The organism is Vibrio sp. B4-6 (genome assembly GCF_963888245.1).
Classification (GTDB): domain Bacteria; phylum Pseudomonadota; class Gammaproteobacteria; order Enterobacterales; family Vibrionaceae; genus Vibrio; species Vibrio anguillarum.
This window is the reverse complement of the sequence record NZ_CAWPIM010000009.1, coordinates 1-47,189: the sequence shown is the minus strand read 5'-3', so window position 1 is coordinate 47,189 and position 47,189 is coordinate 1. Positions and strand designations below refer to the sequence as shown.

Below are 47,189 nucleotides of genomic sequence, written 5' to 3'. Positions count from 1 at the left end.
CATCGCCAGGCTTTGAATATTGTCTAACCAGACACGCTGCGGAGCGGTAGTTCAGTTGGTTAGAATACCGGCCTGTCACGCCGGGGGTCGCGGGTTCGAGTCCCGTCCGCTCCGCCACTTATTAAGAAGCCCTGCTAGTAATAGCTGGGCTTTTTCGTTTTAGCAAAATAGCATTTTATTTTTTATCACTCTCAGTGCCGTCTTCTAAAAATCAATTCTACGCATACTTACATATTCACTCCTTGTAATCCGTAACACTCTGATTAGCTAGGGCTCGCTTAGTAGTCCGTAGTTTTACTTGGCGTCCTTCTTCAATAATCATTGAACCTGTTTGTTCAAACTTGTTCAGCTGACTCTAAGCTATTGTGTGATTATTTGTGTACGTGAATGACTTTCTTTGGGGTGTGGAGAGGCGCCATCAAACCTTCATTTGAATAGGGTCGCCAGCTTAAAGCTATCCATAGTGATATTTCACCATAGTTCAACAGCCTTAATTAGATCATATTTTTTTAAATTGGTATTCCAGTAGATATAGAGAGAGGAGTAACAAAGTAAAGATAGCAAAAGCCGATGTTTTAGAACATCGGCTAGGGATAAAATTGATTTGATCAGTCATTACTGATAGTTTTCTTTCTAAACTGACGACTTTTCAGCTTGTTTTGCTTTGTCTATTAATGGGGTAATTGTTGAACCTTGAATAAGTATTGAGAACACCACGACAGCGTATGTCATAACAAGGATTATCTCTTTTACATCAATAAGCTTGTCTGGGATAACTAATATGCCAGATGGGATAGAAAGTGCCATTGCTAGTGCTAGCCCACCTCGTAGTCCTCCCCAAGTTAGTATCTTTATTGACCATGGGTTGTAGGAGCGGTAACGCTTGAAGCCGATGTAAGAGAAAAAAACGCTTAGATAGCGAGCAGATAAGACAAGAGGAATGGCGAAAGCCATCAATATCCAGTCCTCTTCATGGAATTTGAAGAGTAGCATCGACATACCGATAAGTAGGAAGAGCACACCATTCAAAAATTCGTCAACCAATTCCCAAAAGTGGTCAAGGTGTTCTTCACTTTCTTTTGAAAAGCCAATGAAGCGTGTCCAGTTGCCGATCATTATCCCTGATACAACCATAGCTAAAGGCCCGGAAACATGGATAACATCTGCAAAAACATAGCCAGCAGTCGGTATACCAATGGTTAAAAGCAGTTCCATTGAGTGATCATCGGTGGCGCTGATGAGGTAGTGGAATAATAGCCCAAGAGCTAGGCCATACAGGATGCCCCCCATTGCCTCTTGAATAAACAACATAGTTACACTACCTATGGTTGGTGCTTCCGTACCAAATGCAATAGTGAAAATGGTGACAAAGATAACCAAACCAAAACCATCATTAAAGAGCGATTCTCCCTCGATTTGGGTTGAAATACGTTTTGGTGCATTTAACTTTTTAACAATAGCTAATACGGCTATTGGGTCTGTTGGTGATATGAGTGCACCAAATAGCAGACAGTAAACGAGATCGAAGTGAATACCGATAAATTGACAGAAGGCGTATAGCCCAAAACCGATGAAGAAGGTTGAAAATAGCGTTGCGCCTAGCGCAAGAACCGCGATTTCCCATTTCTGATCTTTTAGGTTGGGTAATTTGATGCCTAGGCCACCAGCGAAAAGTAGAAAACCGAGTATTCCTTTGAGCAGAAAATTTTCAAAGTTAATACTGTTGACGGTTTCTGTCGCTATTTGAGTTAGATGAAACCAATCATTTTGACCGGCAACTAAGATCAATAATGACAACATCATCGATCCTGCTGTAATGGCGATAGTGGTTTGCATATTGCCTATCTTACTGTTTAGAAAGGCAATCAACATTGCTGCTCCTGATAGGAAGCATAAAGTGTAATAGACAGACATTGTTTTCTCGTCGTGTAACAAAATATGAATGAAATTCTCCTTGGATGATGTACAAATAGCAAACACTTTTTAGCCATGATTGCAGATGTATCAAACGATAATTAAAGTGAAGTTTAGACGTCTAGATTTCTAATGGTTATATGATAGGATGAGCGAATAACCAAAAGGAATGAGGCTGTACTGTGGGAAGAGAAGTTAGAAGTCAAATTGAAGCTCAATTGCAACAGAGAATATTATTGATTGATGGTGGCATGGGCACCATGATTCAGAGCTATAAATTGGAAGAGCAAGATTATCGTGGAGATCGTTTTGCCCATTGGCCAAGCGATCTGAAAGGAAATAATGACCTTCTCGTCTTGACGCAGCCTCAGTTAATCAAAGAAATTCATAGTGCTTACTTGGAAGCAGGTGCTGATATCCTAGAGACGAATACCTTCAACGCGACGAGCATCGCAATGGCCGACTACGATATGCAAGCCATTAGCGATGAGATCAATTTCGCTGCTGCAAAACTTGCACGCCAAGCTGCTGACGAATGGACGGCGAAAACGCCTGATAAACCTCGTTACGTGGCGGGAGTGCTAGGGCCAACAAACCGCACTTGCTCGCTCTCCCCTGACGTGAATGACCCTGGGTTTCGAAATATCAGCTTTGAACAATTAGTTGAAGCTTACTCAGAATCAACACGTGCTTTAATTCGTGGCGGCAGCGACTTAATTTTGATTGAAACCATTTTCGATACTTTAAATGCTAAAGCCTGTGCCTTTGCGGTGGATTGTGTGTTTGAAGAGTTGGGTTACAAACTGCCCGTGATGATCTCAGGGACAATCACCGATGCCTCTGGTCGAACGCTTTCTGGGCAAACAACCGAAGCCTTTTATAATGCACTGCGACACGTTGAGCCTATCTCATTTGGTTTGAACTGTGCACTCGGTCCGGATGAATTGCGCCAATACGTTGAAGAGCTATCACGTATTTCCGAATGTTATGTCTCGGCTCACCCCAATGCGGGGTTGCCTAACGCATTCGGTGAGTATGATCTTGAAGCCGATGAGATGGCGCAGCACATCGGGGAATGGGCGCGAGCAGGATTTTTGAACCTTGTTGGTGGCTGTTGTGGAACCACTCCTGAGCACATTAGACAAATGGCAAAAGTGGTCGAAGGTGTGAAACCAAGAGCGTTACCCGATATTCCAGTGGCTTGTCGTCTATCCGGTCTAGAGCCGCTGACGATTACCAAAGAGAGCTTATTCATCAACGTAGGTGAGCGAACTAACGTCACTGGTTCTGCGCGTTTTAAGCGTTTAATCAAAGATGAACAGTATGACGAGGCGCTGCATGTTGCTCGAGAGCAGGTCGAAAACGGTGCACAAATCATCGATATCAATATGGATGAAGGGATGTTGGATGCGCAAGCTTGCATGGTCCGCTTTCTCAATTTATGCGCTTCTGAGCCGGATATTTCCAAAGTACCAATCATGGTTGATTCTTCTAAGTGGGAGGTAATTGAAGCAGGTCTCAAATGCATTCAAGGCAAAGGGATTGTGAACTCGATTTCCCTCAAGGAGGGGAAAGAGAAGTTTGTTGAACAAGCTAAACTCATTCGCCGCTATGGTGCTGCTGTGATCGTGATGGCGTTTGATGAAGTAGGCCAAGCGGATACCCGTGAGCGAAAACTTGAAATTTGTACCCAAGCTTATCGAATTTTGGTTGATGAGGTTGGTTTCCCTGCTGAAGATATCATTTTTGATCCGAATATTTTCGCGGTTGCGACTGGTATTGATGAGCATAATAATTATGCTGTGGACTTTATCGAAGCCGTGGCTGATATCAAACGTAATTTACCCCATGCGATGATTTCCGGCGGGGTTTCCAACGTCTCTTTCTCTTTTCGCGGTAACAACTATGTGCGTGAAGCGATCCATGCTGTATTCCTTTATCACTGTTTTAAAAACGGCATGGACATGGGTATCGTCAATGCCGGTCAGCTTGAGATTTACGATAACGTGCCTGAGAAACTGCGTGAAGCAGTCGAAGATATCATTCTCAATCGCCGCAGCGATGGCACTGAACGCTTACTGGATATTGCGGCTGAATATGCGAACAAAGGTGTCGGTAAGGAAGAGGATGCCAGTGCGCTGGAATGGCGTTCATGGCCAGTCGCAAAACGTTTAGAGCATGCGTTAGTCAAAGGTATCACCGAGTATATTGTTGAAGATACGGAAGAAGCTCGTCAAAATGCCACTCGCCCATTGGATGTGATCGAAGGGCCTCTCATGGATGGAATGAACGTGGTCGGCGACCTCTTTGGCGAAGGGAAAATGTTCCTGCCGCAAGTAGTGAAATCGGCGCGCGTTATGAAGCAAGCCGTTGCGCATTTAGAGCCCTACATCAACGCGCTTAAGCAAGCAGGTTCTAATAATGGCAAAATCCTTCTTGCCACAGTTAAAGGGGATGTACACGACATCGGCAAAAATATCGTTGGCGTCGTTTTGCAGTGTAATAACTACGAAATCATTGACCTCGGCGTTATGGTGCCATGCGAGCAGATCCTCAAAGTCGCGAAAGAACAGAATGTCGACATCATTGGGTTATCCGGCCTCATCACTCCCTCTTTAGATGAAATGGTGCACGTCGCCAAAGAAATGGAGCGACAAGGGTTTAAATTACCGCTTTTGATTGGCGGAGCAACCACCTCTAAAGCACATACCGCAGTTAAAATTGAGCAAAATTATCACCAGCCTGTTGTGTATGTGAACAATGCTTCGCGCGCAGTAGGCGTTTGTTCTTCGCTTCTTTCTGATGAGTTACGTCCTGCTTTTGTTGAAAAATTAAACCTCGACTATGAACGCACGCGTGATCAACATCACCGTAAAACCCCACGTACTAAACCCATCTCATTAGAAGTGGCAAGGGCAAATAAAGCGGTTATCGATTGGGATAACTATACGCCGCCAGTTCCGGCTAAATTGGGCGTACATGTGTTTGATGATTTTGATGTGGCTACCCTTCGTCGTTACATCGACTGGACACCATTTTTCATGACATGGTCATTGATGGGTAAATATCCGACGATTTTTGAACACGAAGAGGTGGGAGAGGAAGCGCAAAGTTTATTCCATGATGCTAATGCATTGCTTGATAGAGTTGAGCGAGAAGGGCTACTCAAGGCTCGCGGTATTTGCTCTTTATTCCCGGCCGCGAGTGTGGGGGATGATATCGAAGTGTATCGCGATGAATCGCGCACCGAGGTTGCTCATGTTCTGCATCACTTACGCCAACAAACCGAAAAGCCCAAAGGTTATAACTACTGCCTGTCCGATTACATTGCACCAAAAGAGAGTGGTAAACGAGATTGGATCGGCGCATTTGCCGTGACAGGCGGAATTGGTGAGCGAGAATTAGCAGACCAATATAAAGCGCAAGGCGATGACTACAACGCCATCATGATCCAAGCGGTAGCTGATCGTCTTGCTGAGGCTTTTGCGGAATATTTGCATCAGCAAGTTCGTAAAGAAATTTGGGGCTATGCTGCTGACGAAGAGTTGTCGAACGATGATTTGATCCGTGAGAAATACCAAGGTATACGCCCAGCGCCGGGCTATCCAGCGTGTCCTGAGCATACGGAAAAAGGCACCTTGTGGGAGATGTTGCAGGTTGAGCAAGCCATCGATATGTCTTTAACCACCAGTTACGCTATGTGGCCGGGTGCTTCGGTGTCAGGTTGGTACTTCTCGCATCCGGACTCTCGTTATTTTGCCATTGCACAAATTCAGCAAGATCAGATGCAAGATTACGCGCAACGTAAAGGTTGGAATGCACAAGAAGCGGAAAAATGGCTTGGGCCGAATTTAGATTAAGTAATAAAAAACAGGTTGGCTAAGCCAACCTGTTTTTTATTCAGCGTGTAACTACTCAATGTGGTTTTATCGTTCAAACAAATCTTGATGAAGTTTCTGAATTGCCGCTTTAGAAACCGACTCGTGTAATAAAAAGCAGAGGTTGTGCGGGCTGGCACCATAGCAAATCATACGCAAATTGAAATCTTCTAAGGTGCTAAAAACTTGTTTTGCATAGCCTTTGCTTTCACTCATGTTATTGCCGATCAGCGCAACTAAACACAGATTATGTTCGACTTCAACTTTACACAGCTCTTCTAATTCTAAGCGCACCGCTTGAGGCAGTTCAGGCGCTCCACCTGAGGTATCGGTTTTATCTAATGTTAATGAGACGCTGATTTCAGAGGTGGTGATCAAATCCACCGAAATTTTGTGTTTGGCTAAAATTTCAAACACCTTCGAAAGAAAGCCGTATGCGTGAAACATGCTAGCGCTGCGTAGCGTAACCATGGTTTGATTGCAGCGTAGGGTCAAGGCTCTAAATAGAGGTGAGCTTTCCACACGTTTACGGATCCAAGTGCCGCCTTTTTCAGGCTCTTTTGAGGAGCCGACAAACACAGGGATATCGTGGCGAAGCGCGGGCAGCAACGTCGATGGATGCAAAATCTTAGCGCCAAAGTTTGCCATCTCCGATGCTTCGCTAAAGCTTATTTCCGCAATCGGAGCGGCTTTAGGCGCAATGCGAGGGTCGGTCGTATAAATCCCCGGCACATCAGTCCAAATTTCTAAGCCAGAAGCTTGTACCGCTTCGGCGATCAAGGCCGCAGAATAATCACTGCCGCCTCGGCCCAATGTGGTTGTATTTCCTTGCTCATCAGCGCCGATGAAACCTTGAGTTACCACTACGTGTTGCAGACAAAGTGGTGTTAACTTCTCTTGGGCTAATTGCTGGATCTGTTCTAATTGCGGTTCTGCCCGACCGTAGTGATCATCAGTACGCAGCACTTCTCGAATATCAAAACGGATCGCATCCATGCCACGTTCACGCAGTAATTGCGTCAGAATGAAGGTCGACATTAACTCGCCACAAGCCACTAAGTGATCGGTCAGTTTTTTACTCGCTTGAAAAGAGGCCGCTTCTGCGACACTGGCCACCATATCTAAAATTGAGTGTACCTCTTTTTCAACTTGTAGCGGGTCGGCAAGTTTATCAATAATCGCATGATGAATATCAGCTAACTGCTTGATAATACTTAAGCGTTGATTGGCATCTTGTACGCCATTGGCTAATTCAACCAATAAATTCGTCACGCCAGAGCAGGCACTGCTCACGACTAATTTGGTCTCTGGATTATTTTCGATCACAGCGGCACAAAGGCTCATTGCTTCAAAGTTAGCAACGCTTGTTCCGCCAAATTTGGCGACATTGAATGCGCTCACGGCATTTCTCCCACGACTTCCTGAAATAAAAATAGTGTTGGTGTACCAACGTCCAATGTTTGAAGAGAGTTTTTCTAGAGCAAATAAAGAGGTGTTTTTATGATTGGTTTACCTCAGAAGCTCTTCATCAGGGTTGCTGATGACAGTTGAAGGGATTCAGCCCATTCAACCGATAAACCAAATCCACAACCTCGGTTTATCTCGGCACTGCTCCCCATTAATGTTTTGTATTGGAGTTGAGGCTCCACAAAACATCTGCCTGGGCAGTGCTCCTCTTCTGCTAGATAGCTCATTCATTGAACGTTTTTGAACTGTTAATGTCAATCGCTAATTAAGTCCAAATGTAAAATAAAATTAACCAGAGTGTGACACTGGTTTGACCTCTAGACTTCGGTCGAATTGTTGCATCAGCGGATTTGTTTTACTCTGGGTATTCGCATTTGGCCGCAAGCAAGGAGCAACTATGTCCATTACCAGTTTTAACCCACCCCAGCGAATTTTGATGGGGCCAGGCCCGTCAGATATTTACCCTCAAGTATTACAAGCGCTGAGCAGGCCGACCGTTGGCCACTTAGACCCGCTTTTTATCCAGATGATGGATGAGCTAAAGCAGCTGCTTAAATACGCTTTTCAAACGGAAAATGAGTTTACCATCGCGGTTTCCGCGCCGGGCAGCGCAGGTATGGAGGCGTGCTTTGTCAACCTGATTGAGCCGGGAGATAAGGTCATCGTGTGTCGCAATGGCGTTTTTGGCGAGCGTATGCGCGAGAATGTAGTGCGCTGTGGCGGAGAGGCGGTGCTGGTGGATGATGAATGGGGAGCCCCCGTTTCGCTCGATAAAGTCGAGCAAGCCATACAGGCTAACCCTGATGCTAAAATTCTCGCGTTTGTCCATGCAGAAACGTCAACTGGTGCATTGAGTGATGCGCAAGCATTAGGTCTGTTGGCTAAGCAAAACAACATGCTGAGTATTGTCGATGCAGTGACATCCTTAGGCGGCGTGCCACTTTATGTGGATCAATGGCAGCTCGATGCCGTCTATTCTGGGAGTCAAAAGTGTTTATCGTGCCCTCCGGGTTTATCGCCACTGACTTTTTCAGCGCAAGCGATTGAAAAAATTCAGTCTCGAACAACCCCTGTTCAAAGCTGGTTTTTAGATCAAAGCTTAGTGCTTGGTTATTGGAGTGGTGCAGGCAAGCGCAGTTATCACCATACTGCACCAGTCAACAGTTTGTACGCATTGCATGAAGCCTTGTTGGTGTTGAAAAACGAAGGTCTAGAGCAGGCGTGGGCACGTCATCGTGTGATGCATGACAAATTAAAGCAGGGCTTAGAAAAATTAGGATTTGAATTTGTCGTTGCTGAAGATAGTCGTTTACCACAATTGAATGCGATCTATATTCCAGCAGGGGTTGATGAGGCTAAAGTGCGAGGGCATTTACTCAATCAATACAACTTGGAGATCGGCGCAGGCCTTGGCACTTTAGCGGGTAAAGCGTGGCGTATTGGTCTAATGGGGTATGGGGCGCGCAGTGAAAACGTGGCCTTATGCTTGCGGGCGTTAGAAGAGTCATTAACAAATTAACAAAGAAACTACATAAGGGAGCATTTGCTCCTTTTTTAGTGGTGCTGATGCCGAACGTTGTTCGTCTCAGCATCAATCATAAAATTCATTTTTATTGTTAGCTCTTCCCCAGCGTGAGTGGAATACTCGTGATTGATGTCTTAAGATAAATTCTTCCGTTAATGGTTTAATTACTCCTATGAATATAAGTGGTGTTTTGTGTGTTTATAATAAATATACGATGCCAAAGTTTGTGGCCTAAATACTAGAACGGGTGTGGATGCTACTTTGTATTGTCATGGTATTGTAAAAAATGAACATTGTTCGATTGTTTTGGTTGACCATTATTTTATCTGCGTTAGGATAAGCGCGCTGAGAAAGCATACTTATTATTAACTTTTTAGAGGTGCAATAGAAACCTATGGACTCGTCGAGTAGTCGATTATCCAAGTGTGGTATTTTCTGGTTAGTAGAAAAGCCTACGTTTTGTTGCCAACTTTTCATTTAAAGCCTCGCTTTTGCTAAGTTGGTATTCATACTAACGAAGCTCCTTTTCTTGTTCTCTCCTGTCAATATCACACTCTTTTTATAGAGTATCGTGTTTGTTTAAGTCGATCATATGATTGTTTCACTATGATTTATTCAATACAGCGTTTCTACTGGCTAGAGCGTGAATGCTTTTGAATTTCTTGCGTGTCATCTGTACACCGCTAGAACTTTCGCAAGTGCACGGCTTCTCTATTTGACTGACTTTATCTTCTCCTAACTTGCTTGTTCAAAGCGGGGAATGCTTGAGCTTGATGGTATAAGCTTATTGCAGTTCAGTTACGTGGATTTTCTGCATAATTTGGTTTCTTTGCCTTGATAGTTTCAAGGAGATACAAAGATGGTTATGTACAATACATCATTAGCTATGGGCAACCGGCTACCTGCTGCTCACTCTATTCAAACCGAAATGGATAACAACTTTATTTGTGTAGGCGCATCGCTATCTGTAGAAGCGGTGATTGCGATTCTACGCTCATCGTCCTTAACCGATAAGCGCTTAAACCTTATCTTTATCTCTGGTGATGCAGGTGAATACTTAGGGTTTGTTTATTTAAGCAAGGTGGTGGTATCACAGATGAATATCATCATGAAAGATATTATGCACAAAAGCGATATTGCCGTATCGGCCTTAATGGATAAGGTTCAAGCTAGAAAGTTATTATTAGACAGTCATTTGCCTATGATTCCTATCATCGATAGTCGGAATCGAGTGATTGGCGCCTATTCTATATAATAAATATTAACAAACTTTAAAATAAGTCGCTCAACTTCACTAAATGAAATTTTAGTGAGATTGGAACAGTGTGCTTAAAATTTAAGTTATTCATTGAATACATTGATTCTAAAAATAAGCTTTAAAATTATTATGTTTATTTTTAAAGTTAAATATCGGCTGAGATATGATAATGAAATTACAAAAAATAGCGTTAGAACTCGCTGCGATTAATTTTAATCGTGACCCATTAAACTTAAATCAATTAATGGAACAGTATCCTATCGCTGATATTGCTCAAGTCTTCGCTGAGCAGTTGGCTAATCAGACCTTGAGCGAAGAGGATGTCTTTGAGCTGGTGCAATTGATGCCAATCGCTCGTCAAGCGGCGCTATTGGGGTATTTTTCTGAGCCTATCAGAGAAAAAGTGGTGGAGAGAATGCCGCTCGAAGCGCTTGCGAAAGTGCTTCAAGTTATGCCCCATGATGAAAGGGCTGACTTATATGCTCACTTGGATGAGACGCGCCAACCGCCGCTACTTGCTCTACTGGATCAACAAGAGCGGCAAGATGTACAACAACTTGCATCCTACCCTCAAGGCTCGGTCGGCTCCATCATGACGACAGATTATGCGACGTTAAACGCCGATGATGATGTGCAGCAGGCGATTGCGCGTTTACGTGAAATGGCCAACGAGAGGGAAACCATCTATCAAGCGTATGTGATTGATAAACAGAATCGCTTACTTGGTACACTTTCGCTTAAGGATTTAGTGCTGGCACAACCGACCTCGCTTGTCTCTGACATCATGACCAAAGAGACAGTGTTTGTTCGAGCCGATGAAGATCAAGAGTGTGCAGCGCAAGCCATCAGTAAATACGATTTACTTGCGGTGCCTGTTTTTGATGATCAATTCCGTTTGGTCGGTATTGTGACTTATGACGATGCGATGGACGTGGCCGAGCAGCAAGCGGATATGGATTTTCATAAAGTCGCTGCGGTTGGTTTTACCGGTAACCTTAAAGAAGCCAGCGTATGGCTAATGTACAAGAAACGTGTGTTTTGGCTGGTGTTGTTAGTCTTTGGTAACCTTTTTTCTGGTGCCGGTATTGCGTACTTTGAGGAGACGATTCAAACCTATGTCGCCTTGGTCTTCTTCTTACCACTGTTGATTGATAGCGGCGGTAATGCAGGATCCCAGTCAGCAACGTTGATGGTTCGAGCCTTAGCCACTGGTGAAGTGGTGATGAAAGATTGGCTATCCATGTTGGTGCGAGAGTTAGGGATTGCGGCGTTATTAGGGGCAACAATGGCCATTGCTGTCTCTTTATTGGGTTTTTGGCGAGGCGGCAGTGATATCGCTTTCGTCGTTGCGGTAACGATGCAAATTGTGGTGATTATTGGCTGTATTGTTGGAATGCTCCTTCCGTTCATTCTGAATAAGTTTAAGCTCGATCCTGCGTCAGCCAGTGCTCCGTTGATCACGACCATTGCGGATTCTATCGGGGTGATCATCTATTTCAGCGTTGCTACCATGGTGTTGGATTTTCCACCAGTGACGTAAGCCACTCATCTGGCAGTGAGATCTACTGGTTGGAGTGTGAAATAAGCCCAACGGTCAAAAGCTTTCTCTATTTTTGGGAAAGCTTTTTTTATGAATAAGGCTCATATGCTCGATTTAATTGGCAGACGAACGATCAGCCGAACTGGTTGGCGGGCTATACTGCACCTCACTGAAATCCATATTGGGGAACAAAAATGCGGCTTCGGAGCGAATTTGCTCGGCGCGGCTTTCGTCACCAATACCTTGGTAAGCCAAGATCAGATTATTGTAAAAAGCAGGACGCGGTTTATGTTTTATGATGGCCAATGACCAGTCGATGTATGGCGTAATCAATTTAGGATCTTGATTATACAGGCCAATGTTGAGGTAAGTGCTGTAGACATCCCAATCAAAACGGTCTTTCCAAACCACAGGGTTCGTCACCCTTTGTAGGATATCCGGGTTCTTGGGTTGAGATTTCTCAAATTGGGTAAGCACGTAATTACTGTGCAGTGCGCTGAGCATATAAAAGCCAGTCAAAATCGGCACTACTAAACTCAATACTCGAAACAGGGATTTACTGATAAGGCCAAAAGGGGCCGAACGGTATTTAGCCACGCGTTGATCAACCCAAAAAAGCAGAATAATGAAGGTTATCCAATGAATGGCAGAATGGTAAAATGGGTATTCGAGTTGGCTGTGCAACACGATAGGAATGAAAAGGGCGAACATCGCAAGCCTAGTCCCTTTCTTTGCCGAATACATCCGCATGAGCACGAAAAGCATGGCCAGTGTGATCCCTAGCACAGGTAACAAACCGCCTTCCACCGCCCAGAATAGTAATTCATTATGAGGATGATCCATCGACGCCAACCCCGGTTGGTAGCTAGGGTTTAATTGGTGTTGCCTTGCGGTATAAAGCAAATATTCAGATTCAAACCTGCCATAACCATAACCCGTGAAGGGTTTTTCTATGACCATATCGATAGTTTGAGGAAAGGTATAACGGCGAGGGCTCTCTAAATCAGCCTTATTCTCTAGAAAATCGCCCGTGCCTTGGGAATAGACAGCGACAAACCCTAAAGCAATACCCAATAGCGTCGCAGCGCTCCATCCCCAAAATCGTTTAGGCGTCGAAAATTTAAATAGGTAAGGCAGAACAAAAAGTGTTCCGAGTATCGCGCCAATCCAACCAGTGCGCGAGGCTAATATCACCAACAACGGCGCAGTGAGCAGTGGAGTGACATAAAGTAGGCTCACTTCGCTGAGATGCTGATTGTATTTCTTCGGTTGACGAGCCAGTAAATAGCCAGATATAACCAGCCCTGTCGCGAGAAAGCTCGCCATCACATTCGGTTGCTGAAAAATGCCGTAAGGGCGGTTGATAAGAGAGTTGTAGCCAAAAATATTCTCGGGTGAAAGCAAAAAGTATTGATACAGACCAAATAGGGCTTCAATCAATGCCGCGAGTACGATAAACCAGAGCAATCGCTGCTTATGTTTGTTGCTAAAACGAAATTGTTGCAGCAATACAAAAAAAAGCAGCCCAGTCCATAACCCGAGCATTCGACTCAGCGATGCGTCAATTTGAGCATTCGTGTAAAGCAGCGGAACCGTCATGATGGTACAACTGATAAAAAGACCGATGGTCAGTTTGGAATAGCGTAACCTACGGTTAGATGCGAGTTGATACAGACCTAATGAGAGCGTAAAACTAAGGGCAAGCCAAGTGGTTGGATTAAAAGATAAAGCCAGACCTGAGCCACCAGGGTTGGGCATAAAAAAATGCATTGCCAGTAAATAGAGAATGCCAATCGAAAGCAAAAAGGGTTTGTTTAAGGGGATGGCGGGTGTTTGTGCTTCAAGTTGTGTACCGCTTAGATGCAATGTTGCCATAGGTCTCGCGTTCCAATTAAAAGAAACCAGCAACCACTTGCTGGTTTCTTTACTTTACCGTTTTTTTCTATTTCAACATAGGCTTAAGAAAGCGTGCTGTGTGTGAACCTTCGATCTGCGCCACATCTTCGGGCGTTCCTTGAGCAATAATTTCGCCGCCGCCTTGTCCGCCTTCTGGCCCTAAATCGATCACCCAGTCTGCGGTTTTAATCACATCTAAGTTGTGTTCAATCACCACCACGGTATTGCCGTGGTCGCGTAAGCGATGCAGTACGATCAATAGCTGTTGGATATCATGGAAGTGCAAGCCAGTCGTTGGCTCATCCAAAATGTACAAGGTTTTCCCTGTATCGCGTTTTGATAGTTCACGAGCCAGTTTGACGCGTTGAGCTTCGCCCCCTGACAAAGTCGTCGCCGCTTGTCCGAGGCGTATGTAGGATAAACCCACGTCAATCAAGGTCTTGAGTTTGCGAGCGATCATCGGTACGGGCTCAAAAAAAGCGTAAGCATCTTCGACGGTCATCTCCAACACTTCATCAATCGCTTTGCCTTTGTAGCGGACTTCCAATGTTTCACGATTATAGCGTTTACCCTTACACACATCGCATGGCACGTAAACATCGGGTAAAAAGTGCATCTCAACCTTAATCACACCATCACCTTGGCATGCTTCGCAGCGTCCACCACGTACGTTAAAGCTAAAACGACCCGGTTTATAGCCCCGAGATCGAGACTCTTGAGTGCCCGAGAATAGCTCGCGGATCGGCGTAAAAATGCCTGTATAGGTGGCTGGGTTTGAACGGGGAGTTCGGCCTATCGGGCTCTGGTCAATGTCGATGACCTTATCAAAATGCTCTAACCCTTTGATTTTTTGATATGGAGCAGGCGTTGCTGTGGTGGCTCCATTTAAGGCCGTATGAGCAATTTTAAAAAAGGTATCATTAATTAAGGTTGATTTACCGGAGCCTGAAACCCCTGTTACGCAGCTAAATAAGCCAACAGGAATCGATAAATCAACCGTCTTGAGGTTGTTACCCGATGCGCCGATAAGCTCCACCGTTTTCTTGGGATCTCTTGGGGTACGCACGGTAGGAATCGCAATTTTTTTCGCGCCGCTCAGGTACTGTCCCGTGAGCGAATTAGGGTTGGAAATTATGTCATTCACATTCCCTTCTGCGACGACTTGCCCACCATGCACACCAGCGCCGGGGCCAATATCAATTACATGATCCGCCATACGAATCGCGTCTTCGTCATGCTCTACAACTAATACCGTGTTGCCTAGATCGCGCAAATGCGTGAGCGTTTTTAATAGCCGTTCGTTATCACGCTGGTGGAGCCCAATCGATGGCTCATCTAAGACGTACATTACCCCAACGAGTCCAGCGCCAATTTGGCTCGCTAAGCGAATCCGTTGTGCTTCGCCTCCTGATAGGGTTTCAGCACTCCGAGAAAGGTTGAGATAATTCAACCCAACGTTGACGAGGAAATGCAAACGGTCATTGATCTCTTTCATTACTTTTTCAGCAATTTGTGCTCGTTGGCCTTCTAAATCAAGAGATTGGAAAAATTGCAAGGCATCGGCAATGCTCAGTTCCACCACTTCCGGGAGCGCGGTGTCATTGATAAATACGTTGCGAGCTTCGATGCGTAAACGGGTGCCATTACAACTGGTACAAGGCTTAGTCGAGATGTATTTCACCAAATCTTCACGGACAGAGTTAGATTCTGTATCGCGATAACGACGTTCAAGTGTATTGAGAATGCCTTCAAACGGATGGCGTTTAACCCGAATATCACCACGATCATTAATGTAGTTAAACTCAATCTCAGTTTTCCCCGAGCCTTTCAAGATGATTTCCTGAACCTTTTTAGGCAGTTTGTTAAATGGGGTATGTAAATCAAAATCATAATGCGCAGCGAGTGACGTGAGCATCTGGAAGTAGTAGTAATTTTTCTGATCCCAGCCACGAATCGCTCCTTGCGCGAGGCTGAGTTGGCTATCTTGGATAACGCGTTCAGGGTCAAAATATTGTTGTACGCCTAAACCATCACAGGTGTGGCATGCGCCCGCTGGGTTATTAAATGAAAACAGCCGAGGCTCTAACTCCTGCATACTGTAGCCACAGTGTGGACAAGCAAAATTGGCTGAGAATACAATTTGTTCGCCTTTACCATCCATGTCAGTAACCACAGCAATACCGCCTGACAACTCGAGCGCTGTCTCAAAGGATTCGGCTAGGCGTTGCTGTAGGTCAGGACGAACTTTGAAGCGATCAACCACCACTTCAATGGTGTGCTTTTTGTGTAGTTCAAGGGTTGGTGGATCAGTCAGATCGCACGTTTCACCATCAATACGGGCGCGGATAAAACCTTGCGCGGCCAGGTTTTCCAGCGTTTTAACGTGTTCACCTTTGCGCTCTTTCACAATCGGTGCAAGCAGCATCAGTTTTGAACCTTCAGCTAATTCCAACACCTTATCAACCATTTGGCTGATGGTTTGAGCGCGAAGTGGAACTTTGTGCTCAGGACAGCGCGGCTCACCGACTCGCGCATAAAGCAGGCGCAAATAGTCATAAACTTCGGTAATGGTGCCAACCGTAGAACGAGGGTTATGCGAGGTTGATTTTTGTTCAATAGAGATAGCTGGTGAAAGACCTTCAATATGGTCAACATCCGGTTTTTCCATCAAAGATAAAAATTGGCGTGCATAGGCAGACAGCGATTCAACATAGCGGCGTTGGCCCTCTGCGTAGAGTGTATCAAAGGCGAGAGATGACTTCCCCGAGCCTGATAGCCCTGTAATCACTGTTAATTTATCGCGTGGAATGGTCAGGTTGATATTTTTCAGGTTGTGGGTTCGAGCGCCCCTAACTTCAATTTTGTCCATCATCTAGGCTCTATGTAACACAAGTTAGGCAAGTATTGCATAGTGTGAGTTTTGTGCAAATAGACACTGGATAAAAAAACAGTAAATAAAAACCACGGAACTTGCCGTGGTTTTTATTGGGGAGGCGCTAGGTTACTAACGCACTAGGTGACTAACGCATTAGCTTACTTAAGCTTTATGAGTCGAATGTTTATCCAACGCGACTTTTTGTTCGTTCTTTTTGTACATGTTTTCAAAGCAGTAGTTAGTGGCTTCGATATAGCCTTCTACGCTACCGCAGTCAAAGCGTTGGCCTTTGAATTTATACGCCAATACACAGCCTGATTGCGCTTGTTTGAGTAGCGCGTCGGTAATTTGAATTTCGCCACCTTTACCCGGCTCTGTTTGCTCAATCAGATCAAAAATATCTGGGGTTAAAATGTAGCGACCAATGATGGCTAAATTGCTTGGTGCGGTGCCTGGTTCTGGTTTTTCAACCATGTCATCCACTCGGAACAGATCGTCTTTGATCATTTCACCGGAAATAACACCGTATTTATGTGTTTCATTTTCAGGCACTTCTTGAACGGCAACAATTGAGCAGCGGAACTGTTTATACAGAGCGACCATTTGTGCCAAAACCCCTTTTTCTTGATTGACACATAAGTCATCGGCCAGCACCACCGCAAAAGGTTCATCGCCGACTAACTCTCGACCCGTTAAAATCGCATGGCCTAAACCTTTCATTTCACGTTGGCGAATGTAGGTGAAGTTGGCGGTATCAATGATTTCACGAATATCAACCAGTAGCTCTTCTTTGTTGGTGCCACTAATTTGATGCTCTAACTCATAGTTTTTATCGAAGTGATCCATGATCGAGTGTTTTCCACGCCCAGTCACAATACACATCCCGGTCATTCCGGCTTGAATCGCCTCTTCAACACCATATTCGATCAAGGGTTTATTGACGACTGGCATCATCTCTTTGGGCATTGATTTTGTCGCTGGAAGAAAACGTGTACCGTAGCCAGCGGCTGGGAATAGGCATTTTTTGATCATGCTATAACCTTATTTTTATTTGAATTGTTAATTGATGGCGCAACCTTATCATGCTTTATGAAACGCTATCACCACTAAAGCGGTGAACTCAGTTAAATTCTGCGTGAAAGCACATAATTAAGACAGAATATTTTGATTGGCCCACGCAATCGCTTGGACCCTATTTTTGACCGATAGCTTTTTGAATATTTGGTAGAGATGTGATTTGACCGTGAATTCACTGATGAATAAATCTTCCGACATTTGGTTATTCGATGCGCCAGTTTGTAAGCAGCGGAGGATCTGTATTTCGCGGGCGGTTAAGTCTGTAATCACTTGAGCAGTATGGGACTCAAACGCGTAGCGATAGTAGTGCAGTAACTGACTTACAGCGTGTCTGGGTAGCCAATTTTGTCCATTAATGATTTCGCCAAGCCCGAATGCAATTTTATCTAAGGTGTCATTTTTATAAAATAGCCCTTTTAAATGGCCAAAGGTTAATAAGTCATTAGTGGTTAATCTTTGCAACACATTGATGAGGATCGTTTCATGATGCTGACTGTTTAATGGGCAGTTTCCCAAGCGTCGTTGCAACTGCGCATAATCGGCATGGTCAATCATCAATATTTTGTGTTTATCTGAACAATATGTTTGGCGCAAGGTTTCGGGCTCAATTTTAGGAATGGGCAGCCCAAGCCGATCGGTTAAATGGTCAATATAAGGGTGTTCTTGCTCTTTATCTAAACAGAGAAAGTAAATGGTGCGGGTATAGTTTGCTTTTCTCATGGTCACTTCCTTTTGACGAGAATGTTAGACAACTGTCTAGAAAATGACGGAAATTAGGTTATAAAGCCAACGAGATAAATAAAATTGCGCTTAGTTTCATATAGTAAGGTAACTGAGTGTTTTGTCATTCTTAAATTAGAGGTAGTGGTTCTAAAAAATAGGAAATTGAGCAAGATTGTGAGATGAATTTTGACAACTATTTCTGTGAAGATTTGTGCCTCGCATAAAGCGTGGTATCCTAGTCAGCTATTTAAAGAACACTCATGATGGAAGACGGAGCAAAACATGGCAAGCCGTGGAGTAAATAAAGTTATTTTAGTGGGTAACCTAGGTAACGACCCAGAAATTCGTTATATGCCTGGTGGCGCTGCTGTGGCAAATATCACCATTGCAACGTCAGATTCATGGCGTGATAAAGCAACTGGCGAGCAACGCGAAAAAACCGAATGGCACCGTGTTGCGCTGTTTGGCAAATTAGCCGAAGTTGCTGGTGAATACTTACGTAAAGGTTCACAAGTGTACATTGAAGGTCAGCTACAAACTCGTAAGTGGCAAGATCAAAGCGGACAAGATCGTTATACCACCGAAGTTGTCGTACAAGGTTTTAATGGTGTGATGCAAATGTTGGGTGGCCGTGCTCAAGGTGGTGCTCCAGCGCAAGGTGGAATGCCACAACAACAGCAACAAGGTGGCGGATGGGGGCAACCTCAGCAGCCTGCGATGCAAAAGCAACCACAGCAACAGCAGTCAGCTCCTCAACAGGCTCAACCTCAGTATAATGAACCACCAATGGATTTTGATGACGACATCCCATTCTAAACGTTCGAATGTCGAAAAAAGCCGCGAAAACCGCGGCTTTTTTATATAGTTATCACTATTAGCATTTTCTTATTTGTCAGCACAGCTTAGTGATCGACAAAGTTTACGTTGAAAAGGAATTCAGCATTCATGCGGTATACACCAACACTGAAACTGAGTACTCGGTTAGTGGCTTTTGTTACGCTTATCGTAACCAGTGCAATGTTCATTTTGTTTATTGGTGGAACTTTGTCTTTTCAACGGCTTGGACAAGAATATCTCAATCACTACCTAGCAGGAATTGTGGAGGTGGTCGATAAAGAAATAGAAGATCCTGATGCCGCTTATTCATTGCAACGTTGGATGCCCAAAATGTTGCAAGCCAGTAGCATTGTTGAAATGCAGCTCTCTTCACCAGCTGGCGTTATTTACCGTTTTAAAGATACCTCGTCCAAAGTCGACCCTGCCCGTTTGTACCATATTGATATTATCCTTGAACGTAATCCAGGCTACAGCATCAGCTTTAAAGCAGTTCCGCCCTATCTCAGTTATAGCTACTCATTGGGTGCTATGTGGTCTATTACGTTGGCAGTTGGTCTTATCGTGTTTTGTTTGATTCGTGGGGTAAAGTGGCTTAAAGAGCAATTGTTGGGATCTGAGTTGTTGGAGGAGCGAGGGCGAATGATTCTCGCTGGTCGAGTGGAGCAGTACGCCAAAGGTGATCACCGCGAGTGGCCTTATACGGCGAGTGAGGCGCTTGATGTCCTGATTGATGAGCTGCAAGATGCTCGTCAAGAGCGCAGCCGCTTTGATACTTTCATCCGGACCCAAACCTTCTTAGATAAATTGACGGGTACGGCCAACCGTGTCCTTTTTGATAGCAAATTGGAATCAGCCTTGTTAGAAAATGGCGCGCGTGGTGGCGTTTTGTTAGTGCGTATCGATGATTGGGATTCTCTGTGCGAAGAAAATGATAAAAAAGCAGCGGATGATCTCGTTGTGGAAGTCGGGGAGAACATCTCCAACGTCATACAGCGTTACCCAGATGTGATTTTATCTCGCTATTACGATACCGATTTTGCCATTTTTGTGCCGCACCAAGGGGTAAAAGAGGTCGCTTCTATTGCTACACAATGTTTGAAGCTTTTAGCGCGCATATCGCCTCCTGAGCCGCTCGATAAAGAAAACTGGTGCCATATAGGTATCAGTATGTACAGCGAAGGCGAGCGGCGTGGTCGAGTGTTGGATGAGGCAGAAACGGCCTTAAAAAGTGCTCAGTTACAGCGAGTGAATACGTGGAGCCGCTTTAAAAAGAGTACTTTTTTCCAAGAGGAACGCGGCAGTGTGCGTTGGCGAACTTTGTTTGATCAGGTGCTGACGCCTGAGAAAATAATTTTATTCCGTCAACCTTGCTATTTGCTTGAAAAGACGAATGATTTAGTATGGCTGCACGATGAGTTGTTTGCGCGTATTGATGATCCAGAACAAGGTGTTATAAAAGCCTCTCGCTTTCATTCAGCCTTAGAAACGGTGGGTTATGAAATGGTAATGGATCGAGCCGTATTGCTTAAAGTCGTTCGTTTGCTTAAAAGCTCTGAAGTTAAGGTCAATGTGTCAGTGAACTTGCATGTGATTCCATTCGCCGATAAGCAGTATTTTAAGTGGTTCCGGCATGAATTGTTGCAACTTACCTCGAGTAGCCGATCGCAGCTCTCCTTTGAGTTTCCTGAAGGCCGATTAGTGCAACATCTCGATTATATGCGCCCCGTTATTAAGATGATCTCCGGCCTCGGTGCTAAGGTAATCGTAGGGCAGGCGGGCAGAACCATTGTCAGCACTCACTACATAAAAGATCTTAAGATTGATTTCCTGAAATTGCACCGCAGCTTGATGAAGAAAATCGATCAGCGGCATGAGAATCAACTGTTTGTTCGTAGCATGCTTGGTGCTTGTGGTGGTACTCAGACTCAAGTTATTGCGGTCGGTGTCGAAACAGAGCAAGAGTGGCAAACGCTAAAAAACCTAGGCATTCATGGTGGGCAAGGCCGACTGTTTGAAGAAGAACAGCCTTTGTTACCTGAGAAAATAATTAGCCCTAGCGTGACCTTAGGGCGAAGAAATCGTTGGCGTAAAAAATAAAAGCGAACCTATATGAATCTTCAGTCACTGATTGATAAATTAAAACCATCTAAAGCGACGTTGCGGCAATTGTTCGTTGTCGTAAGGCCTGATGCTCTCTATTTCTCGGCTTTGGATGATGCGGTTTTGCCGACAGAGATCCCGCTGAATGGAGAGACCTGGCAACAGGTACTCTTTCACGCACTCAAACCGCTCAACATTAAGGGTACGGTAATTAACCTTGTCCTCCACGCTCATTTTTATCAAACTTATCAAATAGAAAAACCGCAGTTACCCAAACAAGAGTGGTCAGTCGCCCTGCCATTTTTATTGAAAGATCTGGTGACAGAGAAAGTCACTGACATCATCGCTGATGCTTTTCCGTTACCCGCAGATAATAAAATTCAAGCCTACGTGGTCTCAAAACGCACGGTATTGGAAGTGGCGTCGCAACTGAGTGCGATGGGTTTAGAGTTAGGCAAAGTCATTCCCGAAGATGAAGTGTGGGCGAGAAGTGCCGGTGATCTTGAGCATTTTTTGCTGCTACAGCGCAGTAAAAACAGCAGTTTTAAGTTTGACGCATTTGTGGACCAAAAATGCTGTTTTCAACGCACAATGAGAGGTGTTGTCTCTCCCATTACTGGTGTCGCCAGCTCGGTTTTACAGCTCGATGGCTTAGCGTTAGAACTGCAACGTTCGATCGATTACCTTTCCTCGCAGCTTAAAGGGGCCTCATTACATCAGCTAAAAGTGCTGTGTGATGAAGAAGCGCAGCAAGAGTTGGTCGATGCATTAAATGAACGTCTAAATGTCAAAGTTTCCCTGCTTGATGAGCGGTTACCGAGTTCGGCTCATCTGCTGGTGGAGCAAGTGACTCGCATTGACGATTCAATGCTCAACTTATACCCGGCGCATCTTAAGCCGAAGAAAGAGTATTTTTCACTCTCCATGGTCTGCGCGATTTGGGGCATTGTCGCTTTAGTGATGCTATTGGCCTATGCCAGTTATCAATGGCAAAATAGTCAATTGCAACAGCAGCTACAAGCTAAACAAGCGCAAAATAAAGCCCTTGCTGCTGAATTAGAAACGACCAAACAGAAAGTTGATAAGCATAAGCCATCGGTTGAAAAAATGGCGGCGATTGAGCGTTTGAAGCAGCAAATTAAGGGCAAACAAGCCACATTGGATTCGATTAATGAGTTTGACCAATCACAACAGGTCGGTTACTCAGGAGTCATGCGTTCGCTAGCCACACTCAGCCGTGATGATATTTCATTAACGACCATTACCATTCAACATGAGCAGCTCGATTTGCAAGGCTTAGCCAGAGAGGCGAAAGATATTCCAAACTGGTTAAGTCAGTTTAAAAGCGAACTGAACCTAATGGGGCGTAGTTTTGGAAAGTTAAAAATTGCGCGCAATGAGCAAGGCATTCTCATCTTTGAGCTTAAAACTAAAGCGGAGGATAGCCAATGAATTGGCAGAGCATCAGCAACAAATTCTTAGCCATCAGTTCGCGTGAAAAAATGTTGATCGCCCTGTGTGGCTTAGTGGTGATTACACTGCTCTTGTTTAGCTTGTTACTCGAGCCTGCGATGAAATCGGTGGCGGCTAATCGGCTACAGCTTCAGTCTGTTGAGCAGATGAACCAGCGAATGCAAGGTGAAATTCTGTTATTGACTGCTAAGCTTAATAAAGATCCGAATCAAGAGATCAATCTAGAATTCAAACAGTTAATGGCGCAGAGCCAAACTCTCTCGCTTGAGCTGGCAGCATTGGTTGATTCACTGATTACACCCGCAAAGATGGCGCAATTGCTTGAAAGTGTGTTGGCAACCAGCCCAGAGTTGACGTTGGTCTCCATGGAGTCATTAGCAGCAGAGCCAATTGCAAATAACAACCAATCATCTGAATATTCAGGCTATTATGTTCATCCTGTGAGATTGGAGTTCACCGGTAATTACTTCGCGATATTGAATTATTTGACCAATTTAGAAAGTTTACCGATGAAGTATTATTGGCGTCATTTCCAATACAAGGTAGAAAATTACCCCCAAGCCAGAGTCATTATGGAAGTGTACACATTAGGCATTAGACAGGAGTTTATTGGTGGTTAGATCCGTTTTTTCACTGCTGTTGATGTGTGTTGTATGCAGTAGTTGGGCAGCGCAAGATCCTACCGCGCCATTAGGTTGGGCGAGTGAGAGCGCATCACCTGTCAATAAGATAGAGAGTTACCCGCTACCTAGGTTGCAAAGTATTGTATGCCAACAAACCATACCTTGTGTGGCAGTGCTTAACGATCAAGTGGTTGGCATCGGAGAGTCGCTATTTGGCTACACAGTAGAAGCCATTGAGCCACAGCAAGTGACCCTTTCTCGCAGAGGAAAGATGTGGGATTTAAGCCTCTTTTCTCTGGACATCAAGCAGTAAGGTATAGAAATCGTATGCGTAAAATCGTATTAGGCGTAGTCATCGTATCCTTAATGGGCTGTTCTATGGGACATCGCGATCCAGTTGAGATGAAACAGTCTTTGAATCAGGCGATTAATGAAGCCAACAGCCGAAATCTAGCCGTTCTACCGGCCTCCGTAGAAGCTGACTTGATGCCTGACATTGAGGGAATCACAGCGCGCAGTCAAGAAACGGTTAAACGCTTTCGTATCCAAGCTGATAATGTGGATGCAAGGGTATTTTTTGCCAGTTTAGTGAAAGGAACTGAGTTTAGTGCCGCCATCCACCCTGAAGTTACTGGAAGTGTAACGGTAAATCTAACCGACGTGACTTTGGATGATGTATTGGCCGTTGTTCGTGACATGTATGGCTATGAAATTATCAAAAAGGGCAAAGTGATTCAGGTTTACCCGTCAGGCCTGCGTACGGTGACTATCCCGGTCGATTATTTACAACTTAAACGTACGGGCCGTTCTTTAACTTCCATCACCACCGGTACGATCACTAATACGGATACCGGTTCTAGTTCTTCGAGTAGTTCTAGCTCAAATTCCAGTTCGAATTCCAATTCGAGTAACTCATCCAGTAATTCGAAAGGTGGGACTGAAATTGAAACCACCAGTGAAAGCGATTTCTGGCCGCAGCTTGAAAAAGCCGTTGCACAACTGATTGGTTCGGGCAAAGGTCAAAGTGTGGTCGTCACGCCACAAGCCAGTGTCATTACGATTCGCGCTTACCCCGATGAAATTCGCGAAGTGCGTAACTTCCTTGGCATTTCTCAGCAACGTCTGCAGCGACAAGTGATCCTTGAAGCGAAAATTTTAGAAGTCACCTTGAGCGATGGTTACCAGCAAGGGATCAATTGGTCAAATATGTCCTTTGGCAATGGTGATGTTGTGATTGATAAAGTCGGTAGTGCGGCTTCGTTACTGCCGGGGATGGATGCGATTGGCACTCTGTTGCAAGGCCAAACCAATGTCACCATTTCAGATGGTAGCTTTAAAGCAGTGCTTAACTTCATGGGAACTCAAGGGGATTTGAATGTCCTATCCAGTCCAAGAGTCACCGCGGCTAATAACCAAAAAGCGGTGATCAAAGTCGGCACCGATGAATACTATGTCACTGATGTAACGGGTGTGGTTGGCAATGGCGATAACTCCAATGTTGCACCGGATATCCAACTCACGCCTTTTTTCTCGGGTATCTCGCTCGACGTGACGCCACAAATTGATGACCAAGGCAATGTGCTATTGCACGTGCACCCTGCTGTGATTGAAGTCGACGAGCAGAAGAAACAAATTGAATATGCAGGCAACCAAATTGTGTTGCCATTAGCGCGCAGTACGATCCGCGAATCAGACTCGGTGATCCGCGCGCAAGATGGTGATGTGGTGGTGATTGGTGGATTAATGAAATCCAACACCTCTAATCAAGTATCTAAAGTCCCTTTTTTGGGAGATTTACCCGGTTTAGGATATCTGTTTCGTAACACCTCTGAGCTGACTGAGAAAACCGAATTGGTGATTTTGCTTAAACCAACCGTTGTGGGTGTTAATACGTGGCAAAAAGAGCTCGAACGCTCGCGTGAACTACTGCAGGAGTGGTTCCCAGACGAAGAATAAACAGCATGTATCTTGAGCACTTTGGTTTTGACCAACTGCCTTTTCATCTCACGCCTAACACGTCACTGTTTTTAGGCTTAGCGCCACATTACGAGGCGATTCAAACCGTGAGTGCCGCCATTGATTTAGGCGAAGGGGTGATCAAAATAACCGGAGAAGTAGGGACCGGAAAAACCATGGTGTGTCGCATGTTGATCAATCATTTACACGATCATATTGCACTGATTTACTTACCCAACCCAGCGCTTAATGGTCGAGAACTTCGCCAAGCTGTCGCCAGCGAACTAGGCCTTAATAAGCAAGATGATGCGGATATTGTTGATCGTATTCAGCGGCAATTGATTGCGCTAAAGCAGCAGGGGAAACGAGTTGTCGCGATTGTTGATGAAGCACAAGCGTTACCAGACGATGCATTAGAAGTGCTGCGTTTATTCGGCAATTTAGAAACAGAATACACAAAGTTGTTGCAACTGGTGTTGATTGGCCAACCAGAGCTCGATGAGCGTTTAGCGCAGCACCATCTGCGCCAATTTCGTCAACGAATTACTTTTAGCGCTTATCTGCGGCCGCTCTCTTTAGATGAAACAGTCGCTTATATCGAGAGCCGCTTGAGCAAAGCCGGAGGTGATGCGCAACTGTTTAATCTTGAACAGAAAAAAGCGTTGTGGCGAGCCAGTTATGGTACCCCTCGTTTGATTAACCAAGTGTGTCACAAAGCCCTGTTGCTGGCTTTTACGCAAAACGACAGCACGATTCGCAATCAGCACCTATTTACAGCGATTCACGATACGTTTGATACCTGTAAGCCTAAGTTTAAACGCCCTTTTATGTGGGGATGGAGTCAATCATGAGTGCGATGAACGATGCACTATCAAAACTGGCACAAGCGCAACGCCAATCGGTGGTGAACTTGCAACCAGCGCAAGTTGCGAAAGTAAAACGCAGCCGCGCTTGGTTGTGGATGGTAGCCGGGTTTGCTGCCAGCTTAGCAGTCGGTGGATGGGCGGTGTCACAGCAGCAAGCTATGGTTGACCAAGCTATGGTCAGTCAAACAGTGGTCAGTCAAACACTGGCCAATCAAGCAATAGTGAATGAACCTGAGAGCCTGTTGTTAGAGGTTGATGAGCGAAGCTCTTCGCCTGCGCTTGTTTCCCCAACCACCAAAATTGTCACGGAGCATCGCCCCGTTTATCAAACTGCCGTTGTTGCAGTGGACAAAAAAACGGCAAATTCAGTGACGCCCACAGTGACGGTTAAACAGGATTCGGCCTTAGCCAATCAACAGCCGTTGCATTCTAACCGTGCGGTCGCGCTCGGTGCTGAAAGTGACCAAGAAATCTCAAGTGTTTTGATTGAACAAGTGGATTTGACGCCAGAGCAACTGGCGGTAAAAGCAATGAGCCGCGCTGATAAAGCCGTGGACAGTAATGAGCTCAAAGAGGCACTGGATGCGTACAGTGAAGTGCTACGCTTTACCCCAGAAAATGAACTCGCCCGTCAAAAATTATCCGCGCTCTATTACGGCAAAGGTGATGCACGCAAAGCTTTTGAGATCTTGCAAAGTGGTATTAAGCTCAATCATAACGGAGAAGGCTTACGGATTGCGTTAGCCAAACTACTGATCAAAGAGAAGCAGAGTGAAGCGGCGTTAACCCCTCTAGTTCATTTACCTGACAATGCTTCGATAGATTATCTCTCGCTAAGAGCAGCTTTGGCACAAAAAGCCAAGCAAGATTCACTCGCATTAGAAAGCTATCAACGCTTAGTCAAGCTTGATGCTGAGAACGCACGCTGGTGGTTAGGGCTTGCGATAGCACAAGAGCGTACGATGGATTTTCAGGCGGCCAAATATACCTACCAACAAGCGCTTGCGAAAGTTGGCCTCTCGAGTCAGTCACAACTGTTTATTCGTGATCGCCTAGTCGTACTAAGCAGTTTAGAGGAGAGTGCGAGTGCAAATTAAGCTACGAAAACGCTTAGGTGATCTGCTGGTTGAAGAAGGGATTATCACTGAAAATCAAGTGGAACAAGCGCTCGCTGCGCAAAAGCGCAGTGGACGTAAACTGGGTGACACGCTGATCGAACTCGGCTTTTTGTCAGAGCAGCAGATGCTGAGCTTCTTATCGCAGCAACTTTCGCTGCCGCTGATCGATCTCAGCCGAGCCAATGTCGATATTGATGCAGTGCAGATCCTCCCGGAAGTGCATGCACGCCGTTTACGCGCCTTAATCATTGGCAAAAATGGCGACACGCTGCGCATCGCAATGAGTGATCCGGCGGATCTGTTTGCTCAAGAATCTCTGCTCACTCAATTACCCCAATACAGTTTTGAATTTGTTATTGCTCCAGAAAAACAATTGGTTGAAGGGTTTGATCGTTACTATCGCCGCACCAAAGAGATTGCGTCTTTTGCCGAGCAGCTACAACTGGAACACCAAGGCAATACCGCTTTTGATTTCGATATCGGTGATGATGACAGCGATGAAGTGACCGTTGTTAAGCTCATCAACTCTCTATTTGAAGATGCGATTCAGGTTGGGGCGTCTGATATTCATATCGAACCTGATGCCAACGTATTGCGTTTGCGCCAGCGGATTGATGGGGTATTACACGAAACCCTACTCAATGAAACCAACATCGCTTCGGCTTTAGTACTGCGTTTAAAATTGATGGCCAATCTTGATATCTCAGAAAAACGCCTCCCACAAGATGGCCGTTTTAATATCCGAGCCAAAGGCCAATCGGTCGATATTCGTATGTCGACCATGCCAGTACAATACGGTGAGTCGGTGGTGATGCGTTTGCTCAACCAATCATCCGGAGTTCGTAAACTGGAAGAGTCAGGTATTCCTGATGATATTTTACAGCGTTTACGTCATCAACTTAAACGTCCACACGGCATGATCTTAGTGACCGGCCCAACCGGATCAGGGAAAACGACGACGCTGTACGGCGCGTTATCAGAGCTCAATGTTCCCGGTAAAAAAATCATTACCGCAGAAGATCCGGTTGAGTACCGATTGCCACGCATCAGCCAAGTGCAGATCAACCCTAAAATTGACCTTGATTTCTCAACGGTGCTGAGAACCTTTTTGCGTCAAGACCCGGACATTATTCTAGTCGGGGAGATGCGCGATCAAGAAACCGTTGAAATTGGTTTGCGCGCGGCCTTAACCGGCCACTTAGTGTTGAGCACCTTACACACCAATGATGCGGTTGATAGCGCCTTGCGCATGATGGACATGGGCGCGCCGGGTTATTTAGTGGCCAGCGCCGTGCGGGCGGTGGTTGCCCAACGTTTAGTGCGTAAAGTGTGCCCCGATTGTAAAGCGGTGGATGAGGTTGATGAAGCGCGCAAACAGTGGCTGACGGTGCGTTTCCCAAATCAAGTTGAAGCGGCTTTTACACGTGGGCGTGGGTGCCAGAACTGCAATTTGACGGGGTACCGTGGGCGAATTGGGGTTTTTGAAATGCTAGAACTTGAACACGAGATGATGGATGCACTGCGCGCCAACGATGCGGTTAGTTTTGCGCAAGCCGCTCGTCAGTCGAAGCAGTACAAACCGCTGCTAGCTTCGGCGATGGAGTTGGCGCTACAAGGGGTTGTCAGTTTAGATGAAGTGATGAGCTTAGGTGAAGGTGATTCATCCGGCATCATTCAAGCCATCTATCTATAGTTAAGGTTACTCATGCCAACGTATCGTTATCAGGGTCGAAATTTAGATGGTAGCAAAACCTCGGGGCATGTTGATGCCCCGACAGAAGAGCTCGCGGCGGAAGCGCTATTTAACAAAGGCGTGATTCCGACCTTAATTTCGTCAGACCAAGGGGCTGATTTTTCGATTGATTGGAAATCGCTGTTTACCCCAAGTGTGCCACTTGAGGTGTTGGTAATCTTCTGTCGTCAGCTTTACAGCTTGACCAAGGCGGGAGTGCCGCTGCTGCGCTCGATGAAAGGACTTATCCAAAATTGTGCCAATAAACAGCTTAAAGAAGCATTGGAAGCGGTTAGTAATGAGCTAACCAACGGGCGCAGTTTATCGAGCTCAATGCAGATGTACCCGAAAGTCTTTAGCCCGTTGTTTGTGTCGATGATCCACGTCGGTGAGAACACAGGGCGGCTTGATGAAGCCTTGTTGCAATTGTCTCATTACTACGAGCAAGAAGTCGAAACTCGTAAACGGATTAAAACGGCGATGCGTTATCCGAGTTTTGTTATCAGCTTTATTTTGGTCGCGATGTTCATTCTCAACGTTAAAGTGATCCCACAATTTACTAGCATGTTTAGCCGTTTCGGGGTTGATTTACCGCTGCCAACTCGCATTTTAATTGGTATGTCAGATTTCTTTGTCAACTACTGGCCGATGATGATAGGCGTATTGCTTGGGTGTTTATTTGCTTTCAGAGCTTGGTTGAGCACAGCCGCAGGGCGTCAAAAGTGGGATAAGTTTCGCTTAAGAATGCCTATTGTCGGCGGCATAGTGAACCGAGCGCAATTGGCGCGTTTTTCTCGAACTTTTGCCTTGATGTTGAAAGCGGGGGTGCCGTTAAACCAATCGATAGCATTATCTGCCGAAGCGTTGGATAACAAATTTCTAGAATCTCGCCTGTTAGAAATGAAAGCTGCCATTGAAGCGGGAACAAGCGTATCCACCACCGCGGTAAACGCCAATATTTTTACGCCATTAGTTATTCAGATGATTTCGGTGGGTGAAGAGACAGGGCGCATTGATGAGTTGCTACTTGAAGTCGCGGACTTCTATGATAGAGAGGTGGATTACGATCTCAAAACCCTCACCGCGCGCATAGAGCCGATTTTATTGGTGATTGTTGCCGCTATGGTGTTGGTGCTGGCACTTGGCATCTTTTTGCCAATGTGGGGAATGCTCGACGCGATCAAAGGATAAAGGTTGTCAGATGAAAACGGCGATAGAGCGTTCTCAGTTCGTAATTTGGGGGTTGATTGTATTTGTTCTTTTGATGGCTTTGCTATCAGCATGGCAGTCGATAGAAAAAGAAGCCAATCAAACCGCATTAGCGGTGGCGAGCAGTAAAATCGTAGAAAGAGCCAATTTTTATAAGCAAGATTGGTTATTAAAGGGGCGGCCCTCAACTTTAATCGCGAATGGTCGATTACTCAATATGAGTGCAACGGGCTGGGTATTACCATTGGCTGAGAATGAATCAAGTATAGATTGTCGTTATTGGTTAAGCCTGCTATACCCAGATGAACAACTGCTTGAAAGCAAAGTGATTTCAATTGAGTCGGCACATCAAGTAAATCAGTATCAATGTCGCTATGTTTACAGCCAAAAACAGGTGATAACCATTGAACTTTTAAGGGATAAGTTTACAGTAAGCGTCGATTTTTCAGCATGAGTTTTCGACATAAGCAGTGAAATGGGCACTCGCCCCGTAGCGATGCGAGAACAAGTGCGTATAATACACGGTAATAACAAAGAGATAGGTAGAGCATGGATAACAAACAAACGGGCTTTTCCTTAGTTGAATTAGTCGTAGTGATTGTGGTTGTCGGCTTATTAGCCGTTGCAGCACTACCCCGCTTTTTAGATGTCACCGATGAAGCGAAAAAAGCCAGCATCGAAGGGGTTGCCGGTGGTTTTGCTACTGGTGTTCTATCGGCGCGTGCTCAGTGGGAAGCTCAGGCAAGAACCTCTGTGACTTTGGGCTCGGAAAAACAAAACACCGTTAACTATGATGGTGTCAATTTCTGGCTGACTCGCTCTACAGATAGCAGCGGGGCCGCAACAGGTTTTAGGGACGGTTATCCGTTGGCGCTCAATACCGATAATACCAGTTATCCAGCGGCGATTACGGATCAGTCATGTATTGATTTAATGGATAATTTGCTGCAAAACCCACCAAAAGTTGACACAGTCGCTAATGCAGCCAATAACGCTAATGTAAAATATTCAGCACAAGCCGATGACGGTCAAGCCACTTGTACTTATGTACAAAAAGAGGGCGGAACCGCGCACCAGTTTGTGTATGAGATAAAAACTGGTCGTGTGACCGTCACTTTGCAGTAAGTCTGCGCATTGATTAAAACATAGAGAGAAAGTAACTATGAAAAGACAAAACGGTTTCACCCTAATCGAACTTGTGGTTGTGATTGTTATTCTCGGCATTCTCGCCGTCACCGCTGCCCCACGTTTTTTGAATTTGCAAGGCGATGCGCGCCAAGCTTCTTTACAAGGTTTAAAGGGAGCTATGGATGGAGCTGCTGGTATTATATATGGTAAAGCGGCGATTGATGGTCTGGAAACAGCGGCTTCGGGAGCTGTGGATAATGTTCAGATTGTTTATGGTTATCCCAAAGCTAGCAGTGATGGAATTGGCAATGCAGTAGTCGGCCTTAATTCAGACTGGAGCGTAGCTACCAGTGGTGCTACTTCAATTACATATGGTTTTAAATCAAACACAAGTGCAACGTGTGCTGTTACTTATAATCAAGCTACTAGCAGTGCGGTGTATTCTACAGCAGTGATTGATACTGGCTGCTAATAATAAAGGCCAGCATTGCTGGCCTTTATTTTATCTATAACGAGAGTTATTTCTCACCCACAAAAGTCAGTAAAACTTAAGCCCACTACGGAAATTTCTTATATACTTTAAGCACTTGTTTTTTCGCTAGAGGTATAAAATGCAGCAACATTTAGCAGCGCGGCGTGGTTTTACGTTGATCGAACTGGTCGTGGTTATTGTGTTGCTGGGCATTGTTGCTGTGTACGCCGCAAGCCGTTATACCGGCATCTCCTCCTTTTCAAGCGTGACCACACAAAGCGAAGTGTTAGCCTCACTGCGTTTAACCCAAAACCGCGCCATGCAGCGCACCGACCTCTGTAATCGCTGGTTGGTCAGCAATAATCAAGCGCAGCAAGTATCTCCTTCCGTTTCTGCTGGTGCTTGCACCACTTCACTACCAAGTACGCTGGCAGACAGCAGTTTTGTCGATGCGGCAGAAAACGATATCACCCTGACGTTAACCAATAACGATGGCAGCTATTTTTTAGATTTTGATAGTTTAGGCCGCGCCACGCAGTGCTTAACGGCAAACTGCACTGTTACCTTAAATAATCTGCAATCGGGTGAATCTCGCCAAGTGTGCATCAATAGCGAGGGGTACATTTATGCGTGTTAACACGCCGCGCGGGTTTACTCTCATTGAGATGATCATCGTTATCACGGTAACGGCAATAGCCATGACAGGCATCACGGCCGCGCTTTATCCTCGCTCGCAACAAAGTGCTGAACAGGTGCTGGCGGTAAAAGCCGCCGAGTTAGGCCGCGCGGTAATGGATGAAGTGATGGGCCGAGCCTTTGACCAAAACTCCGGCCCCAATGGCGGATTGCCTGAGTGTGTATTAGTGACAACATCAGGACGAACAATGTGTACGTCTATTGCGCAACTTGGTCCCGAACCTAGTGAAACCAATAATACGTTGTACAACGATGTGGATGATTTCCATGGCCTAACGGGATCGGTTAAAGATGTATTAGGCACTGATATCAGTGCTGATTACCAACGTTATAACGTTGAGATTCAAGTATTTTATGAACAGGACAGTGGCGGGCAGCTAAGCGGAGTGAACGCTAACCAACTGACTCACTATAAGCGGGTTTCTGTGGTGATCATTGACCCGAAGGGTAATCGCTACCCGTTTGCGGCGATTAAGGGCAATTTCTGATGCGTGGTTTTACCCTGATTGAAATGGTGATTGCGATTATTCTGTTGTCGGTGGTCGGGTTATTTTTAGGCTCTGTGATCCGCCAAAGTATGGGTATTTATGTTGATACCACCGCCCGTGAAGCTTTGATCCAACAAGGGCGCTTTGTTACTGAGCGGTTGAGCCGAGAACTGCGTGAAGCGGTACCAAACAGCGTGATGGTAGAAAATGGTTGCATTGAGTTTTTGCCGATCACTGACAGCGCGATCTACAGCGACCTGCCAACCGTGCAATCGCCTTCGGCTGCTGTACGGTTGTTACCGATCGACAAAAAGGTATTCAATGGCGATCGTCTGGTCGTGTTTCCAACCAACGCCGCTTCGCTACGCCAAACGCCAAGTGCAAGCGGACAAACAGCGCAAGTAAACGCAGATGTGGATTTTACATCACCCAACAACACAAGCATGGTCGATGTAACCTTGACACAACCGACTGGTTTTGTAATTCAATCGCCAGCTAAGCGAGTCTATTTTTATCGCACGCCAGTGGCTTTTTGTTATCAGAACAGTCGTATTTATCGTTACGCGGATTACACGCTTAATCGCAGTGCGCTCAGCCCTGAGCAGCTTGGCACTCCAGTATTGATGACTGAAAACATTAGCCAAGCTAATTTTCACGTCACACAGCCAGAGCTACAACGCAACGGCTTAGTGAAAATTGAACTGACATTTTCCGACCGCGGCGAGGAGGTAAAGTTTGACCATGATGCGCTTATCTACAACACGCCGTAAACAGCAAGGCAGCGGCTTAGTATTGGTCATCTTTATCATTCTGGTGGTCGGCTTTGTTGCATCGGTCGCGAACCGTAATCAACAGCGCAATAGCCAGCAATTGGTTTCGATGGTGTTAGGGACAAGGGCTGAAATGGCGGCGCGATCGGCGATCAACGTTGAACTAAGTAGTTTTTATCAAACGCCACCTAGCGGGAGTTGCCATACTCATTCTTTACAATCACTCACGTTTGAAGGTGAAGGATTAGCGCAATGTAGCGCACAGGTTAAATGTAATTTGGTGGGTACAATGGATGATGGCCGTACTGTCTATCAACTGACTTCAACCGGGCGCTGTCAGTCTGGTGATTGGATGTTGCAGCGAGTTATTGAAGTAGGGGTGAAAAAGTGATCCACTATAAATGGCTGATTAGCATACTGTTCATGAGCAGTGGGGTTTGTGCCCAACAATATAATTTATCCAATAATCAATATCCTCCTTGTAATACCTCGTGGCAAAAATCTGGCAACAGTTATACCTGTAGCGGTAATGGTCAAGTGACGTTAAATGATGGTGATGTGATTGTCGCCGATGTTGACTCAACACTGATCGCCAATGACGGTTTTTATTTGATTAATAACCAAGTGGGTAACGCATCAAATAGGATAAGCCTGCAAGCCAACTATGGAACGATAACCAGCCAAGGCTCTCAAAATACGATTTATGGGGATGTTTCAGCCAGCAGCAGCAACGTAACTTTCAATAACACCAATTTAATTGGTAATGTTACGACGGGAGGAAACGTCATTATCAACGGCGGTAGCGTGCAGGGTAATTTAACCAGTAATAATAATACTGTTGTGATTACGAGCGCGAATGTGGTTGGTAATATTACGGCTCAATCAGGGGTTGTAATTACCGGGGGAGTGTATAGCGGTAATATTACGATGACCTCTAATAACTCTGTGACGTTTAATTCGGTGGATATGACTTCCGGTTCTGTATCAGGGGCAAGTCATTTCACAGCTAACAATAGCCAGCTAGGAAGACCTGATTCTCAGGTCAGTATTAGTACTACCTCTAACGATATCACCTTAAATGACTCAACGGCTTATGGTGATTTTAATGCGGCAACCAATAATGCTGGTGGCCAAGTTAATGTCAACAATAGTTCAATTACTGGTACATGTTCCCCCATATCTAACCCACTGAATGCTTGTGCTCCTTCTCCTGTTGCTCGCTATCATTTTGATGAAGTGCAGTGGAGCGGTGTCTCCAACGAAGTCAAAAATGCATTTGGCACATCGCTTAATGGTCGAGCGATGAATGGCGCGCTCACCAGTTCCCAATCACCAGCGCTACCCGCCAATGTTAATAATTACGGTACTTGTGGCTATGGCGAGTTTATTGCCAACCAAAACCAATATGTGCAAGTGGCGCATGATAACAAACTATCCTTTTCTGAGCAGTTAACGATATCTGTGTGGGTGTACCCCGTCAGCCGACCGCCGAATGGTGGCTTGCATACCATAGTGGCGAAAGATACTAACTACGAATTCCACCTTAATAGCCAAGGGCGAGTTTTCTGGTACTGGGAGAGAAGTTCTGGCGGTGCTAATACACTAACCACATCCGATGTTATTCCGCTAAATACTTGGACTCATATCACCATTCGTTATAACCGTTCAGCTAATGGTAATGAGCGACAAAAAATCTATATTAATGGTGTGGTTGCTGCGAGGAGCAATGATAACCAACCGCTAAAAACCAATACTCTGAATTTGGAGATTGGTCGAGATTATAATTCCGATAGCCGAAGTTTTTCTGGAAGGCTTGATGAAGTGGCTATTTATAATCAAGCACTAACGGATGGTCAGATTCTGGATTTGTATAACGAGCGCCATTTGTGCCAAAGCGCTGGGTTGCAATGCTTTAGCGATGATTTCCAAAGTCAGCCGTTGGATGAGCAGTGGCGAGTATTCAGTAGCAGTGGCAACTTTACACCTTCAATCACCAATAATCGCATGCGATTAACACAAGCGGTGCAAAACCAAGCCACAGCCTCAACATTCCAACGCATTTTCCCAGCGGCAGGGAACCGTGTAGAGGTTGAATTTGACTATTTTGCTTATGGTGGTAATGGCGCAGATGGGGTGGCGATTGTCTTTTCTGATGCCTCTGTCACTCCTCAAGTTGGGGCATTTGGTGGGCCTTTAGGTTTTGGTTATAAAGTCAATGAGCAAAAACCCGGATTTGCGGGCGGCTGGTTAGGCATTGGATTGGATGAATATGGTAACTATTCGATCGAAGGTGGCGGGGATGGCCCAGGTCGTAGGCGGCAAGCCGTTGTATTAAGGGGGTCTGGTTCCGGCTATAGCGGTTATAACTATTTGGCAGGCACGTGTAATAACGGCACAACCAATACCAATGGAGATTGCCTAAATCCGAGGGTAGACAATACCAATGGTAATCCTCAGCACCGCTACCGAATTGTTATTGACTCAACTCAAGCTTCAACGTCGCTGGTGACTGTAAGCCGTAAAGTTGGTACTGACAGTTGGCAAACTTTAATTGGGCCAGTTGATGTGATGTCATTTGCGGCGCAACAAAATGTTCCTACGGATCTGTTTATGTCCATCACAGGTTCTACAGGCTCTTCGACTAATAACCATGAAATTGATAATTTCGAAGTCTGTGCGCTCAATTCTCGTCCAGTTGGTGAGCAAATTAATCACTTTCGCATCTCTTTGCCAGCACAAGGTCTAACTTGTGCAGCCTCTGACGTGTCTGTGACGGCGTGTGCTGATGAAAATTGCAATAACTTATTTACCGATCCGGTTATTGCTTATTTAGTCCCTAACTCTCTACCTAGTGCAACGGGCGGTTGGGTCAATGGTTCAACTATCTCATTTAGCAATGGGGTTGGTAACACCCAACTTAGGCGTAACAGCGCAGGTAATGTCACCGTTGATGTTTCTGGTTCCGTTCCCACGGCTATGTCTTTCAATAACACTTTATGCAGCCACAATGGGAATGCTGGCCCCTTTTTGGCCAGTAACTGCACGATGAACTTTGCTGACAGTGGCTTCATTTTGGATGTACCTAATTCCTATGCCAATCAATCGGTAACTGGGACCATTAAAGCGGTACGAAAAGATAACGCTTCACAACTGTGTTTGCCTAGTTTTCAAAATGTACAAAAACCCGTTTCCTTTTGGAGTGATTACTTGAGCCCTAATGGGGGGCAAGGTTTTAGCGCTTTATCGGTTGGTGTGAATAGTGTGGCGGTAGGGCAGTCATCCAATACTGCAACGCCAGTGGTGCTCAATTTCAACCAAAATGGTGAGGCGAGCATTAACGTATCCTATCGTGAGGCTGGTAGCCTTGCTTTGAATGCTCGTTTAACGGGGAGTGGTGATGAGCAGGATTTGCAACTAACAGGTCAAACGACTTTTATACGAGTTCCTCGTGCGTTGGTGCTTAGCACCAATCACTCTTATAACTTAGCTCATCCAGATGGAAAGTGCCCTGCTGCTGACTTAAGCTGTTTGGTTTTTGCAAGGGCTGGGGAAGGATTTAATCTTAATATCAAAGCGGTGGCGGCTGAGCCCAATGAAGATAATGATTTTACCAATAATTTGGGTTTAACTAATTACCAACAGCAATCAATAACTCTGGATCATGTACTGAGAGAGCCAGCTGGTGGTTCTGCTGGTTCTATTGGTACACTGAATTACGATCATGAGCTGGGAGAGGTTACAACCGTTCAACAGAGTGTGACTGAAGTTGGTGTGTTTGATTTTTTATTAGCCCCGCCCACATCCTATCTTGGCTTAGATTTAACTGCGGCTAATTTGCCGATCTCGGTTGCCTCAACTGGGTCTACAGGCCGTTTTACTCCCTATTATTTACACCTAGAGGGTAATACTCCTAGTTTTTCTCAAGCATGTAGCACTTTCACTTATTTGGGGCAGGCAATGAAATTTGATCGGTTACCTGAAGTTGCGGTAGCAGGGCGATTTTACGATGAATTGGGTACTAATGGCGAAGGTGAGACGGAGAATTATAAGATTGGTAGCTGGTGGCGATACAGTAATCCTTGGCTCTATCGAAATTTTTCAGCGCAAAGTTCAGGTTTTAATATTACTGATACTGAAACACCGGGATTATTAAATCCGCAGGAGGGATTTGCTTGGCCGGGAAGTGTGGTTATTGATGCAAGTAACTTTATTGCTCGGCTTGAAAATGCTCAAATTCGCTATGACAAGCCTTACGCTCCGGTAGAGCCTATCGCTGAGGGAGTGATTTTACAGCTCTCGATTGATGATACGAAAGATTTAGACGGTGTGTGCTATCAAACAAGCGGTGGTTCGGGGTGTATTGGCTATGATTTTCCATATTCAGAGAGTCAGAATCAGCGTTGGGGAAAACTGGTGATCCACGACACTTATGGCCCAGAAACTAGTGGCTTAAGTCAACCTATTACCAGTGAATACTTCACCTCCAATAGCTTTGTTTTAAATAAAGCTGACAGTTGTACCAGTCTCCCCACAATTGATGATTTTGTTTTCAATTCCTCGGATTTTACTGTGCTGAAAAATGGCACACCGATACCGCCAGAAGTAAAAGTGACATTGGCTGGTGATTTAAGTTCTGGAGTGAGCAGTGTGGATTATACTCCGCCAGGTTCGGCGAATACTGGTGTTGTCGCGAACAGCTACGATCTTTCAACTTTGTTACCTTGGTTACGTGTTGATGCTGATGCTAATGATAGCTTTGAAGACAGTATCTCAGGCCGAGTACAGTTTGGATTGTACCGAGGCAGCGACCGGGTAATCTGGTGGCGTGAAAAAAATTAACCGGATAATTCACACAAATTCATAGAGATTTTTCTACCTAAGTTAGGAATCTGTTAGAAATTGCGTGTTTCAGTCCATGTTTATGCGTCAACGCCTTGCTGTGATCGCAAGGCATTGGTACATTTAGTGCAATTTTCTATCTTCTAATTCTTGCAGGACGAGCGAAGAATATGTTCAAAAAACTGCGTGGCATGTTTTCCAACGATCTATCGATCGATTTAGGTACCGCCAATACTCTTATATACGTTAAAGGACAAGGTATTGTCCTCGACGAGCCTTCCGTTGTTGCTATTCGCCAAGATAAAGGTCGTGGTGGAAAAAGCGTTGCTGCTGTCGGTCATGCCGCTAAGCAGATGCTTGGTCGTACGCCGGGGAATATTTCTGCAATTCGTCCTATGAAAGACGGCGTGATTGCGGATTTCTACGTGACCGAAAAAATGTTGCAACACTTCATCAAGCAGGTGCATGACAACAGTGTACTCAAACCAAGCCCTCGCGTTCTGGTGTGTGTGCCTTGTGGCTCCACCCAAGTTGAACGCCGTGCGATTCGTGAATCAGCACTCGGTGCTGGCGCGCGTGAAGTGTATTTGATTGATGAGCCTATGGCGGCGGCCATCGGAGCTGGTCTGCGTGTTTCTGAACCAACGGGTTCAATGGTGGTCGATATCGGTGGCGGTACGACTGAAGTTGCCGTTATTTCCTTGAACGGTGTGGTTTACTCTTCCTCTGTGCGTATCGGCGGTGACCGTTTTGATGAAGCGATTATCAATTATGTGCGTCGTAACTACGGCAGCTTAATCGGTGAAGCGACCGCAGAGAAAATCAAACATGAAATTGGCTCGGCTTACCCCGGCGATGAAGTGATGGAGATTGAAGTTCGTGGTCGTAACCTTGCTGAAGGGGTCCCTCGTAGCTTTACTCTTAACTCCAATGAAATCTTAGAAGCACTGCAAGAACCGCTTTCCGGTATTGTTTCTGCGGTGATGGTTGCGCTTGAACAGTGTCCGCCAGAGCTTGCTTCTGATATCTCAGAAAATGGTATGGTATTAACCGGTGGTGGAGCGCTGCTCAAAGATATCGACCGCCTCTTGACCGAAGAAACGGGAATACCAGTCGTGGTTGCCGATAATCCTCTAACCTGTGTTGCCCTTGGTGGCGGTAAAGCGTTGGAAATGATCGATATGCACGGTGGCGACCTATTTAGCGAAGAATAATGGCTTTGGGAGCCGTAAAGCTCCCATCATGACATCTAGGATTTTTATAGAATGAAGCCAATATTTGGTCGAGGACCATCTCTTCAGCTACGTCTCTTTTTTGCCGTGATTTTATCAGCCAGTCTTATGCTGGCTGATAGTCGTTTAGGTGCTTTTTCCAACGTTCGTTTTTTTCTTAATAGCTTAGTGGCTCCCATTCAATACATGGCGGATTTACCGCGCAGCATGTTTGATGATCTGTATGAGCGATTCGCCACTCATCAAAAACTGATTGAATCGAATCAACGTTTAAAGCGAGAAGCGATCACCTTGAAAAGTGATTTGATCTTGTTTGATCAATACCGAGAAGAGAACCAACGGTTACGTAAATTGCTTGGATCTTCTTTTGTTCGTGATGAAAAGAAGGTTGTCACTGAGGTGATGGCGGTCGATACCTCACCTTATCGTCATCAAGTTGTGATTGATAAAGGGCGAACGGATGGCGTTTACGAAGGGCAACCCGTTATCAACGACAAAGGTATTGTTGGCCAAGTGACTTTTGTGGCGGCGCATAACAGCCGGGTGTTGTTGCTGACTGACACCAATAGTGCGATTCCAGTGCAAATTATTCGTAATGATATTCGAGTGATTGCTTCAGGGAATGGCCAGGTGGATCGTATTCAATTGGAACACATTCCCACCAGCACCGATATTGAAGTGGGTGACTTGCTCGTCACATCAGGTTTAGGGGGCGTATATCCTGAAGGTTATCCTGTCGCACACGTTTCGGTGGTCGACAAAGATACTCAGCGTGAATTTGCGTCGATCACCGCCGATCCCGTGGTGGATTTTGATCGTCTACGTTATTTGCTGTTGATCTGGCCTAACGAAGATAGGCAACAGAAAGTATTGCAAGTTACACCAGAGAAAATGTTAGAGGAAGCAACCGATGGCCAGTAGTGTCGTGAAAAGTAAATTGGTGATTGGTGCATCATTTCTCTTTGCTCTGGTTTTACAAACTATCCCTTGGCCGGGTGAGCTGGATCTACTGCGCCCATCGTGGTTACTGCTGGTGACATGCTATTGGGTTTTAGCGTTGCCGCATCGAGTCAACGTAGGGTCGGCTTTGATCCTTGGTTTGTTATGGGATCTGCTGCTTGGTTCAACATTGGGCATTCGTGGCATGATGATGGCCATTGTTGTCTACTTAGTGGCGATTAACTTCTTAGTGCTGCGTAATATGGCGTTATGGCAACAAGCCGTAATCATTGGCGTGTTATCTATGTTGCTTGAAGTGCTGATCTTTTGCGGCGAATATTTAATTCAAGATGTGACATTTAACCCGCTCTCACTATGGGTTGGTATGATCAATTGCATATTATGGCCTTGGATGTTCCTACTGCTTCGTCGTGTGCGACGCCACTGGCACCTTAGATGATGAATAAAAAAATTGTATTAGCTTCTGGCTCGCCAAGAAGACGAGAGTTACTGACTCAACTGGGTTATCAGTTTGATATTGTGGTGCCCAACGTTGAAGAATGCCGTAATGAGCATGAAGCCCCAGCAGTGTATGTTGAACGTTTATCACGTGATAAGGCACTGGCTGGTGTTGCTTTATCCAACCCTGCTTCGATAGTTATTGGGTCTGATACCATAGTCGTGCAAGGTGAAACAGTACTTGAAAAACCTGCTGATTTTGCTCAAGCACAACAGATGTTACGCAGCTTATCTGGTACAAAACATCAAGTGATGACAGCCGTAACCGTAGCAACACATGATCATTCTAAATCCGTCGTGGTAACGACGGATGTATGGTTTAAACCTTTGTCAGATGAAGAAATAGAACAATATTGGCAATCGGGTGAACCTTGCGATAAGGCTGGCAGTTATGGCATTCAAGGATTGGGTGGACGATTTGTAACGAAGATCGAGGGCAGCTATTACGCTGTTGTAGGATTACCATTATTCGAAACTGACCAGCTCTTGCACGAATTTATATAATTAAAAACATTGAGGTGTACTCATGAGTGCAGAGTTGCTACTAAACGTCACCCCGAGTGAAACTCGAGTGGCGATGATTGAAGGCGGAGTTCTTCAAGAGGTCCACATTGAGCGAGAAGCGAAACGCGGCATTGTGGGCAATATTTACAAAGGAAAAGTCAGCCGAGTTCTTCCCGGAATGCAGGCCGCCTTTGTCGATATTGGTTTAGACAAGGCCGCTTTTCTTCACGCTTCTGACATTGTTCCTCATACTGAATGTGTGGCTGAGAACGAAAAACAGCAGTTTCAAGTTCGTGATATTTCAGAGCTAGTTCGTCAAGGCCAAGATATCGTGGTGCAAGTGGTCAAAGATCCATTAGGCACTAAAGGCGCCCGTTTAACGACAGATATTACCCTACCTTCGCGCTATCTCGTTTTTATGCCCGGCGCAAGTCATGTTGGTGTCTCACAACGCATTGAAAGTGAATCAGAGCGTGATCGTCTCAAAAAAGTCGTGGCTCATTATTGTGATGAGCACGGTGGGTTCATTATTCGTACCGCCGCTGAAGGGGCTGATGAGAAAGAGCTTTCACAAGATGCCGCCTTTCTTAAACGGCTATGGCTGAAAGTGTTGGAGCGTCGAGTTAAATACAAAACACGCTCGACACTGTATGGCGAATTGGGTTTAGCTCAGCGTATTTTACGAGATTTTGTCGGCACTGATTTGACGCGGATCTTAGTCGATTCGCGCCTTGAATTTGAGAACCTCAAAGAGTTCACCTCAGAGTTTGTGCCTGAGTTAACCGATAAGCTTGAACTGTATGAAGGTGACAAGCCTATTTTTGATATGTACGACACCGAAAACGAGGTTCAGCGTTCTCTCGAGCGTAAAGTGGAGCTCAAGTCTGGTGGATACCTTATCATCGACCAAACCGAAGCCATGACCACGATTGATATCAATACTGGCGCGTTTGTTGGCCGTCGTAACCTCGAAGAAACCATTTTTAATACCAATGTTGAAGCGACCCAAGCCATTGCCCGTCAATTACGTTTGCGCAACTTAGGGGGCATCATCATTATTGATTTTATCGATATGATGTCTGAAGAGCACCGTAAGCGAGTGCTCAACTCCTTAGATGCCGCCCTGGTTAAAGATCGCGTCAAAACGAATATTAATGGTTTTACGCAGTTAGGCTTGGTGGAGATGACGCGTAAGCGCACCCGTGAAAGTATTGAACACGTGTTATGTTCAAGTTGTCCAACCTGTGAAGGCCGCGGCAGTGTGAAAACCGTTGAAACCGTCTGTTTCGAAATCTTACGTGAAATCACGCGTGTCAACCGCGCTTACGATGCGGATAAATTTGTGGTTTACGCATCCCCTGCGGTGGCAGAAACCTTGCAAGGTGATGAGTCTCATGCTCTTGCTGAGTTGGAAGTGTTTATTGGAAAAGAAGTGCGTATCCAAGCGGAGCCACTTTATATTCAAGAACAATTTGACGTTGTGATGATGTAGTAGGGCTTTTGTGATCTCAACTTTTACGCGCCTTTGGCGAATAGTATTGTGGTTTATCGTTTGCGTGCTAGTGGTGCTGGCTGTTGCTGTCACCACCTTGCGTGTGTTTTTGCCACAAATGAATCGTTTCCAAGGCGAAATACAAACGTTGATCAACCAAAATTCAGGTTTTGAATTTGAATTAAGTGAGGTCACTGGTTTTTGGCGTAATACTCACCCGTCAATTGCACTTAAGGGGCTAAAAGCAAAGCTACCTGATGGATCGCAAATTCACTTTTCTGCGCAACAAATCGATGTTGAATTTGACCTCATTCAGTCAATACTGCAAATGCAACCTGTGGTCGCGGATCTCAGTATTCATCAACTCAAATTGGATATTCGCTCGGTAAACTGGCTTGAGCTACAGGCTGAAGATAACCAACAGAGCCGCACACAAGGTAATGTCATTCAGCGTTTAGACAACCTACTGTTGCGGCAATTGGATGATTTTGCGCTACTCGACTCGACGGTTTTCTATCAATCTGTCGCGGGGGAGATTCGCCAGTTAGATATTGAACGTCTTCGGTGGAAAAATAACGCTCAGCAACATAAAGCTGAAGGCGTGGTGAGCATCGCTGATACCAGTATTAACTCTCTGTTAGTGAGTGCTAACTTTGAAGATCATGGTTCACTACGCGATATTTCAGGTCGCTTCTATGTTAGCGCTGACAATATCAAAATAAACCCGTGGTTGACTCGTTATCTCAAAGACGAAACCGGCATTAAGAAAGGACAGGTGAGTTTTAATGCATGGCTGACCTTAGAACATAACCAACCCAAAGATGGCTATGTCGAACTTGAGCCCTCTGAACTGGTTTGGGGTGAAGAGCGTCAGCATGAATTGCTGTTAGAGTCGGGAATCATCAAACTGTTACCTATTGAACAAGGATGGCAAGTTAACGCTTACTCACTTCAGTTGCGCACGGATGACGAAGTGTGGCCTAAACTTGATGTCGCGTTTGAATGGCAACCGACGCAATGGCGTTTGAACTTATCTCAGTTGGACATAAAAACTTTGCTTCCCTTTGTGAAAATGATGCCCGATTCCAGCAAAACGAACGAGCTTTTGCAGCTATTGGATTTGGGGGGCACCTTAGAAGATATTCGGCTCAGCAAAGGAGATAGCCTGCAATCGCTTCGTTATTCGGCTGAACTCAGTGATGGCGCCATGGCACAATGGCAGTTATTGCCACAAGTACACCATCTCAAAGCCTCCATTGCAGGTAGCATGGAGAGTGCTCGCGCCAAAGTGACGCTGATTGATGACGTGTTACCTTATGGTGATGTTTTCCAAGCACCATTGAATATTCGTCAAGGTGAAGCCGATGTTGTGTGGCAAAAGCAAGCCGATGGCTGGTCATTGTGGGCCAGTAAAGTGACTGCGGCGACGCCTGACTTACAAGTGCTTGGATCATTTCGTCTCGATTTTCCTGAAAAACGCAGCCCTTTACTTTCATTTTATGCGGAAGCGGACTTATACAATGCAGGTGAAACTTGGCGTTATTTGCCCACCTTAGCATTGGGGCGCAAGTTAACAGACTATCTCTCTACTGCGATTCAAGGCGGTAAAGCCAACACCGCTAAACTGCTTTGGTATGGTGAACTTGGCGATTTTCCCTACCAACAAAACACTGGCGTATTCCAAGCTTGGGTTGGTTTAAAAGAGGCGAAATTTAGTTTTGATACGGCGTGGCCGCCGATCACCAATTTGCAACTCGATCTGCTGTTTGAAAACGATGCGATGTACCTTGATTCACACTCTGCGACCTTAATGGATGTCACTGCCCAGCGGATCACAGGGCGAATACCTGAGCTAGCCGAAGGTGGACACATCGAAATCGAAGCCAGTGCAACAGCCCAAGGCAATGCCGTACGCGACTATATGACCTCAACGCCTTTAGTGGATTCGGTGGGAGCGGCGTTAACGGCGATTCAAGTCAGTGGCGAAGTGCAATCTGAATTTCAGCTTCGTATTCCTTTTGATAGTGAGCAGGAACCCCGAGCGTGGGGTTGGGCGAATTTAAATAATAACCACGTGGAAATTGATGCACCGCCAATGGTGCTTGAGGGTGTCTCTGGCAAAATTGAATTTGATAATGACGTTGTGACGGCAGCCGGTTTGTCGGCTGATCTGCTGACTCAACCGATCGCGATTGATTTTAAAGGTGAAAATGCCAGCCAAGGTTACGCGGTGAATATTGATGTGGTGGGAGACTGGGATATTAAACCCCTGACGCCTTTTGTCGGTGAGCGCTGGCTAAACCGTTTAAAAGGGCATGCTCCTTGGCAAATGGGCGTTGATATTCAGCTCAATGATGTCGGTTTCACTTATCAAATCGACACCTTAGCCGATTTAAAAATGGTAGAAAGTGATTACCCTTACCCGCTAAAAAAAGCCTTCAACGTGGCAGGCAAAGCTCACTTGCAAGCATCGGGTAACCAAGAGTCGATCACCGCTCGCCTACAATTACCACAAGCGAAATACCAAGCTGAAATCGATATCACATCGAAAAAACCACGCCTGACAGCCACCAATCTCATAGTAGGGAGCGGCAATTTCAAAATCAGCCCAGTGGTTGGCCACCATGCGCAGATCCGCAGCGATACCTTTAATTTGGATGAATGGTTGAGTTTGGCCAATGAGCCTCAACCGAAGAAAAAATCAGCTCTAGCGGAGATGAATACTCCTGAGATCCCACCACCAGAGAGAGTGGACATCAACGTCAAAGCACTTCTACTAGCGGGAATTGAATGGCACGATGTTGATTTTAATGCCAGACGTAAAAATCTCGGTTGGTACGCACAGCTCGAGAGCCAAGAAGCAAAAGGCCAAGCGAGTTATATTGAACCTTATGATTTGTCCGTCTCGCTTGAACGCTTGCACGTTTACATTCCTGAGCTGGAGGACAGCTCCAAAAAATCACTATTGGTTGATCAAGATCGCCAGTCTGAGCCGCTTATTACTGATTTTGACCGACAGTTTCATCGATTGGTGCCAAACTTAACTTTGGCCATTGATGATCTTTGGTTGCAGGGTTACAAGGTGGGCAAGATGAATATGGACTTCCAACGGCAAGGTGATACTTTGCAATGGAAGAAGATTGATATCAGTAGTGGTTCAAATCAAGTGACTATCAATGGTGCTTGGACGTTGAATAAAGACGCACAAGGTGATGAGCGTAGCCATACTCAACTGAATCTCACCATGAAAGGTGACAATAATAGCGATTTGATGGAGCGCTTTGGCATCAGCTCTGGTATCCAAAGAGCGCCATTTGAAATGTCGAGTCAAACCGAATGGGATGGCGCGCCTTGGTCAATGAAGATCGACAGCTTAGAAGGCAAGATAGAGACTACTATGGGTAAAGGTGTCGTTTCTGATGTCAGCGGTGCCGCTCGTTTACTCGGATTATTCAGTTTAGATTCCATTATCCGTAAAATGCAGCTCGATTTTAGTGACGTGTTTGATAAAGGAATGGCCTTTAACTCAATTACGGGCAGTGGTGAAATTTCGCAAGGGATTTTTGTTACCAACAACATCAAAATGGATGCTGTTGCCGGTGAAATGACCATTAAAGGCTTAGCGGATCTCAATAGCCGTACTGTTGATGCTGAGGTGAATTTTGTACCAGACATCACATCAGGAATTCCCGTCTTGACGGCTTTTGCGGTGACGCCGCAAACTGCGCTGTATGTCCTAGCTATTACGACCGTGATTGCACCTGTGGTTGAGGTCTTTACCCAAGTCAATTATGAGGTCAAAGGGCCAATTAATTCACCGGTTGTTAAAGAGCTTTCGCGTAGTCGAGGCGAGTTTAAATTGCCAGAAAAGTTGAGAAAATTGACTGAAAAATAGGGAAGTAGGCATGGATCGCGTTTACGACCGTGATTGCACCTGTGGTTGAGGTCTTTACCCAAGTCAATTATGAGGTCAAAGGGCCAATTAATTCACCGGTTGTTAAAGAGCTTTCGCGTAGTCGAGGCGAGTTTAAATTGCCAGAAAA

34 protein-coding genes, 1 tRNA gene and 1 riboswitch are annotated in these 47,189 nt (G+C 45.4%); of the genes, 29 read left to right on the top strand and 6 right to left on the bottom strand.

Annotation, left to right across the window (positions count from 1 at the left end; genetic code table 11):
• Positions 1–40: 40 nt before the first annotated feature.
• Positions 41–117: transfer RNA gene (locus AACV20_RS02655), tRNA-Asp, on the top strand.
• A gap of 516 nt (positions 118–633) precedes the next feature.
• Here the strand turns inward: AACV20_RS02655 and AACV20_RS02650 are convergent.
• Complete coding sequence (locus tag AACV20_RS02650) at positions 634–1,914, bottom strand: cation:proton antiporter (RefSeq protein WP_081265549.1); 1,281 nt, start codon at positions 1,912–1,914, stop codon at positions 634–636.
• Between the two features lie 182 nt (positions 1,915–2,096).
• Here AACV20_RS02650 and metH point away from each other — a divergent pair, with 182 nt between their 5' ends.
• On the top strand, positions 2,097–5,774 hold the full coding sequence (metH, locus tag AACV20_RS02645) for a methionine synthase (RefSeq protein WP_170907925.1): 3,678 nt from the start codon (positions 2,097–2,099) through the stop codon (positions 5,772–5,774).
• A gap of 66 nt (positions 5,775–5,840) precedes the next feature.
• Here the strand turns inward: metH and lysC are convergent, their stop codons facing one another.
• Positions 5,841–7,193 carry a lysine-sensitive aspartokinase 3 gene (gene lysC, locus AACV20_RS02640; RefSeq protein ID WP_017043419.1) on the bottom strand — a complete coding sequence of 451 codons (1,353 nt, stop codon included), beginning with the start codon at positions 7,191–7,193 and terminating at the stop codon, positions 5,841–5,843.
• Positions 7,194–7,302: 109 nt separating this feature from the next.
• Positions 7,303–7,478: riboswitch (Lysine riboswitch) on the bottom strand.
• Positions 7,479–7,656: 178 nt separating this feature from the next.
• On the opposite strand from lysC, the gene AACV20_RS02635 reads away from it, so the two are divergent.
• The 3 genes from AACV20_RS02635 to mgtE all read left to right on the top strand — a co-directional run bounded on the left by AACV20_RS02635 (position 7,657) and on the right by mgtE (position 11,582).
• Positions 7,657–8,778, top strand: coding sequence for a pyridoxal-phosphate-dependent aminotransferase family protein (locus AACV20_RS02635; protein ID WP_170907924.1), 1,122 nt, complete (start codon positions 7,657–7,659; stop codon positions 8,776–8,778).
• A gap of 865 nt (positions 8,779–9,643) precedes the next feature.
• Positions 9,644–10,039 (top strand): hypothetical protein, encoded by a 396-nt coding sequence (locus tag AACV20_RS02630; protein ID WP_017050669.1) that lies wholly within the window; start codon positions 9,644–9,646, stop codon positions 10,037–10,039.
• A gap of 166 nt (positions 10,040–10,205) precedes the next feature.
• Positions 10,206–11,582, top strand: coding sequence for a magnesium transporter (gene mgtE / locus AACV20_RS02625; RefSeq protein ID WP_094149773.1), 1,377 nt, complete (start codon positions 10,206–10,208; stop codon positions 11,580–11,582).
• Between the two features lie 114 nt (positions 11,583–11,696).
• Here mgtE and AACV20_RS02620 read toward each other — a convergent pair whose 3' ends face one another.
• From AACV20_RS02620 to AACV20_RS02605, 4 genes are all read right to left on the bottom strand, one after another.
• Positions 11,697–13,457 carry a PglL family O-oligosaccharyltransferase gene (locus tag AACV20_RS02620; protein WP_170907923.1) on the bottom strand — a complete coding sequence of 587 codons (1,761 nt, stop codon included), beginning with the start codon at positions 13,455–13,457 and terminating at the stop codon, positions 11,697–11,699.
• Positions 13,458–13,524: 67 nt separating this feature from the next.
• Complete coding sequence (uvrA, locus tag AACV20_RS02615; RefSeq protein WP_170907926.1) at positions 13,525–16,347, bottom strand: excinuclease ABC subunit UvrA; 2,823 nt, start codon at positions 16,345–16,347, stop codon at positions 13,525–13,527.
• Between the two features lie 168 nt (positions 16,348–16,515).
• Complete coding sequence (galU, locus tag AACV20_RS02610; protein ID WP_013857894.1) at positions 16,516–17,385, bottom strand: UTP--glucose-1-phosphate uridylyltransferase GalU; 870 nt, start codon at positions 17,383–17,385, stop codon at positions 16,516–16,518.
• A gap of 117 nt (positions 17,386–17,502) precedes the next feature.
• Positions 17,503–18,150 (bottom strand): LuxR C-terminal-related transcriptional regulator, encoded by a 648-nt coding sequence (locus tag AACV20_RS02605; RefSeq protein WP_064624269.1) that lies wholly within the window; start codon positions 18,148–18,150, stop codon positions 17,503–17,505.
• A 285-nt stretch (positions 18,151–18,435) separates the two neighbouring features.
• Between AACV20_RS02605 and AACV20_RS02600 the strand changes: the two genes are divergently transcribed.
• The 24 genes from AACV20_RS02600 (at position 18,436) to AACV20_RS02485 (ending at position 47,041) form a co-directional block, all read left to right on the top strand.
• Positions 18,436–18,969 carry a single-stranded DNA-binding protein gene (locus tag AACV20_RS02600; protein WP_013857892.1) on the top strand — a complete coding sequence of 178 codons (534 nt, stop codon included), beginning with the start codon at positions 18,436–18,438 and terminating at the stop codon, positions 18,967–18,969.
• A gap of 129 nt (positions 18,970–19,098) precedes the next feature.
• Positions 19,099–21,087: an RNase E specificity factor CsrD gene (gene csrD, locus AACV20_RS02595; RefSeq protein WP_088720760.1), complete on the top strand. Its 1,989-nt coding sequence runs from the start codon at positions 19,099–19,101 to the stop codon at positions 21,085–21,087.
• Between the two features lie 12 nt (positions 21,088–21,099).
• Positions 21,100–22,542 carry an MSHA biogenesis protein MshI gene (locus tag AACV20_RS02590; RefSeq protein WP_170907922.1) on the top strand — a complete coding sequence of 481 codons (1,443 nt, stop codon included), beginning with the start codon at positions 21,100–21,102 and terminating at the stop codon, positions 22,540–22,542.
• Positions 22,539–23,183, top strand: a complete 645-nt coding sequence (gene gspM, locus AACV20_RS02585; RefSeq protein WP_017047102.1) for a type II secretion system protein GspM — start codon at positions 22,539–22,541, stop codon at positions 23,181–23,183. Before AACV20_RS02590 ends, gspM begins: the two co-directional genes overlap by 4 nt.
• Complete coding sequence (locus AACV20_RS02580) at positions 23,173–23,499, top strand: MSHA biogenesis protein MshK (protein WP_017047101.1); 327 nt, start codon at positions 23,173–23,175, stop codon at positions 23,497–23,499. Before gspM ends, AACV20_RS02580 begins: the two co-directional genes overlap by 11 nt.
• 14 nt (positions 23,500–23,513) lie before the next feature.
• Complete coding sequence (gene mshL, locus AACV20_RS02575) at positions 23,514–25,142, top strand: pilus (MSHA type) biogenesis protein MshL (protein WP_170907921.1); 1,629 nt, start codon at positions 23,514–23,516, stop codon at positions 25,140–25,142.
• A gap of 5 nt (positions 25,143–25,147) precedes the next feature.
• Positions 25,148–25,993: an ExeA family protein gene (locus AACV20_RS02570; RefSeq protein WP_170899649.1), complete on the top strand. Its 846-nt coding sequence runs from the start codon at positions 25,148–25,150 to the stop codon at positions 25,991–25,993.
• Positions 25,990–27,105 carry a tetratricopeptide repeat protein gene (locus tag AACV20_RS02565; RefSeq protein ID WP_170907920.1) on the top strand — a complete coding sequence of 372 codons (1,116 nt, stop codon included), beginning with the start codon at positions 25,990–25,992 and terminating at the stop codon, positions 27,103–27,105. Before AACV20_RS02570 ends, AACV20_RS02565 begins: the two co-directional genes overlap by 4 nt.
• Positions 27,095–28,819, top strand: coding sequence for a GspE/PulE family protein (locus tag AACV20_RS02560; RefSeq protein WP_064624286.1), 1,725 nt, complete (start codon positions 27,095–27,097; stop codon positions 28,817–28,819). Before AACV20_RS02565 ends, AACV20_RS02560 begins: the two co-directional genes overlap by 11 nt.
• Positions 28,820–28,831: 12 nt before the next feature.
• Positions 28,832–30,049 (top strand): type II secretion system F family protein, encoded by a 1,218-nt coding sequence (locus AACV20_RS02555; RefSeq protein ID WP_013857883.1) that lies wholly within the window; start codon positions 28,832–28,834, stop codon positions 30,047–30,049.
• Positions 30,050–30,059: 10 nt separating this feature from the next.
• Positions 30,060–30,521, top strand: a complete 462-nt coding sequence (locus AACV20_RS02550; RefSeq protein ID WP_170907919.1) for an MSHA biogenesis protein MshF — start codon at positions 30,060–30,062, stop codon at positions 30,519–30,521.
• 95 nt (positions 30,522–30,616) lie between these two features.
• Entirely contained in the window at positions 30,617–31,192 is a 576-nt protein-coding gene (locus AACV20_RS02545) for a prepilin-type N-terminal cleavage/methylation domain-containing protein (RefSeq protein WP_013857881.1), read from the top strand.
• 37 nt (positions 31,193–31,229) lie between these two features.
• Positions 31,230–31,667, top strand: a complete 438-nt coding sequence (locus AACV20_RS02540) for a type II secretion system protein (RefSeq protein WP_170907918.1) — start codon at positions 31,230–31,232, stop codon at positions 31,665–31,667.
• Positions 31,668–31,806: 139 nt separating this feature from the next.
• Positions 31,807–32,304, top strand: a complete 498-nt coding sequence (locus AACV20_RS02535; protein ID WP_170895055.1) for a prepilin-type N-terminal cleavage/methylation domain-containing protein — start codon at positions 31,807–31,809, stop codon at positions 32,302–32,304.
• A complete protein-coding gene (locus tag AACV20_RS02530; RefSeq protein ID WP_170907917.1) occupies positions 32,294–32,851 on the top strand; it encodes a type IV pilus modification PilV family protein in 558 nt (185 codons plus the stop codon). Before AACV20_RS02535 ends, AACV20_RS02530 begins: the two co-directional genes overlap by 11 nt.
• Positions 32,851–33,621, top strand: a complete 771-nt coding sequence (locus AACV20_RS02525; RefSeq protein ID WP_170907916.1) for a PilW family protein — start codon at positions 32,851–32,853, stop codon at positions 33,619–33,621. Before AACV20_RS02530 ends, AACV20_RS02525 begins: the two co-directional genes overlap by 1 nt.
• Positions 33,593–34,012: an MSHA biogenesis protein MshP gene (locus tag AACV20_RS02520; protein WP_170907915.1), complete on the top strand. Its 420-nt coding sequence runs from the start codon at positions 33,593–33,595 to the stop codon at positions 34,010–34,012. Before AACV20_RS02525 ends, AACV20_RS02520 begins: the two co-directional genes overlap by 29 nt.
• Positions 34,009–38,460, top strand: coding sequence for a DUF6701 domain-containing protein (locus AACV20_RS02515; RefSeq protein ID WP_170907914.1), 4,452 nt, complete (start codon positions 34,009–34,011; stop codon positions 38,458–38,460). Before AACV20_RS02520 ends, AACV20_RS02515 begins: the two co-directional genes overlap by 4 nt.
• Before the next feature lie 170 nt (positions 38,461–38,630).
• A complete protein-coding gene (locus AACV20_RS02510; RefSeq protein WP_013857874.1) occupies positions 38,631–39,674 on the top strand; it encodes a rod shape-determining protein in 1,044 nt (347 codons plus the stop codon).
• A gap of 51 nt (positions 39,675–39,725) precedes the next feature.
• Positions 39,726–40,613, top strand: a complete 888-nt coding sequence (gene mreC / locus AACV20_RS02505; RefSeq protein WP_013857873.1) for a rod shape-determining protein MreC — start codon at positions 39,726–39,728, stop codon at positions 40,611–40,613.
• On the top strand, positions 40,603–41,091 hold the full coding sequence (gene mreD / locus AACV20_RS02500; protein ID WP_013857872.1) for a rod shape-determining protein MreD: 489 nt from the start codon (positions 40,603–40,605) through the stop codon (positions 41,089–41,091). The genes mreC and mreD overlap by 11 nt, the downstream gene beginning before the upstream one ends.
• A complete protein-coding gene (locus tag AACV20_RS02495; protein ID WP_026027832.1) occupies positions 41,088–41,654 on the top strand; it encodes a Maf family protein in 567 nt (188 codons plus the stop codon). The genes mreD and AACV20_RS02495 overlap by 4 nt, the downstream gene beginning before the upstream one ends.
• Positions 41,655–41,676: 22 nt before the next feature.
• Complete coding sequence (gene rng / locus AACV20_RS02490; RefSeq protein ID WP_017047090.1) at positions 41,677–43,146, top strand: ribonuclease G; 1,470 nt, start codon at positions 41,677–41,679, stop codon at positions 43,144–43,146.
• Between the two features lie 10 nt (positions 43,147–43,156).
• Positions 43,157–47,041 (top strand): YhdP family protein, encoded by a 3,885-nt coding sequence (locus AACV20_RS02485; protein ID WP_170907913.1) that lies wholly within the window; start codon positions 43,157–43,159, stop codon positions 47,039–47,041.
• The last annotated feature ends 148 nt before the right edge of the window (positions 47,042–47,189 follow it).

Excerpts from the sequence above, each read along its gene's own strand:
- AACV20_RS02650 (WP_081265549.1), bottom strand. The coding sequence starts at position 1,914 with ATGTCTGTCTATTACACTTTATGCTTCCTATCAGGAGCAGCAATGTTG.
- AACV20_RS02635 (WP_170907924.1), top strand. The coding sequence starts at position 7,657 with ATGTCCATTACCAGTTTTAACCCACCCCAGCGAATTTTGATGGGGCCA.
- AACV20_RS02630 (WP_017050669.1), top strand. The coding sequence starts at position 9,644 with ATGGTTATGTACAATACATCATTAGCTATGGGCAACCGGCTACCTGCT.
- mgtE (WP_094149773.1), top strand. The coding sequence starts at position 10,206 with ATGATAATGAAATTACAAAAAATAGCGTTAGAACTCGCTGCGATTAAT.
- AACV20_RS02620 (WP_170907923.1), bottom strand. The coding sequence starts at position 13,457 with ATGGCAACATTGCATCTAAGCGGTACACAACTTGAAGCACAAACACCC.
- uvrA (WP_170907926.1), bottom strand. The coding sequence starts at position 16,347 with ATGGACAAAATTGAAGTTAGGGGCGCTCGAACCCACAACCTGAAAAAT.
- galU (WP_013857894.1), bottom strand. The coding sequence starts at position 17,385 with ATGATCAAAAAATGCCTATTCCCAGCCGCTGGCTACGGTACACGTTTT.
- AACV20_RS02605 (WP_064624269.1), bottom strand. The coding sequence starts at position 18,150 with ATGAGAAAAGCAAACTATACCCGCACCATTTACTTTCTCTGTTTAGAT.
- AACV20_RS02600 (WP_013857892.1), top strand. The coding sequence starts at position 18,436 with ATGGCAAGCCGTGGAGTAAATAAAGTTATTTTAGTGGGTAACCTAGGT.
- csrD (WP_088720760.1), top strand. The coding sequence starts at position 19,099 with ATGCGGTATACACCAACACTGAAACTGAGTACTCGGTTAGTGGCTTTT.
- AACV20_RS02590 (WP_170907922.1), top strand. The coding sequence starts at position 21,100 with ATGAATCTTCAGTCACTGATTGATAAATTAAAACCATCTAAAGCGACG.
- gspM (WP_017047102.1), top strand. The coding sequence starts at position 22,539 with ATGAATTGGCAGAGCATCAGCAACAAATTCTTAGCCATCAGTTCGCGT.
- mshL (WP_170907921.1), top strand. The coding sequence starts at position 23,514 with ATGCGTAAAATCGTATTAGGCGTAGTCATCGTATCCTTAATGGGCTGT.
- AACV20_RS02570 (WP_170899649.1), top strand. The coding sequence starts at position 25,148 with ATGTATCTTGAGCACTTTGGTTTTGACCAACTGCCTTTTCATCTCACG.
- AACV20_RS02565 (WP_170907920.1), top strand. The coding sequence starts at position 25,990 with ATGAGTGCGATGAACGATGCACTATCAAAACTGGCACAAGCGCAACGC.
- AACV20_RS02555 (WP_013857883.1), top strand. The coding sequence starts at position 28,832 with ATGCCAACGTATCGTTATCAGGGTCGAAATTTAGATGGTAGCAAAACC.
- AACV20_RS02550 (WP_170907919.1), top strand. The coding sequence starts at position 30,060 with ATGAAAACGGCGATAGAGCGTTCTCAGTTCGTAATTTGGGGGTTGATT.
- AACV20_RS02545 (WP_013857881.1), top strand. The coding sequence starts at position 30,617 with ATGGATAACAAACAAACGGGCTTTTCCTTAGTTGAATTAGTCGTAGTG.
- AACV20_RS02540 (WP_170907918.1), top strand. The coding sequence starts at position 31,230 with ATGAAAAGACAAAACGGTTTCACCCTAATCGAACTTGTGGTTGTGATT.
- AACV20_RS02535 (WP_170895055.1), top strand. The coding sequence starts at position 31,807 with ATGCAGCAACATTTAGCAGCGCGGCGTGGTTTTACGTTGATCGAACTG.
- AACV20_RS02530 (WP_170907917.1), top strand. The coding sequence starts at position 32,294 with ATGCGTGTTAACACGCCGCGCGGGTTTACTCTCATTGAGATGATCATC.
- AACV20_RS02525 (WP_170907916.1), top strand. The coding sequence starts at position 32,851 with ATGCGTGGTTTTACCCTGATTGAAATGGTGATTGCGATTATTCTGTTG.
- AACV20_RS02520 (WP_170907915.1), top strand. The coding sequence starts at position 33,593 with ATGATGCGCTTATCTACAACACGCCGTAAACAGCAAGGCAGCGGCTTA.
- AACV20_RS02510 (WP_013857874.1), top strand. The coding sequence starts at position 38,631 with ATGTTCAAAAAACTGCGTGGCATGTTTTCCAACGATCTATCGATCGAT.
- mreC (WP_013857873.1), top strand. The coding sequence starts at position 39,726 with ATGAAGCCAATATTTGGTCGAGGACCATCTCTTCAGCTACGTCTCTTT.
- mreD (WP_013857872.1), top strand. The coding sequence starts at position 40,603 with ATGGCCAGTAGTGTCGTGAAAAGTAAATTGGTGATTGGTGCATCATTT.
- AACV20_RS02495 (WP_026027832.1), top strand. The coding sequence starts at position 41,088 with ATGATGAATAAAAAAATTGTATTAGCTTCTGGCTCGCCAAGAAGACGA.
- rng (WP_017047090.1), top strand. The coding sequence starts at position 41,677 with ATGAGTGCAGAGTTGCTACTAAACGTCACCCCGAGTGAAACTCGAGTG.